At 69.1% G+C, this 47,653-nt stretch carries 43 protein-coding genes, 1 tRNA gene and 1 pseudogene; 30 read left to right on the top strand and 15 right to left on the bottom strand.

The window, feature by feature from the left end; all coding sequences use genetic code 11:
- From eno to Q0581_RS10990, 8 genes are all read left to right on the top strand, one after another.
- Positions 1-1,097: phosphopyruvate hydratase (gene eno, locus Q0581_RS11025; RefSeq protein ID WP_298700256.1), on the top strand; the 1,097-nt coding region annotated here is incomplete at its 5' end.
- A gap of 89 nt (positions 1,098-1,186) precedes the next feature.
- Positions 1,187-1,516, top strand: a complete 330-nt coding sequence (locus Q0581_RS11020; RefSeq protein WP_298700254.1) for a septum formation initiator family protein — start codon at positions 1,187-1,189, stop codon at positions 1,514-1,516.
- Positions 1,517-1,639: 123 nt separating this feature from the next.
- Positions 1,640-2,665, top strand: a complete 1,026-nt coding sequence (gene pdhA, locus Q0581_RS11015; protein WP_298700252.1) for a pyruvate dehydrogenase (acetyl-transferring) E1 component subunit alpha — start codon at positions 1,640-1,642, stop codon at positions 2,663-2,665.
- Positions 2,662-4,026, top strand: coding sequence for a pyruvate dehydrogenase complex E1 component subunit beta (locus Q0581_RS11010; RefSeq protein ID WP_298700249.1), 1,365 nt, complete (start codon positions 2,662-2,664; stop codon positions 4,024-4,026). The genes pdhA and Q0581_RS11010 overlap by 4 nt, the downstream gene beginning before the upstream one ends.
- Positions 4,023-4,343 (top strand): DUF5076 domain-containing protein, encoded by a 321-nt coding sequence (locus Q0581_RS11005; RefSeq protein ID WP_298700247.1) that lies wholly within the window; start codon positions 4,023-4,025, stop codon positions 4,341-4,343. Before Q0581_RS11010 ends, Q0581_RS11005 begins: the two co-directional genes overlap by 4 nt.
- Entirely contained in the window at positions 4,340-5,644 is a 1,305-nt protein-coding gene (locus tag Q0581_RS11000; protein ID WP_298700245.1) for a pyruvate dehydrogenase complex dihydrolipoamide acetyltransferase, read from the top strand. The genes Q0581_RS11005 and Q0581_RS11000 overlap by 4 nt, the downstream gene beginning before the upstream one ends.
- Positions 5,645-5,654: 10 nt before the next feature.
- Positions 5,655-7,067 (top strand): dihydrolipoyl dehydrogenase, encoded by a 1,413-nt coding sequence (gene lpdA / locus Q0581_RS10995; RefSeq protein WP_298700244.1) that lies wholly within the window; start codon positions 5,655-5,657, stop codon positions 7,065-7,067.
- 55 nt (positions 7,068-7,122) lie between these two features.
- Entirely contained in the window at positions 7,123-8,493 is a 1,371-nt protein-coding gene (locus tag Q0581_RS10990; protein WP_298700243.1) for a M28 family metallopeptidase, read from the top strand.
- 85 nt (positions 8,494-8,578) lie between these two features.
- Here Q0581_RS10990 and Q0581_RS10985 read toward each other — a convergent pair whose 3' ends face one another.
- From Q0581_RS10985 to Q0581_RS10965, 5 genes are read right to left on the bottom strand one after another with little or no spacing between them, the layout of a single operon-like run.
- Positions 8,579-9,382, bottom strand: coding sequence for an MBL fold metallo-hydrolase (locus tag Q0581_RS10985; RefSeq protein WP_298700242.1), 804 nt, complete (start codon positions 9,380-9,382; stop codon positions 8,579-8,581).
- Positions 9,383-9,386: 4 nt separating this feature from the next.
- Positions 9,387-10,172 (bottom strand): TatD family hydrolase, encoded by a 786-nt coding sequence (locus tag Q0581_RS10980; RefSeq protein ID WP_298700241.1) that lies wholly within the window; start codon positions 10,170-10,172, stop codon positions 9,387-9,389.
- A complete protein-coding gene (locus Q0581_RS10975; protein WP_298700240.1) occupies positions 10,166-11,152 on the bottom strand; it encodes a DNA polymerase III subunit delta' in 987 nt (328 codons plus the stop codon). The genes Q0581_RS10980 and Q0581_RS10975 overlap by 7 nt, the downstream gene beginning before the upstream one ends.
- Positions 11,149-11,775: a dTMP kinase gene (tmk, locus tag Q0581_RS10970; protein ID WP_298700239.1), complete on the bottom strand. Its 627-nt coding sequence runs from the start codon at positions 11,773-11,775 to the stop codon at positions 11,149-11,151. The genes Q0581_RS10975 and tmk overlap by 4 nt, the downstream gene beginning before the upstream one ends.
- Positions 11,776-11,824: 49 nt before the next feature.
- Positions 11,825-12,646 (bottom strand): septal ring lytic transglycosylase RlpA family protein, encoded by an 822-nt coding sequence (locus Q0581_RS10965; RefSeq protein WP_298700237.1) that lies wholly within the window; start codon positions 12,644-12,646, stop codon positions 11,825-11,827.
- Positions 12,647-12,742: 96 nt separating this feature from the next.
- Between Q0581_RS10965 and Q0581_RS10960 the strand changes: the two genes are divergently transcribed.
- A tRNA-Ser gene (locus Q0581_RS10960) sits at positions 12,743-12,832 on the top strand.
- 9 nt (positions 12,833-12,841) lie between these two features.
- Here the strand turns inward: Q0581_RS10960 and Q0581_RS10955 are convergent.
- The 5 genes from Q0581_RS10955 to Q0581_RS10935 all read right to left on the bottom strand — a co-directional run bounded on the left by Q0581_RS10955 (position 12,842) and on the right by Q0581_RS10935 (position 18,370).
- Positions 12,842-13,864, bottom strand: a complete 1,023-nt coding sequence (locus tag Q0581_RS10955) for an ABC transporter ATP-binding protein (protein WP_298700235.1) — start codon at positions 13,862-13,864, stop codon at positions 12,842-12,844.
- Positions 13,865-13,873: 9 nt separating this feature from the next.
- A complete protein-coding gene (locus tag Q0581_RS10950) occupies positions 13,874-15,460 on the bottom strand; it encodes an iron ABC transporter permease (protein WP_298700233.1) in 1,587 nt (528 codons plus the stop codon).
- Positions 15,451-16,482, bottom strand: a complete 1,032-nt coding sequence (locus tag Q0581_RS10945) for an extracellular solute-binding protein (RefSeq protein ID WP_298700231.1) — start codon at positions 16,480-16,482, stop codon at positions 15,451-15,453. Before Q0581_RS10945 ends, Q0581_RS10950 begins: the two co-directional genes overlap by 10 nt.
- A gap of 223 nt (positions 16,483-16,705) precedes the next feature.
- Positions 16,706-17,845 (bottom strand): TMEM43 family protein, encoded by a 1,140-nt coding sequence (locus tag Q0581_RS10940; RefSeq protein WP_298700229.1) that lies wholly within the window; start codon positions 17,843-17,845, stop codon positions 16,706-16,708.
- A 72-nt stretch (positions 17,846-17,917) separates the two neighbouring features.
- Complete coding sequence (locus tag Q0581_RS10935; protein ID WP_298700227.1) at positions 17,918-18,370, bottom strand: peptidase S1; 453 nt, start codon at positions 18,368-18,370, stop codon at positions 17,918-17,920.
- 254 nt (positions 18,371-18,624) lie between these two features.
- Here Q0581_RS10935 and Q0581_RS10930 point away from each other — a divergent pair, with 254 nt between their 5' ends.
- From Q0581_RS10930 to Q0581_RS10920, 3 genes are all read left to right on the top strand, one after another.
- The gene (locus Q0581_RS10930; protein ID WP_298700226.1) at positions 18,625-20,523 is read left to right on the top strand and encodes an ATP-binding protein; all 1,899 of its coding nucleotides are present in this window, start codon (positions 18,625-18,627) and stop codon (positions 20,521-20,523) included.
- Positions 20,520-21,176 carry a response regulator transcription factor gene (locus Q0581_RS10925; protein WP_298700224.1) on the top strand — a complete coding sequence of 219 codons (657 nt, stop codon included), beginning with the start codon at positions 20,520-20,522 and terminating at the stop codon, positions 21,174-21,176. The genes Q0581_RS10930 and Q0581_RS10925 overlap by 4 nt, the downstream gene beginning before the upstream one ends.
- Before the next feature lie 99 nt (positions 21,177-21,275).
- A complete protein-coding gene (locus tag Q0581_RS10920; protein WP_298700221.1) occupies positions 21,276-21,713 on the top strand; it encodes a hypothetical protein in 438 nt (145 codons plus the stop codon).
- A 176-nt stretch (positions 21,714-21,889) separates the two neighbouring features.
- Here the strand turns inward: Q0581_RS10920 and Q0581_RS10915 are convergent, their stop codons facing one another.
- Positions 21,890-23,524, bottom strand: coding sequence for a GAF domain-containing hybrid sensor histidine kinase/response regulator (locus Q0581_RS10915; RefSeq protein WP_298700218.1), 1,635 nt, complete (start codon positions 23,522-23,524; stop codon positions 21,890-21,892).
- A gap of 513 nt (positions 23,525-24,037) precedes the next feature.
- Here Q0581_RS10915 and Q0581_RS10910 point away from each other — a divergent pair.
- From Q0581_RS10910 to gspM, 13 genes and pseudogenes are all read left to right on the top strand, one after another.
- Entirely contained in the window at positions 24,038-25,561 is a 1,524-nt protein-coding gene (locus tag Q0581_RS10910; protein WP_298700216.1) for a hypothetical protein, read from the top strand.
- An 83-nt stretch (positions 25,562-25,644) separates the two neighbouring features.
- Positions 25,645-28,269, top strand: a complete 2,625-nt coding sequence (locus tag Q0581_RS10905; protein ID WP_298700215.1) for a TonB-dependent receptor — start codon at positions 25,645-25,647, stop codon at positions 28,267-28,269.
- 247 nt (positions 28,270-28,516) lie between these two features.
- The gene (locus tag Q0581_RS10900) at positions 28,517-29,308 is read left to right on the top strand and encodes a type II secretion system protein N (protein ID WP_298700212.1); all 792 of its coding nucleotides are present in this window, start codon (positions 28,517-28,519) and stop codon (positions 29,306-29,308) included.
- Positions 29,305-31,371: a type II secretion system secretin GspD gene (gspD, locus tag Q0581_RS10895; protein WP_298700208.1), complete on the top strand. Its 2,067-nt coding sequence runs from the start codon at positions 29,305-29,307 to the stop codon at positions 31,369-31,371. The genes Q0581_RS10900 and gspD overlap by 4 nt, the downstream gene beginning before the upstream one ends.
- Positions 31,372-31,376: 5 nt before the next feature.
- Positions 31,377-32,861, top strand: coding sequence for a type II secretion system ATPase GspE (gene gspE, locus Q0581_RS10890; protein WP_298700258.1), 1,485 nt, complete (start codon positions 31,377-31,379; stop codon positions 32,859-32,861).
- Positions 32,861-34,072 (top strand): type II secretion system inner membrane protein GspF, encoded by a 1,212-nt coding sequence (gene gspF / locus Q0581_RS10885; protein ID WP_298700205.1) that lies wholly within the window; start codon positions 32,861-32,863, stop codon positions 34,070-34,072. The genes gspE and gspF overlap by 1 nt, the downstream gene beginning before the upstream one ends.
- Positions 34,073-34,191: 119 nt before the next feature.
- Positions 34,192-34,611: pseudogene (gene gspG / locus Q0581_RS10880) on the top strand (type II secretion system major pseudopilin GspG); the annotation flags it as partial.
- Positions 34,580-35,182 carry a GspH/FimT family pseudopilin gene (locus Q0581_RS10875; RefSeq protein WP_298700202.1) on the top strand — a complete coding sequence of 201 codons (603 nt, stop codon included), beginning with the start codon at positions 34,580-34,582 and terminating at the stop codon, positions 35,180-35,182. The pseudogene gspG and the gene Q0581_RS10875, both read left to right, overlap by 32 nt.
- A complete protein-coding gene (gene gspI, locus Q0581_RS10870; RefSeq protein WP_298700199.1) occupies positions 35,175-35,528 on the top strand; it encodes a type II secretion system minor pseudopilin GspI in 354 nt (117 codons plus the stop codon). The genes Q0581_RS10875 and gspI overlap by 8 nt, the downstream gene beginning before the upstream one ends.
- The gene (gene gspJ / locus Q0581_RS10865; protein ID WP_298700197.1) at positions 35,528-36,112 is read left to right on the top strand and encodes a type II secretion system minor pseudopilin GspJ; all 585 of its coding nucleotides are present in this window, start codon (positions 35,528-35,530) and stop codon (positions 36,110-36,112) included. The genes gspI and gspJ overlap by 1 nt, the downstream gene beginning before the upstream one ends.
- Complete coding sequence (gene gspK, locus Q0581_RS10860; RefSeq protein ID WP_298700194.1) at positions 36,109-37,092, top strand: type II secretion system minor pseudopilin GspK; 984 nt, start codon at positions 36,109-36,111, stop codon at positions 37,090-37,092. The genes gspJ and gspK overlap by 4 nt, the downstream gene beginning before the upstream one ends.
- Positions 37,089-38,192 (top strand): type II secretion system protein GspL, encoded by a 1,104-nt coding sequence (gspL, locus tag Q0581_RS10855; protein WP_298700192.1) that lies wholly within the window; start codon positions 37,089-37,091, stop codon positions 38,190-38,192. Before gspK ends, gspL begins: the two co-directional genes overlap by 4 nt.
- Complete coding sequence (gene gspM / locus Q0581_RS10850; protein ID WP_298700189.1) at positions 38,189-38,629, top strand: type II secretion system protein GspM; 441 nt, start codon at positions 38,189-38,191, stop codon at positions 38,627-38,629. Before gspL ends, gspM begins: the two co-directional genes overlap by 4 nt.
- Before the next feature lie 4 nt (positions 38,630-38,633).
- Here gspM and Q0581_RS10845 read toward each other — a convergent pair whose 3' ends face one another.
- The 3 genes from Q0581_RS10845 to tpiA all read right to left on the bottom strand — a co-directional run bounded on the left by Q0581_RS10845 (position 38,634) and on the right by tpiA (position 41,604).
- On the bottom strand, positions 38,634-40,283 hold the full coding sequence (locus Q0581_RS10845) for a CTP synthase (protein ID WP_298700186.1): 1,650 nt from the start codon (positions 40,281-40,283) through the stop codon (positions 38,634-38,636).
- An 89-nt stretch (positions 40,284-40,372) separates the two neighbouring features.
- Entirely contained in the window at positions 40,373-40,762 is a 390-nt protein-coding gene (secG, locus tag Q0581_RS10840; protein ID WP_298700182.1) for a preprotein translocase subunit SecG, read from the bottom strand.
- A gap of 92 nt (positions 40,763-40,854) precedes the next feature.
- Positions 40,855-41,604 carry a triose-phosphate isomerase gene (tpiA, locus tag Q0581_RS10835; protein ID WP_298700179.1) on the bottom strand — a complete coding sequence of 250 codons (750 nt, stop codon included), beginning with the start codon at positions 41,602-41,604 and terminating at the stop codon, positions 40,855-40,857.
- 124 nt (positions 41,605-41,728) lie between these two features.
- On the opposite strand from tpiA, the gene Q0581_RS10830 reads away from it, so the two are divergent.
- Together Q0581_RS10830 and trpE are read left to right on the top strand one after the other, a co-directional pair.
- Positions 41,729-43,657, top strand: a complete 1,929-nt coding sequence (locus Q0581_RS10830) for a peptidylprolyl isomerase (RefSeq protein ID WP_298700176.1) — start codon at positions 41,729-41,731, stop codon at positions 43,655-43,657.
- Entirely contained in the window at positions 43,654-45,165 is a 1,512-nt protein-coding gene (gene trpE / locus Q0581_RS10825) for an anthranilate synthase component I (RefSeq protein WP_298700173.1), read from the top strand. Before Q0581_RS10830 ends, trpE begins: the two co-directional genes overlap by 4 nt.
- On the opposite strand, the gene Q0581_RS10820 is transcribed toward trpE, so the two are convergent.
- On the bottom strand, positions 45,147-45,335 hold the full coding sequence (locus Q0581_RS10820; RefSeq protein WP_298700170.1) for a hypothetical protein: 189 nt from the start codon (positions 45,333-45,335) through the stop codon (positions 45,147-45,149). The two genes, trpE and Q0581_RS10820, sit on opposite strands and share 19 nt — an antisense overlap.
- A gap of 106 nt (positions 45,336-45,441) precedes the next feature.
- Between Q0581_RS10820 and Q0581_RS10815 the strand changes: the two genes are divergently transcribed.
- The 3 genes from Q0581_RS10815 to Q0581_RS10805 form a co-directional block, all read left to right on the top strand.
- Positions 45,442-46,032 (top strand): aminodeoxychorismate/anthranilate synthase component II, encoded by a 591-nt coding sequence (locus tag Q0581_RS10815; RefSeq protein WP_298700167.1) that lies wholly within the window; start codon positions 45,442-45,444, stop codon positions 46,030-46,032.
- 1 nt (position 46,033) lies between these two features.
- Positions 46,034-47,068 carry an anthranilate phosphoribosyltransferase gene (gene trpD / locus Q0581_RS10810; protein ID WP_298700165.1) on the top strand — a complete coding sequence of 345 codons (1,035 nt, stop codon included), beginning with the start codon at positions 46,034-46,036 and terminating at the stop codon, positions 47,066-47,068.
- Positions 47,065-47,653: indole-3-glycerol phosphate synthase TrpC (locus Q0581_RS10805; RefSeq protein ID WP_298700162.1), on the top strand; the 589-nt coding region annotated here is incomplete at its 3' end. The genes trpD and Q0581_RS10805, both read left to right, overlap by 4 nt.

Below are 47,653 nucleotides of genomic sequence, written 5' to 3'. Positions count from 1 at the left end.
AGGGCGTCCAGAAGGCGGTCGACGCCGTCAACGGCGAAATCTTCGACGCCCTGTCGGGCATGGACGCCGAGGACCAGCGCCGCATCGACACCACCCTGATCGGCCTGGACGGCACGGCCAACAAGGCGCGCCTGGGCGCCAACGCCATCCTGGGCGTCAGCCTGGCCTGCGCCAAGGCCAGCGCGGTTTCGGCCAATCTGCCGCTGTATCGCTATCTGGGCGGGGTTTCGGCCCGCGTCCTGCCGACGCCGATGATGAACATCATCAATGGCGGCGCCCATGCTGATAATCCGATCGACATCCAGGAGTTCATGATCCTGCCCACCGGCGCCGAGACCTTCTCGGAAAGCCTGCGGATGGGCGCCGAGATCTTCCACGCCCTGAAGAAGGCCCTGAAGGACGCCGGCCACAACACCAACGTCGGCGACGAAGGCGGCTTCGCCCCCAATCTGGCCTCGGCCGAAGCGGCGCTGGAGTTCATCACCAAGGCGGGCCAGGCGGCCGGCTATCTGGCGGGCGAGGACTTCCACCTGGGCCTGGACGTGGCCTCGACCGAATTCTTCAAGGACGGCAAATACGTCATGACCGGCGAGGGCAAGACCTTCGACCCGGACGGCATGGTCGGATACCTGGCGGACCTGTGCGAACGCTTCCCCATCGTCTCGATCGAGGACGGCTGTGCGGAAGACGATTTCGACGGCTGGAAAATCCTGACCGACCGGCTGGGCGACCGGGTGCAACTGGTGGGCGACGACCTGTTCGTGACCAATCCGGCCCGTCTGGCGGCCGGCATCGGCGAGGGTCTGGCCAACTCGATCCTGATCAAGGTCAATCAGATCGGCACGCTTTCGGAGACACTGGATGCGGTCGATATGGCCCATCGCGCGGGCTATACCGCCGTGATGAGCCACCGCTCGGGCGAGACCGAGGACTCCACCATCGCCGACCTGGCGGTGGCCACCAACTGCGGGCAGATCAAGACCGGCTCGCTGGCCCGCTCGGACCGCACGGCCAAATACAACCAGCTGCTGCGCATCGAGGAAATGCTGGGCGACCAGGGCGCCTATTACGGCGACGGCATGCTGCTGAGCCGGTAAGTTTCGACTTACGGCCAAGCTACGGTTCGTTAGGCATTTTCGGTCACGATCCCTCAATCGTGTTTCCGCGCTCAGAAGGAGCGTCCGAAGTGCCCGAACGTATGAAGCCTTTTGTTCCGACCCTGTGCCTGTTGGCGGCCATGCTGTACCTGTCGGTGCAGGCCCTGACGGGCGAGCGGGGCCTGCTGGGAACCGCCGAACGCGCCGCCCTGCTGGCCCAGCGCGAGGCGCAACTGGCGACCCTCAGCGAACAACGCCAAGATCTTGAGGTGCGCGTCCGCTATCTGCGCAGCGAAAGCCTGTCGCGCGACCTGTTGGAAGAACGCGCCCGCGCCGTGCTGGGGTTCACCGACCCGCGTGACTATGTGATCCGCGTCGCCGCCCCGGCGCCGGCGGCCGCCGCGCCCGCCCGCTCCTGAACTTTCGTTACATCCTGAACGGCTGACTTTGCCTTTCGGGAACGAAGGCTGCTAAAGCCCCTTTCCGTAACGACAGAAGGCCCCTCGGACCGTTCCGCGTGGGGCCCAGCCGGGAGATGGCGGATGGCGAAAGCCCCCTCCGATAAGACGAAGCCCAAGACGATTCCGAACGCCCCCCAAGCGTCGAAGGAAGACCTGCTGCGCTATTACCGCGAAATGGTGCTGATCCGCCGGTTCGAGGAGCGGGCGGGCCAGCTGTACGGCATGGGCCTGATCGGCGGCTTCTGCCACCTGTACATCGGCCAGGAGGCCGTGGCGGTGGGCGTTCAGGAGAGCGTCAAACAGGGCCACGACAAGATCATCACCGGCTATCGCGACCACGGCCACATGCTGTGCGCGGGCATGGACCCCAAAGAGGTGATGGCCGAGCTGACCGGCCGCATCGGCGGCTCGTCCAAGGGCAAGGGCGGTTCGATGCACATGTTCGATGTGCCGACGGGCTTCTATGGCGGTCACGGCATCGTGGGCGCGCAGGTGGCGCTGGGCACGGGCCTGGCCTTCGCCGGCTGGTATCGCGGTGATGACAGCGTGTCGTTCGTCTATTTCGGCGACGGCGCGGCGAACCAGGGGCAGGTGTACGAGAGCTTCAACATGGCCCAGCTGTGGAAGCTGCCGGCCATCTACATCATCGAGAACAACCAGTACGCCATGGGCACCTCTATCGAGCGCTCTTCGGCGACGACCGAACTGTTCCAGCGCGGCGCCAGCTTCGGCATTCCGGGCGAACAGGTGGACGGCATGGACGTTCTGGCCGTGCGCGACGCGGCGGCCCGGGCGGTCAAGCGCGCCCGCGAAGGGGGCGGCCCCTTCATCCTGGAGGTGAAGACCTATCGCTATCGCGGCCATTCCATGAGTGATCCGGCAAAATACCGCACCAAGGAAGAGGTCGACGAGGTCAAGAAGACCCGCGACCCCATCGAGCATATCAAGCTGCTGCTGGATCAGGCCGGCGCGACCGAAGACGATCTCAAGTCCATCGACAACGAGATCAAGGCCATCGTCGCCGAGGCCGTCCAGTTCGCCCAGGAAAGCCCCGAGCCGGACCCGTCCGAACTCTATACCGACGTCTATGTGGAGGCCGCCCAGTGACCGACATTCTGATGCCGGCGCTGTCCCCCACCATGGAAGAGGGCACGCTGTCGAAATGGCACGTGAAGGCGGGCGACACGGTCAAGGCCGGTGACGTCATCGCCGAGATCGAGACCGACAAGGCGACCATGGAGGTCGAGGCAGTCGACGAAGGCGAGATCGCCGAAATCCTGGTGGCCGAAGGCTCCGAGGGCGTGAAGGTCAACACCCCCATCGCCCGCATGGCCGGGGAGGGCGGCGCGGCAGCTCCCGCGCCCAAGGCCGAACCGGCCGCCGAGACGCCCAAGGCTGAGCCCGCCGCGCCCGTCGAAGGCTCGCCCGCCGATGCGCCGGTCAAGCCCAAGGTCGAACTGCGCGACCCCGAGATTCCCGCCGACGCCAAACTGGTGAAGACCACCATCCGCGACGCCCTGCGCGACGCCATGGCCGAGGAGATGCGCCGCGACGAGGCCGTGTTCCTGATGGGCGAGGAAGTGGCCCAGTATCAGGGCGCCTATAAGGTCAGTCGCGAACTGCTGCAGGAGTTCGGGCCGAAGCGGGTGGTCGACACCCCGATCACCGAGCACGGCTTCGCCGGCCTGGGCGTCGGCGCGGCCATGAGCGGGCTGAAGCCGATTGTTGAGTTCATGACCTGGAATTTCGGCATGCAGGCCATCGACCACATCATCAACTCGGCCGCCAAGACCCTGTACATGTCGGGCGGCCAGATCCGCGCGCCCATCGTCTTCCGCGGCCCCAACGGCGCCGCCAGCCGCGTGGCGGCCCAGCATTCCCAGGACTATTCCGCCTGGTACGCCCAGATTCCGGGCCTGAAGGTCATCGCCCCCTATGACGCGGCCGACGCCAAGGGCCTGCTGAAGGCGGCGATCCGCGATCCCAACCCCGTCGTCTTCCTGGAACACGAGATGATGTACGGGCTGGAGTTCGACGTGCCGGATGTCGAGGACTGGGTGCTGCCGATCGGCAAGGCCAAGGTCCGGCGCGAGGGGACCGACGTCACCATCACGGCCCACAGCCGCATGGTGGGCTTCGCCCTTCAGGCCGCCGAACAGCTGGAAGCCGAGGGCATCAGCTGCGAGGTCGTGGACCTGCGCACCCTGCGTCCGTTGGATACCGACACCGTCATCGAAAGCGTCAAGAAGACCAGCCGTCTGGTCTCGGCCGAAGAGGGCTGGGGTTCGATGGGCGTGGGCGCCGAAGTGGTGGCCCGCGTGATCGAACACGCCTTCGACTATCTGGACGCCCCGCCGCTGCGGGTGCATCAGGAAGATGTGCCTCTGCCCTATGCCGCCAATCTGGAGGCCCTGTCGCTTCCGGGCGCGGACAAGATCGTCAAGGCCGTGAAGGCGGTGATGGCATGACCGACGCAGCCCACGAACCCGATTTCGCCCTGACCACGCCGGCCGATGTGGCCAGTGATCCTCAGGCCGTCGAGATCATGCGCCTGTGGTGGTCGCGCGGCGTGCCGGTGATGACGCTGAAGCCCGCCTTCAACGACCCGACCAAGTTCGGCGAGGTTCTGGCTCAGGCCGCGCGCCACATGTCCCGCGTCTATGAGATGCAGCGCGGCATGGATGGTGAGGAAAGCTACAAGCAGATCCTGAAGGGCCTGGAACAGACCCTGGCCGGGCCCGAGTTCGACACTCTGACCGAAAAGCCGGGCGGAGGCGCCGCATGACCGACATCCTGATGCCCGCCCTGTCTCCGACCATGGAGGAGGGCGTCCTGGCCAAATGGCACGTCAAGGCCGGCGATGTGGTCAAGGCCGGCGACGTCATCGCCGAGATCGAGACCGACAAGGCGACCATGGAGGTCGAGGCCGTGGACGAAGGCGAGATCGCCGAAATCCTGGTGACCGAAGGCTCCGAAGGCGTGAAGGTCAACACCCCCATCGCCCGGCTGAAGGGTGACGATGCAGGGGCCGCCAAGCCCCCTTCGTCTGCGCCTGCGGCGCAGCCACTTCCCCCGAAGGGGGAAGATCAAATGGCGCCCCTCAAATCTCCCCCCGCCGGGGGGAGTACCGGCGAAGCCGGGGAGGGGGGCAAGTCCACGACGCTCCCCGCGCCGAAGGCGGCCGATGGCGCGCGCGTTTTCGCCTCGCCCCTGGCCCGGCGCATCGCCGCTCAGAGCGGCGTCGATCTGAAGTCGGTCAAGGGCACCGGCCCGCACGGCCGCATCGTGCGCCGCGACGTCGAGGGGCTGAAGGGCGGAGCCGCGCCGGGTGCGGCTTCGACCACCGCCGCCGAACCGCGCAAGGTCCAGTCGCTGGAACAGCAAGGCATCCCGGCCGGCAGCTATGACCTGATCCCGCTGGACGGCATGCGAAAGGCCATCGCGCGGCGCCTGACCGACAGCTTCCGCGACGTTCCGCACTTCCCCCTGACCATCGACTGCGAGATCGACGGCCTGTTGGCCAGCCGCGCCAAGGTCAATGCGATGCTGGAAGCCTCGGGCGTCAAGGTGTCGGTCAACGACTTCGTCATCAAGGCCTCGGCCATGGCCCTGAAGGTCGTGCCGGAGGCGAACACCAGCTACACGCCCGAAGGCATCGCCATGCACCACCACGCCGATGTGGCGATGGCGGTGGCCATCGACGGCGGCCTGATCACCCCGATCATCCGTTCGGCCGAGCTGAAGTCCCTGTCGCAGATCGCGACGGAGTCGAAAGACCTGGCCAAGCGCGCACGCGACCGCAAGCTGAAGCCCGAGGAATTCCAGGGCGGCACCTTCAGCGTCTCGAACCTAGGCATGTTCGGCATCAAGGCCTTCGCCTCGATCATCAACGAACCGCAGGGCGCGATCATGAGCGTCGGCGCCGGCGAACAGCGCCCGGTGGTCAAGAACGGGCAACTGGCCGTGGCCACCGTGATGACCGTGACCCTGACCTGTGATCACCGTGTGGTGGACGGCGCCGTGGGGGCGAAATTCCTTCAGGCCTTCAAGGCCATGATCGAAGATCCCGTGACGATGCTGGCCTGAGGATCATCAGATGGATTTCGACCTCATCGTCATCGGCTCGGGCCCCGGCGGCTATGTCGCCGCCATCCGCGCCAGCCAGCTGGGCCTGAAGACGGCCATCGTCGAGCGCGAGAACCTGGGCGGCATCTGCCTGAACTGGGGCTGTATCCCCACCAAGGCCCTGCTGAAGTCGGGCGAGAAGTTCGAGAGCCTGTCGCACCTGAAAGACTACGGCCTGTCGGCGGAAAAGGTCGGCTTCGACTTCGACGCCATCATCCAGCGCTCGCGCGGGGTGGCCAAGCAGCTGAACAGCGGCGTCGGCTTCCTGATGAAAAAGAACAAGATCGAGGTCATCGAAGGCACGGCGAAACTGGAGAAAGGGCCCAATGGCGCTTCCGGCGCGCCGAAAGTCGTCATCGCCCTGAAGGACGGCAAATCGCGCACGGTCCAGGCCAAGTCGGTCATGCTGGCCGTCGGCGCCCGCGCCCGCGCCCTGCCGCAGATCGGACTGGAAGCCGACGGGGACCGTATCTGGGCCTATCGCGAGGCCATGACGCCGAAATTCCTGCCCAAGTCGATCGTCGTCATCGGCTCGGGCGCCATCGGCATCGAGTTCGGCAGCTTCTATCGCGCCCTGGGGTGCGACGTGACCGTGGTCGAGGCGATGGACCGCATCATGCCGGTCGAGGACATGGAGGTGTCCAAGGCGGCCCAGAAATCCTTTGAAAAGCGCGGCATGAAATTCCGCGTCGGCGCCAAGGTGACTAAGGTCGCCAAGGACAAATCGGGCGTCACCGTGGCCATCGAGGCCGGCGGCAAGGCCGAAACCCTGACCGCCGAGGTGTGCATCTCGGCCGTGGGCATTACCGCCAACACCGACGGCATCGGGCTGGAGGCGCTGGGCGTCGAGCTGGACCGCGGCCATATCAAGACCGATAGTCACTGCCAGACAAACGTGAAGGGCCTCTACGCCATCGGCGACTGCGCGGGCGCGCCCTGGCTGGCGCACAAGGCCAGCCACGAAGGCATCCACGCCGCCGAACATATCGCCGGGTTCGCCACCCCGCACGTCGTGTCGCCCATCGCCGGCTGCACCTATGCCCAGCCCCAGGTGGCCTCGGTCGGTCTGACCGAACAGGCGGCCAAGGAAGCGGGCAGGGCGGTCAAGATCGGCCGCTTCCCCTTCAAGGTGAACGGCAAAGCCATTGCGTCCGGCGACACCGACGGCTTCGTCAAGGTGCTGTTCGACGACAAGACCGGCGCCCTGGTCGGCGCCCACATGATCGGCGCCGAAGTCACCGAGATGATTCAGGGCTATGTCACCGCCATCACCATGGAGGCGACCGAGGAGGACGTGATGGGCACCGTCTATCCGCACCCCACCATGTCCGAGGCCATGCACGAGGCGGCGCTGGACGCCTATGGGCGCGTGATCCACATCTAGACCGGCGGGGTAGGGCGGCCTACCAATCCTCTCTGGCCATTCGAGGGGTATCGCCATGCGTCGTCCGTTCGCCGTTTCCGCCGTCGCCCTGATGCTGGCCACTCCTGCGTTGGCCCAGACGCCGCCGCCCGGCGAGGTTCCGGCCCTGCATGAGATCGGCACGGCGCCGTCGGCCCAGCGCATTCGGGCGGACATCCAGACCCTGGTCGGCTTCGGCACGCGGCACACCCTGTCGGAAACCGAATCCGCGACGCGCGGCATCGGCGCGGCCCGGCGCTGGATCTTCGAGGAGTTCCAGCGCATCTCGGCCGCCTGCGGGGGCTGTCTGGAGGTGCGTTATGTCTCCGACACCTTCACCGGGCCGCGCGTGCCCCAGCCGACCGAGGTGGTCAGCGTCATCGCCATCCAGCGCGGAGCCAGCGACCCGAACCGCTACGTCTTCATGTCGGGCGACATCGACAGCCGCGTGACCGATGTCATGAACGCCACGGACGATGCGCCCGGCGCCAACGACAACGCCTCAGGCGTCGCCGGCACGCTAGAGGCCGCCCGTATCCTGAGCCGCCATCGCTTTCACGGGACCATCGTCTATGCGGCCTTGGCGGGCGAGGAGAACGGCCTGATCGGCGGCGCCATACTGGCGGCCGAGGCCCAGCGGCAGGGCTGGCGCGTCGAGGCCTTTCTGAACAACGACATGATCGGAAACTCGGCCGGAATCAACGGCGTGACCGACAACACCACCGCCCGCGTCTTCGCCGAGGGGACGCGCGCCACCGAAACCCCGGCCGAGGCCCGCCAGCGCCGCTTTGCGGGCGGCGAGGTCGACAGCCCCCCGCGCAATCTGGCGCGTTACATCGACCGTCTGGCGGACCAGTATGTGCCTAATCTGGATGTGATGATGGTCTATCGCCTGGACCGGTTCGGGCGAGGGGGGCACCACCGGCCGTTCAACGACCTGGGCTGGCCCGGCGTGCGGATCATGGAGACCAACGAACACTATGACCGCCAGCATCAGGATCTGCGCGACGAGAACGGGCGGCATTTCGGCGACACCCTTGAATACGTGGATTTCGACTATGCGGCCAAGCTGACGGCGCTGAACGCCGTGACCCTGGCGTCACTGGCCTGGGCGCCGCCGCCGCCGTCCGAGGTGACGATCGAGGGCGCGGTCACGGCCGACACCACGCTGAAGTGGAAACGTCCACCGGCGGCCCAGGCGCCGAACCTGGCCGGATACCGCATCTACTGGCGGCTGACCGACGCGCCGCAATGGACCCACAGCCGCTGGGCCGGTGATGTGACCGAGTTCACGCTGAAGAATGTGGTGATCGACAACTATTTCTTCGGCGTCGCCGCCGTGGCGCACGACGGGACCGAAAGCCCGGTGGTGTTCCCAGGCGCGGCCGGCAGCTTCGGCGGCTACTGACGGGTGACAGGGGTGCAAGACGTCGCACACCAGCAAGCCTACCCATTTATCGCCTAAGATATATTATGCGAAATAAAATGTAGAGTCAGAGCGGGATTGTGGCGCTCCAGCCGTCGAAACCGACCTCGACATTCGCTGGAACAATCGCCGACAAAGCCTTGTAGTCCAAGTCGATATGCAGGTTCGTCAGCACGGCGCGCTGAACGCCCGTGCGCTCGATCCAGTCCAGGGTCTTGTCCAGGTGCGCATGGGTCGGATGCGGCGTCATGCGCAAGGCGTCCACGATCCAGAGCCGGCATCCGCGCACGGCGTCCAGAGCCGATTCGTCCAGGTCGGACACGTCGCTGGAATATGCGGCATCACCGATGCGATAGCCGACCGACCGGATCGGCCCGTGCGCTTGGTCGAAGGTGACCACCGGGACAGCGCCGCCCGGGCCTGCGACGGCCCAGGCCTGGCCGTGCGGCGGCAGATCGTGCGCATCCAGTATGGCCGGATAGCCGGCTATGCTCTCGAAGATGTAGCGGAACCGGTGCTGCATCGCCTGGCGCGTCGGCGCGTCCATCCAGGCCGGAATGCGCCGCCGGTTGCGCGCCGCGAACACCCGCAGATCATCGACGCCGTGCGTCTGATCCGCATGGTCGTGCGTATAGAGAACGGCGTCCACCGAGGTCACGCCCGCCGCCAGGGCCTGGGCCCGCAGATCCGGCGAAGTATCGATCAGCACCGTGGTTTCGCCGCCCGGCCCACGCCGCCGCACCAGCAACGAACAGCGGGTGCGCCGGTTCTTCGGCTCGGCCGGATCGCACACGCCCCAGTCGCCGTCGCCGCGCGGCACGCCGCCCGACGAGCCGCTGCCCAGAAGTGTGATCTCCAGCACCTCGGCCATGGCTTCAGTCCGCCGGTCGCGGGATGCGGTCGAACAGGGCGAAGAAGGCGTCGGTGGTGCGCGCCTCGGCCTCATCCCGGCTCCAGCCCCGGATATCCGCCAGCTTGTCCAGCACATGGCCGATATAGGCCGGTTCGTTGCGGCGGCCGCGATGCGGCGCCGGAGCCAGATAGGGGCAGTCCGTCTCGACGATGATGCGGTCGGTCGGCATGGCGCGGATGACCCCCCTCACCTCTTCGGCCGCCTTGAAGGTGGCGATGCCCGAGACCGAGAACCAGGCGCCCATTTCCGCCGCTAGTTCCGCCAGTTCCGACCCGCTGGTGTAGCAATGCATCAGGAAGCGGAACGGCCCGTCGGCCATTTCCTCCTTCAGAATCCCGGCCATGACGTCGTCGGCCTCGCGCGTGTGGATCACCAGGGGCAGGCCACTGGTGCGCGCCGCCGCCACATGCTGGCGGAACACCCGGGCCTGCACCTCGCGCGGGCTGAGGTCATAATGGAAATCCAAGCCGCATTCGCCGACGCCGACCACGCGCGGCCGCTGCGCCAGGGTCAGCAGATGGTCCGCCGTCAGATCAGCCGCATCCTTGGCCTCGTGCGGGTGAACCCCGACCGTGCACCAGATGTCGGGGTGCGCCATGGCCAGGCCGTGCGTCGCCTCGAAGGTGGTCAGCCGGTCGGAGATTTCGACCATCATCCGCACCCCGGCGGCGCGGGCGCGGTCGATGACGGCGTCGCGATCCTGGTCGAACTGGGGCGCATGCAGGTTGACGTGGCTGTCGATCAGCATGTCATCGCCTTGGTCCGCGCCAGGTCCGCCAGGGCGCCGGACAGGACGTCGCCCTTGTCCAGGTTCAGGCCCGAGGCCCGGTCGGGCAGGTCCGACAGCCGGGTCCACAGCTCGGCCCAGCGCGCGCCCTGCCCCGCCGCCTCGTCCAGCGCCCGCTCCCGAACGGCGGCGATCAGCCGCTCCATCAACATGTCGAACCGCGCCTGGCCTTCGGCCCCGCGAAAGCCGTCGATGACGGCCAGCTGTTCGGCCCGGTCCACGGCGGGCGCGGCGACCCAGGCGCGGGCCATTTCGTCCGCCTCGACCACCGGGCCTTCGGCCAGCGACAGGGCGCGGCCGGGCGATCCGCCCGCCATGGCGGCGGCCCGACGCCCCGCATCACCCACCACGCCAGTGCGGCGCGCGACCAGTTCGACCAGCCGATCCTCGCTCCAGGCCGGAAAGCCCAGACGCCGACAGCGCGAACGGATGGTGGCCAGCAAACGCCCCGGCGCATGGGTGATCAGGAACAGCACGCCGCGTTCAGGAGGCTCCTCAAGAACCTTCAGCAAGGCGTTGGCGGCATTCAGGTTCAAGTCGTCAGCCGTGTCGATGATGGCGACACGATACCGCGCTTGCGACGGGCTCTTTGCGAAGAAGTCGGGCAGTTCGCGCGCCTGATCGACCGAGATGTTGCGCTTGGTCTTGCCGCCCTCGACCAGCCGTTCCAGCACCAGCAGATCCGGGTGCGACTGGGCCGAGACCAGGCGGCTGACCGGATCATCCGGCCGCGCGCCCAGCAGGCCCCGCGCCGGATCGGGGGCGGCGCCCAGCAGGCGACGTGCGGCGCGATAGGCGAAGCTGGCCTTGCCCGTCCCTTCCGGCCCGCACAGCAGCCAGGCGTGATGCAGCCGTCCGCGCGCCAGGGCGTCGACGAAGGCCGCCTCGGCGCTCGCATCGGGAACCAGATCGAACCGGTCGCGCGCATGGGTGGCGGTCACAGCAGCCGCTCCTGCACCGCCGCCCACAGGCGGGTCTCGACCGTGTCGGGATCGGCGTCGGCGTCGACCATGACGCAACGTTCGGGGTGACGGCGCGCGATGTCGGCGAACCCCTCGCGCAGCCGCTGGTGAAAGGCCAGGCCCTTGGCCTCGAACCGCGTTTCGAACAGTCCCCGCCCAAAGGCGCGCTCCAGCCCCGTTTCGACGGGCAGGTCGAACACCAGGGTCAGATCCGGCTGGTCGGCGGCGACCACAGCCGCGTCGATGGCCTCAATCACCTCGGGCGCCACGCCGCCTCCGGCGCCCTGATAGGCGCGGCTGGAATCGGCGAAGCGGTCGCACACCACCCAGCGCCCGGCGGCCAGGGCCGGCCGGATGGTCCGTTCCAGGTGGTCGCTGCGCGCCGCATACATCAACAGGGTCTCGGTCATGGCCGACCAGGCCTCGGTCTCGCCCGAGACGACCAGATTGCGAATGGCCTCGGCGCCCGGACTGCCGCCCGGTTCGCGCGTGCGGATGGCCTCGATGCCCTGGGCGCGCAGCCGTTCGACCAGGCGCTGGGCCTGGGTCGTCTTGCCGGCGCCTTCGCCGCCTTCCAGGGTGATGAACCGTCCGCGAGTCACCGCCGCACAATGGCGGCCCGGCCGTCGCCCGCCAAGGGTGCGATGCGCCTCAGCCGCCGGAAATCAGTTGAGCATCCGCATAGCCATAGGCCACGGCCGCCTGTCGCGCCCGCTCAGCCGTGTTGGCGTCGGGCCAGGGCCCCATCATGACGCGGAACAGGCCGCCCGCGCCCGCATCGACCCGCGCGGTCTGGCCCAGGGTCTCGGCCGCGCGCCGGGCGCGGTCGCCGTCTGAGAAGGCCCCGGCCTGAACCCAGAAACGAGAGGGCTGCGGCAAAGGCGCGGTCACGGGCGGGGGCGCAGACCGCGCCTCGGCCATCTGCATCGGACGGCCGCCGCCCAGCCGGGGCGCCCGGCCCAGATATCGCACCCGCACCTGGCCGACCCCAGCCTGAAGCAGGCCCAGCTCTTGCGCCGCACCGCGCGACAGATCGACGATGCGGCCATCCACGAACGGTCCCCGATCATTGACCCGCAGCACCACCCGCCGGCCGTTGGCCAGATTGGTCACCTCGATCAGGCCGGGCAGAGGCAGGGTCTTATGCGCCGCCGTCAGGGCGTGCATGTCGAAGATCTCGCCCGTCGCGGTCGGGCGCCCGTTGAAGGCGTCGCCGTACCAGGACGCCTGGCCGACCTCGTTATAGTTGGGCTGTTCCTCGGGCCGATACCAGCGGCCGCGCACCTGATACGGACGCATGGTCCCGCTGACGATCGGGGCCGGATCGTTGATCGCCGGGGCCGCACCCTGACCGCCGCCAAAGCCGCCCCTGGGCCGTTCGACCCCGCCGCTGGCGCAGGCGGCAGACGCCAGCGCCAGGCTGCTGACAGCCAGGACGCGCCACCGGATCGTGCGCTGTCGTCTGAAAACCATGCCCCATGATGCGCACGCAGGATTTCCGCTTTGGTTAACGGCGCCTTGTGCTGCTATGCACCCTTCCCTCGCCTTGCGGCTGCGGCCCGGCGCGACGGACAGGTGGCCGAGTGGTTTAAGGCAGCGGTCTTGAAAACCGCCGTAGGTGGAAGCCTACCGTGGGTTCGAATCCCACCCTGTCCGCCACGGCCCGTCTCAATTCAGAAGGATGCGCGTCATCTCCGGGTCGAGGGACAGATGCACTGGGGCGCCCACGACCGGCGGTTCGTCCGTCACGTGAACAGTGACCGTTTCCCCCTGAAGCCCCAGCGTCACCACGTGGATCGCGCCGCCGAAACGCACATCGCGCACATGGGCTTCCACGCCCGTGTCGCCGATCCTCACATGCTCAGGCCGCGTCACGGCCAGGGCGGGTCCATCCGGCAGACCTGGCGCCGGGAGGTCGCCCAGCGCGGTCCGGGCGACGCCGGCTTCGGTGCGGGCGGGCACGGCGACCACCTCGCCCAACAGCCGCGCCGCCGCCAGTGACGTCGGCCGCAGATAACAGACGCGCGGCGCGCCCGCCTGGAGGATGCGACCTTCCGACATCAGCAGCAGGTCGTCGCCGCACAACATCGCCTCCTGCGGATCATGGGTGACGATCAGGACGGCGGCGTTCGCCGCGCGCAGGCCATCCAGAACCGACTGTCGCACCGAGGCCCGCAGATGCCCGTCCAGGCCTGAAAACGGCTCATCCAACAGAAGGACCGAAGGGCCCCGAGCCAGGGCGCGCGCGATGGCCACCCGTTGCTGTTCGCCGCCCGACAAGGTGTGCGGCCAGGCCCGTTCCAGGTGTTCCAGATGGAAGCGCGCCAACAAGGACCGCACCTGCGCCCGACGGTCCCCTGCCCTCAGGTGCGTCAGCCCGAAGCCGATATTGTCGGCGACATTCAGGTGAGGAAACAGGGCGAAATCCTGGAACACCAGGCCGACGCCGCGCTGCTCGGGCGCGACGTGCGTCTGGCGCGAAGACACCGGCAGGCCATCGACGTGGATATCGCCCTGGTCCACCGGCTCCAGTCCGGCGATCAGGCGCAGCAGGGTGCTCTTGCCGCACCCCGAGGGGCCCAGCAGACAGGCGATCCGCCCGGCGTTCAGGTCCAGGCTGACATCGGCGACGGCCTGGCGCTGGCCATAGGCGCGCTGGACATGACGGAGGCTGAGTGCGGGCGTGGACATGGCGGTGGCTTACGACAGGCCCGGACCGGATCGGGCGACGCGGCGCGTCAGCCAGATCGTGGCGGGCACAGAGATCAGAATGATGAGCAGAGACGGCGGACCGGCCTGACCCAACCGCTCGTCCAGGGCGTAGTTGCTGGCCAAGACGGCCAGGGTGTCGAAGTTGAAAGGCCGCAGGATCAGGGTCGCCGGCAACTCCTTCAGGATGTCGATGAAGACGATCAGCAGCGCCGTCAGCAAGGCGCCCCTTATCATCGGGACTTCGACACTCCATGCCGCGCCGGCCTGGGTCCGACCCAGGGTGCGGGCGGCCCGGCGCATGGCGGGCGTCACCCGGCTCAGGCCCGCGTCGATCGGCTCCAGCGCCGCCGCCATCAGCCGGGCGGCGTAGGCATAGATCAGCAGCATCAGGGCGATGGCCGCGCCCGAACCGGGCAACAGGCTCCAGATGATCCCCGCCGGGGCCAGAAGGCCGATGGCCATGACCGCGCCGGGAGTCGCATAGCCCAGACTGGCGAACCGGCTGGCCAGCGGGTGGTCGCGTCCGCCCAGCGCCAGCGCTCCCGCCAGACCCACGGTCACCGCGGCGCCCGCCACGCCCAGGCCCAGGCTGTGCGCCCCGGCGCGGATCAGGCGCGGCCATTCGGGCGTGGTCTCCAGCGCCCCCAGAACCAGCCAGACGATCGGCGCCACAAGCGCCAGGGTCAGCAACAGGCCGCAGAAGGCGGTCGCCAGCCAGCCGCGCCAGCCACCCAGCCGCACGACCGCGGGTGTTCGCCACCGGGCGCCGGCCGCTTCATGCGCACGGCCGCGCCGACTGGTGCGTTCGATCCACAGCAACAGGGCCGCGGCGCCCAGCAGAGGCAAGGCGATCTGGGCCGCGCCGGCCATCGATCCATAGACCGACCAGGCGCGGATCACCCCGGTCGTCAGGGTCTGGACGCTGAGGAACTGCACCGCACCATAGTCCGCCAGCGTCTCCATGATCGCCAGCGCCACCCCCGCCGCCAGGGCGGGCCGGACCATAGGCAAGGTCACCCGGCGGAACACCGCGCCCGGTCCCTGGCCCAGGGTGCGCGCCGCCTCGGTCATATTGACCGACGGGTTCAGAAACGCCGCCTTCAGAGCCAGATAGACATAGGGGTAGAAGGCGCACGACAGCACGAAGATCGCGCCTGGCAGGCTGCGCATCTTCAGGGGCAGGTCGAACCCCATATGGCCGCGCATCCAGATTCTGAGGTCGCCGGCTACATCCCACATGTCCGCATAGGCATAGGCCAGGGCGAAGGCCGGCATGGCCAGCGGCAGCGCAAGGGCCCAGGCGAAAAGGCGACGGCCCGGAAACTGATGCAGCGCCACCAGCCAGGCCGCCAAGCCGCCGATGATCGCCGTCGTCACCCCCACCCCCACGGCCAGCGCGGCCGAGGTTCCGGCATAGCGCAGGATGTCGCGCATCGCGATGTCGGCGCCCGGTCCGGCCAGCGCCGCCGCGACGACCCCGCCAAGAGGCAGCAGAGCCACAACGCCTGCCAGCAGGGCCAGCAGCCCCAGGGGGGACGGCCTGAACCGTCCGGCCGCAGCCGGGCCTATCGCCACCCGGCCCGGCTCATCATCGTCTGGGCCTGGGGCTGGCGGACGGCGAAGGCGGCCACATTCATCGGGTGGGCCCGGAAGTCGGCATAGGCGTCGACCGGGGCCGGCGGGGCCACGTCGGGCGAGGCCGGAAACTCGTTGTTGTTGGCGGCGATGTGCTGCTGGGCTTCGGCCGAGGCGAAGAACTCCAGCAGGCGAATGGCGTTGGCCCGGTTCGGCGCATTGGCCGCGACCCCGCCGCCCGAGATGTTCACATGCGCACCCTGGCCGTTCAGGCTGGGGAAGCCCAGGCTGACCTTCTGCGTCACGGCCCGGTCGCCGGCGTCATCGCCGTTGGCCATGCGGATGAAATAATAGCTGTTGGTGATGGCGACCTCACACACCCCGGCCGCGACGGCGCGGATCTGGTCACGGTCGCCGCCTTCGGGCGGACGGGCCATGTTGGCGACCACGCCGCGCACCCATTGTTCCGCCCGTTCCGGCCCCAGCGCCTCGATCATCGCACCGACCAGCGACAGGTTGTAGATGCTGTCGGCCGAGCGCACGCACAGACGCCCACGGAACCGCGGCCCCGCCAGCTTGGCGTAGTCGTCGATCTCTTCGGGGCGCACCTTGGCGCTGTCGTAGGCGACGACACGGGCGCGGCGCATGAAGCCGTACCAGGCGCCGGACGGCTCGCGCAGATTGGCGGGGATGCGCGACGTCAGGGTTTCGGATTGCACCGGCTGGAACAGACCCGCGTCCTGCGCCCGCCACAAGGCGCCGGCGTCGGCGGTGATGAACAGGTCGGCCGGGCTGTTGGCGCCCTCGCTCTTCATGCGGGCGATCAACTGGTCCGCATTGCCCTCGATGCGGTTGATGCGGATGCCGGTTTCGCGGGTGAACCGCTCATACAGGGCCTGGTCGCTGTCATAGTGGCGGGCGCTGTACAGATTGACGACCTTGCTGTCGGTCTCGGCGCCCTGCGAACACCCGGCCAGAAACACCAGCCCCGCCACGGCGCTGATCCACTTCGGCATCGACATGCGCGTTCTCCATTCCCAACGACCGACGCCCACCAGCGTCCAATTTGCGAGCCGCTATTAACAGGAAGGAGCCTCTGGCGCCTCCCCCAGCGCCGCGCATGGGCGGTTTTAACGCACTCGCCAGATGACGCACAGGTCGGATGCACGGCGGTCATGGGCGTCTGGGAACAGACGTGGCGCTGACAGAGCCGCCTCTGCGCGAGGCCTTGAGGCTGTGGGGACGTCAGGCCTTTGCGCCACGTCCTCGGGCGCGCCAGATCAGGAAGGCGACCACGGCGCCCGCCACAACCACCAACCCGATGGCGATCACGGGGCGATAGACGATCCAGGCCGAAGCGATGGTCAGCGCGGCCAGGACCAGGCCGGTCAGACCGGCGACCAGACCCGTCCCGACCCGCACGATCGAGCCCAGGAAGGGCAACACATCCGCCAGCACGCCCAGCGGCCCCAGGATCATGCCGACCGCGACCATCAGGACGACCAGCCCCACGCCCCGCAGAATCCAGCTCAGCGTCTGATTGGCGGCCTTGGCCTGGGCGAACATCTGATCGGCCGCCACGGCGCCGGTATGCACCATCAGAAGCGGGGCGCCGGCTTTGGTGGAATAGGGCTTCAGCAGACCGCCCGTCTGCGCGGCGATGACACTCAGCACCATGTTCTGCGGCGCGGTCGCATAGTGGATGCGCATGTCGCCCGGCTCTGGCGCGGCGCTGTCGCGTCCGACGTACAGGGCGTTTTCGACCACCCGCACCGGTCGCGACAGGGCGGCGGCGGCCATGGCCGCGTCCTGAGCCGTCGGCGTCAGCGGCGCCTCGGGCGTGATCTGGTTCAGCACGGCGGCGTCCGCCGAATAGGCCCCCAGCGTGGCGCGGTCGGCGGCGAACACCGTCGATTTCAGGTTCGGGACCGGATTCTGGTGACCGTCGGACTGCTGAAACCGGCTGGAATCCTGGGGCGTGTCGACCCATTGCCGATCATAGCTGTAGGTCGTGATCGTCTCTTCGCCACCGCCCAGACGAACACGCTTCTCCGAACGGCTGGTTTCGACCCACTGGAAATACTGGACCTTGCGACCCAGGCTCAGCCCGTCGGCCTCCAGCCCCAGATCGGCGTCGCGCAGGCGGCCGGTCGCCGAGGCCGGAGCCGTGACATGGATCAGGCGCCCTTCGTGGACCGGGTCCACGCGCGTCGCCGACACCGAGGCGACGGCGCGGACGCCTTCGTTGTTGGTGCGGATCGACTGAACCGACCGTCCCTCGTTCCAGGCCAGCAGAATGATCCCGGCCAGCACCAGGCCAAGACCGGTCAGGATGCCGCCGAACGCCGCCCCCAATCGCGAAAACCAGGAGGTGCGCGTCGTCACGACGATGGGATCTTCAGACATGAGAAAACCAGAGACAGCAGGAAGAAGGACGAGACCGGCGCCGCCGGCCGATCAAGGCGTTTCAGTGATCAGCAGCGTGGCCGGCGCGGTCGTGCCGCCAAACACGCCGACCCAGATGTCATAGACGCCGCTCTGGGGGCGGTTGAAACGGACCTCGGCATCGCCGTCGCCGAAGCTGTCGTCATCGCAATACCAGCGACCGTCGGGGCCATTGATGATCAGCGTCGTGTCGGCCGAGGCCAGGGTGCGGAAAACCAGAGGCAGACCACCGGCCGAATAGGTCACCTCGAAATCCGGCGCCTCGCTGATGTTGCCGACGCACGAGCCCGGCAGGCGCGCGCCGTTCACCGAGCCGCCGGCATGCAGTTCGACGCGATACGGATCGGGCGTGAAGCCGGCGTTCAGGCTGATCTCGCCGTAGTTGGCCGTCATGTGCGCCGTCTGGGCCGCAGCGGGAGCCGCCAGCGCCAGGCTGGCGGCGGCGAGGAGCAGGATTTTCTTCATAGCGGGCAGGCCTCAGGGATTTGACGCGGAAACGAAGGTTCGGCCGGCGATGGCGCGAACGGCTAGACCCAGCGTCCTAAGGCGCGCGGCCTGTTTGCGTCAGCACCATGAATATGGGGGTGGAACCCGTCATCGCGGTTGCAACCCCGCGCGACTTCCGCCCTAAAGGCCAAGCTGGGTGGAACAGTGAGTGTGGCGTAATGAACAAGGGGCGACGGCTGTGGGACAAGGCGGTCAAAGGCGGCCGAAACGTCATGCGGTCCGATTCTCTGTTGCGCCTCTGGCTGATCATACTGGCCATGCAGGTCGTGTTCTGGGGGCTGCACGCCGGGCCGTGGGCGCGCGTCGGTCTGGATCAGTTTGAACGCACCACCTTCACCGAGGCCGCGATCGCCGAATTGAAGGCGCCGACGCCGGCCGCGGCCGACGCCGCGACCTATCGCAAGACGAACCTGCCGTTCACCGACTGTTGCGACCCGGCCTATCTGGCGCTGCGGATGACGTTCAATGTCGATCAGGCGCCGCCGGACGGCCTGGGGCTGGTCGCCTTTCAGCAGGTCGACAACTTCATCATCCGCCTCAACGGATCGGTCGTGCATGAACTGGGCGCGATGGAGTTCGGACGACAGACGTTTCATGGCCAGCGGCCGTATCTGATCCGCCTCCCCGCCGGCCTGCTGAAGGCGGGCGAGAACGAGCTGTCGTTCATCAGCGTGCGGGACGGCTATCCCTATACCGATCTGGTCGAGCCGCTGATGGGGCCCTACGACGCGTTGCGCGCCGCCACGGCCCCCCGTTTCTGGCAGGTAATCGACTATCGCATGCTGGCCGGGTGGCTGACCTTCACACTGGGCCTGCTGGCGCTGATCATGGTGTTCCGCTCCAGCGAGCGGCGCTTCGCGGCCTGGCTGGCGGTCTTGTGCTGGTCATGGACCGCCTATGCCGCCTATGGGCTGATCTTCGACCTGCCGTTCGGCGGCTTGGGACGGATGATCGCCTTCTTCGCCATCAACTCGATGGTGGCGGTGGCGCTGCTGGGCTTCATCGACGCCTGGACCCGGCGACCCGTTCCGTGGGGCCAGGAGGCGGCGGCGGCGGCATGGCTGATCTTCAACGCCGCAGGGGTGGCCTGCCTGACCCTGATGCCCATGCCCGGCGGATTCGACCTGATGGACGGCGCGTGGCGGGTGCTTTCGCTGGTTTGCAGCCTGTTGGTTCTCGCGCGTCTGATCTGGCATTTCGCGACCGTCCGGGAAGACCGTCATCTGGAAGCGGCGCTGCTCAGCATCTGCGCCCTGTGCATGGCCCTGGATGGTGTCGGAGAATATTTCGGACTGCTGGCGGGGGGCTATCTGATGGATTCCGCGCCGCTGCTGCTGCTGGCTTTCGTGGCGGCCTTCCTGCAACGCAACTTCACCCTGTTCCAGTCCGCCATGGACTTGAACGCCCTGCTGGAAACCCGGCTGACGGCCCGAGAGGCCGAGCTGGCGGCGGTCCACGCCCGCGAGCGCCAACTGCTGGACCGCCAGGTGCGCAACGAGGAACGCCACCGCCTGATGCGCGACATGCACGACGGCGTGGGCGGTCAGCTGATGGGCCTGCTTCTGGCGGTCCGTCGCGGCGCGGTGGACCGGACACGAATGGCCGAGAGCCTTCAGGGCGCCATGGATGAAATCCGGCTGATGATCGATTCCGTCGATGCGCCCATCGCGTCCCTGGCGGTGATGCTGGACGTGCTGGAGACACGCATCGCGCCGCGCATCCAGGAGGCGGGCTTCCAGCTGGACTGGCGCCGCGAGGTGTCGGAGGACACAGACCTGCCGCCGCAGGACGTGCTGCAGATCTTCCGCATCCTGCAGGAGGCCGTAACCAACGCCCTGAAACATTCCGGCGGCGACCGCATCGCGATCATCATGTCCGACGCGACGCCCGGCGTGCTGACGCTGGAGATTGTCGACAACGGCAAGGGGATGGACGCCATGACGGGCGACGGACGCGGCCATGGATTGTCCAACATGGCCCAACGCGCCGAAGCGCTGGCCGGACAGCTGACGTTCAGCCCGGATTCCGAGGGGTTGCAGGTGGGGCTGCGGGTCGTGCTGCGCGTGCCCCTGAACCCGGCCGACAACGCCGGGAACAGGCAGGCCGCATGACGCCTCCGGTCGAACCGCGTCGTATCGGCGTGCTGGAGGACAGCGCGCCTGTGCGCGACTACTTCCTGGACATCATAGAAGGCGCGCCCGACCTGTGCCTGTCTGGCGTCGCGGCCCGGCTGGCGGACGCCCCGAATCTGCTGGCCCAGCAACCGCATCTGATCCTGACCGATCTGGGCCTGCCGGACGGCAGCGGCCTGGACTTCATCCCCCGGATCAAGGCGGCGGGCGTTCGATCCCTGGTCATCACCGCCTTTGGCGATCGTGAAACCGTGGTCGCCGCCCTGAGAGCCGGGGCGGACGGCTATCTGCTGAAGGACAGTTCGGGCGAAGCCGTGCTGGACGGCATACGGGCCACCTTGGACGGTGGCGCGCCCATCAGCGCGGCGGCCGCCGTCTTTCTGCTGGACGCGCTGAAGACGCCCGTAGCGGCCGCGCCCGACATCCCGGCGGCAGAGCGGCTGACCCCGCGCGAAACCGATCTTCTGACCCTGTTCTCACGCGGCCACAGCTACAAGTCCGCCGCGCGTGAGCTGGGCATTTCGCCGCTGACCGTGGGCGATCATGTGAAGGCCATCTATCGCAAGCTGGAGGTCAATTCCCGCGGCGAAGCCGTGTTCGCCGCCGTGCAGCGCGGACATCTGAACCTCTGACCCCCATAGCCATGGGACCGCGCCGAGGCGTCGGGCCGACTAGAAGGCCGGGAACGCCCCTCCCCGCCTCTGGCGCCCCTCCCTCCGCAAGGATCAAACATGGCCGTCCGCTCTTTCCTGCCCACCGTCGTCATCACGGCCACTCTGTTGGGCGTCTCGGCCTGCAGCCCGGACGCCGCCACGGAAAAGGCCGAGGCGGCCGCCGCGCCCGTCGTGTCGATCGCCGACACCCTGTCGCCCGAAGACCTGATGCTGCGCGCCCTGGAGTGCCGCCTTTCGCTGATGCGCGCCCGGGCGATCGCCGAACGCCTTCCGGCCGACACGGCCCAGGCCCTGGCCAGCGCGCCGGACAACTCCTTCCTGAAGCTGATCGAACGGGGCGGCGAACTGGGCCTGTCGACCCAGGCCCGGCAAAGCGCGACCAACGCCTTCCGTCACGCCCCGACCGAGAACCAGCCCGTCACCGACGACTACGCCGGCTACATCAAGGACTGCGCCGCCATCGCCACCCGTGCGGCCCAGGCCGTGGCGGAATAACGCCGCCGCCCCAATGACGACCAGTCGGCCGGCCCTAAACCTGCAGGCGTCGCCGCAAGACCGCCGTTCGGCTCTGCTGGCCGGACGGCGGTTTCATGGCCGGATTTCGAGATCCGCCGACGATGATCGAAGCCTGACAGGCGCCCCGGTCTAGGCGCCTCGACAGCGGATCCGCCTCAAGCGGTTTCCACAAGGGTCGCCGGGACGGCCGTGGCCCGCAGCGCCTCGGACAAGGCTGTAAACAGCAAGACCGGATTGACCGGTTTGGCCAGATGCCGGTCGGCCCCCGCGGCTCGGCTGGCGCGCGCATCCTCCGGCATGGCGTTGGCGGTGACCATGATGACCGGCGTAGGCCCGACACCGCGATCCGCTTCCAGGGCGCGAATCCGCCGGGTCGCCTCCAGGCCGTCCATGACCGGCATCTGCACATCCATCAGCACGACGTCGAACCGTTCGTTCGCAAACAACTCCACCGCTTCGGCGCCATTCACCGCCATGACCGATTCGGCGCCGGCCTGGGCCAGCAGCAGTCCCATGACCCGGCGATTGGTCGGATGGTCATCGACCACCAGGATGCGCGGCGCCGTGTCAGCGACCACGTCTTCGGCGCCGATCACCTCTTCCGGGGCGGCAGGCAGCGGCAGACGCACGGTGAAGACCGATCCCTGCCCCAGCGCGCTCTGCACCGATATGTCGCCGCCCAAATTATCCAGCAGCCTGCGGCAGATCGTCAGCCCCAGCCCCATGCCGCCCACCGTCCGCGTGGCCGAGCCGTCCAGCTGTGCGAAATCGCTGAAGATGCGCGTCTGATCGGTTTCGGCGACGCCCACGCCCGTGTCGGCGACGGTAATCACCCCCATGCCGTCGTCCAGCCTCGCCCGCACCGAAACCTTGCCCGTCGGCGTGAAATTGATGGCGTTGAGCAGGAGGTTGGCGACGATCCGTTTCAGCGCCGCGCCGTCGGTCCGCGCCCGTATTCGAATGGACGGGTCGATCTCGATCTCGAGCGCCAGCCCCTTCTGGTCCAGACGCCCCCTGAGGAAATCGACCACCTCGAGGATTTCGCTCGCCACGTCGATGGACTGGATGTCGATGTCCTGAACGTCGCCCTGAATGCGGACGAAATCGAAGATGGTCTTCAGCACGTCTTCCAGCTGACGGGTCGAATCCCCCAGCAGCCGGATCAGGTCGGCCTGACGCGGCGTCGCGCCCGCTTCGGCCGCCAGCACCGCCAGGCCGCCGATGACGCCGTTCAGCGGCGTGCGGATTTCGTGGCTCATATTGGTCAGGAACTCGCTCTTGACCCGATTGGATTCCGCCGCGCGCCCCAGGGCGTCGGCCAGCGATTGACGCAGCCGCAGATTCTCCAGCGCCACCGCCGTCGCCCGGGCGATCGCATCCAGGGCGTCCACCTCCTGCTTGCTGGGCAACCGGGTCTCGGCCCAATAGGCGCCGATGCAGCCGAACGGGTCGCCCCGGCCAACCGGTGTCATCACGCAGCTGCGCACGAAGGTGGCGCGATAGACCTCAAGCGGGATGCGCGGATCCTGATAGACGTCCTCGATGATGACGGTCTGGTCGTGCTGGATGGCCCAGCCCGATATGCAGGCCTCGATGGGAAAATCCCGCCCCTTCCACAGGGGGCCGACGGCGTCTTCGTCCACATAGCGGACGCGATCTCCGTCCTTCAGCACCACCGCCACGCCGTCCGCGCCCGACATCAGTCGCGCCGCGCTTCGAACGATGTCCGCCACTTCTTCACCGGTGGCGGCGCGAGCGATCTTTTCGACCGCATTGGCCAGTTCACTCATGACTCCAGTTCCCCCAACTGGATGCCCCGTTCCAAGGCTCTTGTGGAAAGACCTATCACGACCGTTCCTGACAAGAGGTTTAAGGCGCAACCCTCGCTTGCACCGACATCCGCACTCAAGAATCGCTGTGCGGGGAAAGTGAAAAGTCCGGCCAGGGCGAACAACTGACGTTTCCGTGTTGTTGCACCGCGCCCCTGCCCGACGAGACGCCGATCTGGTGATCCCGGCGGATCTGTGGACGCCCCACCCGGCGAAGATTCACGCGGTTCTGGCCTGAACGCCGCCGGCTATGGGGGCCTTGATGACAGTCGCTGCGAACCCTGACGGTCTTTCACCGAACCGCCGCGACAACTTCACCGAACATGGGGCGAACCGTCACCTTATGGCGGCCTCCCCGTCATATCCCGCCGCTAGGCCAATGGCCGGGCAGTGGGGCGATTTCGCATGGACGGGACATGGTGTTCCGCCGCGCCACCTGTCGTTCAAACAGCGATTTCCAAAAGGTGGATTGAGATGCTCGGCCTTCGCACCAAGACTCTGATGGCGGTCGCCGCCAGCGCCCTGACCCTGGCCGCCTGCGGCTCGGCCGAAGTGGCTTCGCCCGGCGAGGGCGACTTCGGCAATGGCGGCAACAATGGCGGCGGTAACAACCCGAACCCGCTGCCCCCCGGCACGCCCGCCGCTGACTGCCCGACCGGCTTCGCCAACGTCGGCGTGGTCGCCAACGGCACCCTGCGCGCCTGCCAGCTGCCGCAGCAGATCGTGGGCAATCTGACGGTGCCGCTGCGCGCCGGCACCATCTATTCCATCAGCGGCCGCACCGAAGTCGGCACCGATCGCGGCGCCGATCCGAACGCCCCGATCGCCGGCAGCCAGCAAGGCATCCTGACCGTCGAAGCCGGCGTCAAACTGTTCGCTTCGGGCGGCTCGGACTATCTGCTGGTCAACCGCGGCTCGCAGATCTTCGCCGAAGGCACCGCGACCAACCCGATCATCTTCACCAGCCGTCAGAACGTCGAAGGCACCACCACGGCCAACTCTCAGGGCCAGTGGGGCGGCATCGTCCTGGCCGGCCGCGCGCCGGGCGCCGTCTGCCCGGTGGGCGTGACCGCTCCGAACGCCGCCTGCGTCGGTCAGGTCGAAGGCACCAGCGCCAACTACGGCGGCAACAGCCCGGACGACAACTCGGGCCGTCTGCGCTACGTCCAGATCAACTACTCGGGCTTCGAAATCTCGCCGAACAACGAGCTGCAGGCCCTGACCCTGGCCGGCGTCGGCCGCGCCACCACCGTTGAATACATCCAGTCGTACAACAGCTCGGACGACGGCATCGAAATCTTCGGCGGCACCGTCAACCTGCGCTACATCGTCATCAACGGCGCCGACGACGACGGTCTGGATACCGACACCGGCTGGAAGGGCGGCGCCCAGTTCGGCATCATCACCCAGCGTCCGACGGCCGTGACCAACGGCTCGCGCGGCTTCGAATGGTCGGCCGCCCCGTCGGGCACCGCCTTCTATGCCGAACCCAAGGTTTCGAACTGGACCGTGGTCGGCCGCAACGCCGCCGTGGCCGCCGACGCGATCATCACCCTGAACTCGGGCACCAAGCCGACGATCATCAACTCGGTCTTCATCAACCCGACCACCTCGGCCGCCGCCTGCCTGGACATCGACGACGCCCAGACGGTCGCCAACAACCCGGTCTTCCGTTCGGTCTTCTTCTCGTGCTCGCGTCCGTACGAGAACGACTCGAACATCAACGCCGCCGCGACCGAAGCGGTCTTCCTGTCGGCCACCAACACCAACAACACCGCCGCGGGCACCAGCACCCTGACCGCCCCGGCCGGCGCCACGATGCAGAACACCCTGCTGACGTTCATCAACGGCGCCAACGAGACGGCGGTCACCCCGACCAACGCTCCGGCCATCTACAGCTACTTCCAGGCCGTGACCTACATCGGCGCCGTGCGCAACGCCGCCGACACCTGGTACCTGGGCTGGACCTGCGGCCTGCAAGCCGGCTCGAACTGCTGACGACGGAGACGGGCGGCGCGTCCAGGCGATGCGCCGCCCGCCCTTTCTTCGGTTTCTTCCGTCATTTCCTGAAGGCGCAGATCATGAACAGCTTTCGTATGAGCCTGGGCGGGCTCCTCCTGGCCACCAGCGCGCTGATCGCGCCTCAGGCCCTGGCTCAGGCCGCCCCGCAGGCCGCTCCCGAGGCCCAGCAATCGCCGGCCCTCGAACAAACCGCCCAGGTCGACGAGATCGTCGTTCTGGGTCGCAACATTCCTGAACCCAATCGCCAGAGCCCCGAAGTCGCGGCCTTCCTGACCTCGGAAGACCTGCAGCGCACGGGCGACAGCAGCGCCGCCGAGGCCCTGGTCCGCGTGACCGGCCTGTCGGTCGTCGAAGGCCGCTTCGTCTATGTGCGCGGCCTGGGCGAGCGCTATTCCTCGGCCCTGCTGAACGGCTCTCCCCTGCCCAGCCCGGAACCGCTGCAACGCGTCGTTCCTCTGGACCTGTTCCCGTCGGAAATCCTGGGCGGCGTGACCGTTCAGAAATCCTATTCGGTCACCTACCCCGGCGAGTTCGGCGGCGGCGTGATCGACCTGCAGACCATCAAGACGCCGCGCACGCCCTTCTTCTCGATGCAGCTGTCCACGGGCGGCGACAGCGAGACGACCGGCCGCGACGGCCTGATCTACATGGGTTCGCGCACCGACTTCACCGGCTTCGACGACGGTACGCGCGACCTGCCGCTGCCGCTGCGTCTGGCGTTCGGCTCGGGCCGTCGGATCGGCGGCGCCTATGACGCCACCGAACTGCGTCACATCGGCCAGTCGCTGGTCAACGCGCCGCTGCGCCTGCTGCAGAGCGAAGACATCCAGCCCGATTTCGGCGTTCGCTTCACCGGCGGCGGCTCGGTCGAGACCGGCTTCGGCGACCTGGGCGGCGTGTTCGTGGCCGGCTACGGCAACAGCTGGTCGACCCGTCAGGGTGATCGCCAGTCGGGCCGCATCGACGCCGGCAACTTCATCCTGGCCGACGACTTCGACTTCATATCGACCCAGAACGACATCAAGCTGAACGCCCTGGCCGGCTTCAGCCTGACGGGTGAAAACCACACCCTGCGGTGGACCAACCTGTTCGTGCGCAACACGACCAAGGAAGCCCGCACCCAGGCCGGTTTCGACGACGCTTCGGGCGGTCAGCGCCGCACCGACTATACGGAATGGTACGTCCGTCAGCTGTTCTCCAGCCAACTGGCCGGCGAGCATGACTTCATCGACGGCGCGCTGAAACTGACCTGGCGCGCGGCCTATGCGGAAACCTCGCGCGATGCGCCGTACGAGACCCGCTTCGGCTATGGCCAGAATATCGCGGGCGACTGGATCCACGACATCGAGACCAACGCCATCGCGTTCAGCGAGCTGGACGACGAAGTGATCTCGGGCGGCGCCGACGTGGCCTACACCCTGCCGCTGTCGGACTATCGCGAAGCCGTCTTCTCGTTCGGCGTCTCGGCCTATGAGAACACCCGCAGCGCGCAACAGCGGACCCTGCGCTTCATCGCCCCCAACGGCCTGACCCAGGACCAGCTGGAATCGCGCGTCGATTATCTGTTCTCGGACCGCAACATCGGCCCGTACCTGCAGATCGAGGAAATCACCGGCACCAACGGCGCCGCCGCCTTCGACGGCCGCCTGACGGTCAACGCCGTCTATGGTCAGGTGGCGGCCGAGGTGATCCCGCTGGTCAATCTGAACCTCGGCGTCCGCTTCGAGGACGGCGAGCAGGAAGTGAGCCCGCGCGATCTGTTCGGCGGTTCGACCGGCTTCCTGCCGACCCGGATCGAAGAACAGTACTGGCTGCCGGCCGCGACGGTGACCTGGAATTTCGCCGAGGACATGCAACTGCGTCTGGGCGCGTCCAAGACCATCGGTCGTCCCCAGTTCCGCGAACTGGCGCCGCAACAGTACACGGACGTCGAAAGCGACCGCACCTTCATCGGCAACCCGTATCTGGTCGATACCGAGATCACCAACCTGGACCTGCGCTGGGAATGGTATTTCGCCCGCGCCCAGTATGTGACCGCCGGCGTCTTCTGGAAGTCCCTGGACAAGCCGGTTGAATCCAGCGTCATCGACCAGGGCTCGTCGATCTCGCAGACCTTCCTGAACGCGCCCGAAGCCATCGTTCAGGGCTTCGAGATCGAAGCCAAGAAGTTCTTCGAGTTCCCGGATGCGGGCCTGGGCTTCATCGCCGACAAGCGCTGGCTGGTGCAGGCCAACTACACCTTCGCCGACTCTCAGGTGAACGTCGATGCGGGCGACACCGTCATCACCCAGAACAGCCTGGGCGTGGCGCAACCGGCCAGCTTCTACGTCATCGACGGCAGCCGCCTGCAAGGCCAGTCGGAACACGTCGCCAACCTGCAGTTCGGCTGGGAAGACGACCAGGCCCGTTCGCAGGCGACCCTGATCGCCAACTATGTGTCGGAGCGCGTCTCGGCGCGCGGCCGGCCGGGCGAGCCGGACCTGATCCAGGAGCCGGGCGTGTCGCTGGACTTCGTCTACCGCAAGGCGTTCGACATCGGCGAGCGCGAGATCGGCTTCGCCTTCGAAGTCCGCAACCTGCTGGGTGAAGAGTTCCTGGAATACCAGCAGCGCGGCCAGCGGATCATCGTCAACGGTTACGAACTGGGCCGTGGCGCTTCGGTCAGCCTGACCGCGCGCTTCTGATCCAATACGACGGATGGGAGGAGTCGGCGCGCCCCGCCGGCTCCTCCTTTTTTGTTTTTGCGACAGCTTGTCCGTGAACGCGCACAACCGTCACAGACGATTGTCGCCAGCGTCATGCAGCCGTGAAGCCGTGCCCGGACGATTGCTCTAGGCACGCGAGCACGGCCCGTGACGGGCCAGGGTCCAGGACGGACGCGGCATGGTGATCGGGGCGCTCCAAAACACTATCGGGTCGGCCCGTCGTCGGTTGGCCGCGCACCCCCGCGCCCTTCGCACCGGCGTGGAGATCGCCCTGGGCCTGGCCCTGGCGATGCAGGCGGTTCGGCTGGTGCTGATCCTCATCGCGCCGGCCCAGGCGCCGGAGATCGCGGCCCGCGTAGCCCCCGCCCCTGGCGATCTGAGCGTCTTCCAGCGGTTCGATCCGTTCTCGCGCGGCGCGTCCGGCGATGGCGCCGTGACCGCCGCTGCCGGCGGCTATCGCCTGTTCGGCCTACGCCAGGGCGGACCCGGCGGCGGATCGGCCATCATCGCCCTGTCCGACGGGCGTCAGGTTTCTGTCGGCGTCGGCGAAGAGATCGAGCCGGGCGTGGTGCTGAAGGCCGTGGGCGCCGAAAGCGTCACCCTGTCGCGCGGCGGGGCGGACGAAACCCTGGCCTTCGCCGAAGTGCCCGTTTCGGCGCCGGTCGCCGTGGCCGATGACGATCCCGTCGTGGTTCCGCCGACGCCCCAGGTTGCGCCAACCGCCGCCGAAACCCGGCTGATCGATCCGGCGCGACTGGCGGCCCAGGCGGCGCTGCGGCCGCGCCTTCAGGGCGGGCGGGTCAACGGCCTGACGGTGTCGAGGCGCGGCGACGGCGCCGCACTGCGCGCCGCCGGCCTGCAATCCGGCGATGTCATCCTGGCCGTCAACGACACCGAACTGAACAGCCTTCAAAGCCTGAACGCCCTGCGTGGCGAACTGGACGCCGCCCCCACGGCGCGCATCCGGTTCGAGCGCAACGGCCAGGTGCAGACCGTCACCGTAAGGACCGCGCCTTGACCCGTTTCACCCGCAACATCGGCGCCGTCCTGGCCCTGGTCCTGGCCGCCCAGGGGCCGCTGGCCGCCATGCCCGCGATGGCCCAGGAACGTCAGACGCTGAACGTCCAGGGCGCCGACATCCGCGCCTTCATCGCCGACATGGGCCGCTCGACCGGCCGCACCTTCATCGTCGATCCGGCCGTGACCGGCACGGTGACGGTGACCAGCGACCGGCCGCTGAGCCGCGCCCAGATGTTCGAGGTCTTCCTGTCGACCCTGCGGGCCAACGGCCTGGTGGTCACGCCGACGGGATCGGGCGCCTATCGCATCAGCCCGGCCCAGACGGCGGCGCAAGGCCCGGCCACGGTCGGCGCCGAACGCTTCGCCACCGAGGTGTTCCAGCTTCGCCACATCGACGCCGCCTCGGCCGCCGAGACCATCAGGCCGCTGGTGGGCGCGCAGGGCCAGGTGCTGGCCAACCCCGGCGCCAACAATGTGGTGGTGGCCGACTTCGCCGACAATCTGGCGCGCATCCGCGCCCTGGTCGGCCGCATCGACGTGGACCGCTCCAGCTTCCAGATCATCAGCCTGAACAACACCTCGGCGCGCGAGATCGCCGAGGTCATGCAGGCCGCCCTGGCCCCGCCCGGCGGCGGCGGTTCGTCCATGGTCAGCGTCACCCCGGTGCTGAGCGCCAACGCCGTGGTCCTGCGCGGCGACCCGGCCCAGATCGCGCGCATCCAGCCGCTGATCGAAGACCTGGACCGCCGTGCCTCGTCGGCCGGCGATGTGAAGGTCGTCTTCCTGCAACATGCGGATGCCGAGCAACTGCTGCCCGTGCTGCAACAACTGGTGGGCCAGCCGGTCAGCGCCGCCCCGACCGCCGCCCCGCGCCTGTCCAACTCGGCCGCCGGCGCCGCCCAGGAACCGGCTGTCCAGGCCGTGGCGACCTCGGCCACGCCGCCGGCCGGCGCACCGCGCGCGACCATCGCCCGCTTCCCCGGCGCCAACGCGCTGGTCATCGCCGGATCGGCCGACGCCCAGCGCACCCTGGCCGAGGTGATCCGCCAGCTGGACGTACGTCGCCAGCAGGTGCTGATCGAAGCCATTGTGGTCGAGCTGTCCGACACCGCCGTGCGCGAACTGGGCGTGCAATGGCTGGCGGCCGGCGAACAGGGGTTCGGCCTGACCAACTATTCCGACCGGTCCACGCCGCTGGTTCCCATCGCGGGGGGCGCGGCGGCGGGCCAGCTGGACGCCGACGATCCCTTGCGGGAGCAGCTTCAGAACCTGGCTCTGAACAGTCTGATCGGCGCCAACGGCTTTGTCGGCGGCGGCGGCGGATCGTGGGGCGACGGCCTGTTCGGCTTCATCATCAACGCCGCCAAGACGGACCAGGGCTCGAACCTGCTGCAGACCCCGTCGCTGATGACGCTGGACAACGCCGAGGCGACCATACTGGTCGGCCAGGAGGTGCCCGTCACCACCGGCGAGACCATTCTGAACGGCCAGGACAACCCCTTCCGCACGACCCAGCGCCAGGACATCGGCGTCAAGCTGACGGTGCGGCCCCAGATCAACGCCGGCGGCTCCATCACCCTGACGCTGCGCCAGGAGGTGTCGTCGATCAACGGCGTGCTGTCGTCGTCCACCAACGACCTTGTGCTGAACAAGCGCGAGCTGGAGACCACACTGGTGGTCGATGATGGCGACATCGCCGTGGCCGGCGGCCTGCTGGACCAGAACGACCGCATCTCGATCGACAAGATCCCCGGCCTGGGCGACGCCCCGGTGATCGGCGCCCTGTTCCGCTCCAACAGCCGCCAGCGCGGGCGCACCAATCTGATGGTCTTCATCCGCCCGACCATCATCCGCACCGTGGCCGACAGCCAGACCCTGGCCGCCGACCGCTGGGGCTATATGCGCCAACAGCAGGTCACGGCTGATCCGACCCGCGAGCCCAGCCTGGACGAGATGCTGCGCGACTATATGCGCACCCAGCCGCCGGCCGCCCCGCAGGTGGGCACAGCCCCGGTCGCGCCGGTCCAGACCGCGCCCCTGCCGCCCGCGGGCGCGCTGTGATCACCCTGGTGGATCCCACCCTGCCCTACGCCTTCGCCAAGCGGCACGGCGTGGTGGTGCTGGACATGGGCGAGATCGCCGTGGTCGGCCTGCGGCAGGGGGCCGATCCGCTGGCCCTGGTCGAGACGCGCCGCGCGCTGGGTCGGCCTCTTCGGGTCGAAAGCCTGACCCCGGCCGAGTTCGACCGGCGCCTGTCCGACGTCTATGCGGCCGAGGGGCTGGGCGCCGAGGACGACCTGGCCCTGCCGTCGGGGCTGGACGGGCTGGTGGACGACATCCCGGCCGCCGACGACCTGCTGGACAGCGCCGACGACGCGCCAGTCATCCGCCTGATCAATGGCGTCATCGCCGAGGCGGTGCGCCAGGGCGCCTCCGACATCCATCTGGAGCCGTATGAGACCGCCATGCTGGTGCGGCTGCGGGTCGATGGGGTGCTGAAGGAGGCGCTCAGCCTCAATCCGCGCGTGGCCCCTGTGGTGGTGTCGCGCATCAAGGTCATGGCCCGGCTGGACATCGCCGAACGCCGCACGCCCCAGGACGGCCGCGTCTCCCTGGCCCTGGGCGGGCGGACCCTGGACGTGCGGGTCTCGACCCTGCCGTCGCGGGCGGGCGAACGGGTGGTGCTGCGCATCCTGGACAAGACCCAGGCGGAACTGCCGCTGGAGGCCCTGGGCATGCAGGCCGAGGCGCTGGAGGCGTTTCGCGCGGCCCTGCGCGAACCCAATGGCGTGGTGCTGGTCACCGGCCCGACCGGCTCGGGCAAGACCACCAGCCTCTATGCCGGCCTGTCGCTGCTGAACGACGCCACGCGCAACATTCTGACGGTCGAGGACCCGATCGAATACGCCATCGACGGCGTGGGCCAGACCCAGGTGAATCCGCGCGTGGGCATGACCTTCGCCGCCGGCCTGCGCGCCATCCTGCGCCAGGACCCGGACGTGGTGATGGTGGGCGAGATACGCGACACCGAAACGGCCTCCATCGCCGTTCAGGCCGCCCTTACCGGCCATCTGGTGCTGTCGACCGTGCACACCAATGATGCGGCCGGAGCGGTGACGCGCCTGCGCGACATGGGGGTGGAGCCGTTCCTGCTGGCCTCGACCCTGCGGCTGGTGGTGGCGCAACGGCTGGTGCGGCGGCTGTGCCCGCATTGCCGCGAGGCCGAGGTCGCGGACAAGCCGACGGCGAAACTGGTCGGCATCAAGACCGGCAAGACCGTGTGGCGGCCGCGCGGGTGCGACGCCTGCGGACACACCGGCTATGTCGGGCGCACGGGCCTGTATGAAGTGATCCGGGTCGATGACCGCATCCGCCGCCTGATCGCGGCGGGCGCTTCGGAGGACGACCTGGCCGCCGCCGCCTTCACCGACAAGCACGGAACCCTGTCGGGCCGTGCGCGCGATCTGGTGCTGGAGGGCGTCACCTCGATCGAGGAAGCCCTTCGCGTCACCCGTCAGGAGACGACGGCGCCGGAAGAGGCGGCGGCCTGATGGCGGCCTTCGACTATGTGGCGGTGGACGACACCGGGCGCACGGTCACCGGCGTCCTGAACGCTCGCGACGAGGCGGCGGCGCGCACCGTGCTGGATCGCCGGCGGCTGATGACATTGCAGATCGGCCCGGCCAGCGCGGCCCCGGCCAAGGCGCGGACGGATGTCCGCGGCGGCCGTCTGAGCGCGCGCACCCTGGCCCTGACCACGCGCCAGCTGGCGGCCCTGATCGCCGCCACGCCGCTGGAGGAGTCGCTGCGTCTGCTGGCGGCCCAGGCCGAGCGGCCCAGCGAGCGGCGCATCCTGTCGGGCGTGCACGCCGGGGTGCTGGAAGGGCGGCGCCTGGCCGACGCCATGGCCAGCCAGGGCCGGGCCTTTCCGCCGCTGTACCGGGCCATGGTCGCGGCGGGCGAGCGCTCCGGCGCCCTGCAGCCGATCCTGACCCGCCTGGCCGACGGGCTGGAGCGCGACCAGCAGGTGCGGGCCAAGATCCTGACCGCCGTCATCTATCCGGCCGTGCTGGCGGTGGTGGCCTTTGGCGTCATCACCATCCTGATGACCTTCGTCGTGCCCAAGGTGGTCGACCAATTCGCCGACATGAACCAGGCCCTGCCGCTGCTGACCCGCGCGGTGATCGCAGTGTCGGACCTGATGCGGAACTGGGGCTGGCTGATTGTTCTGGCGGTCGCCGCCCTGATCGTCGCCGCCGGCGTTGCTCTAAGGCGGCCCGAACTGCGCCTGCGGTTCGATGCGGCGATGCTGCGGGCGCCGGTCATCGGGCGGCTGACGCGCGACATCCATGCGGCGCGCATGGCCCGCACCCTGTCCAGCATGATCGCGGCGGGCCTGCCGGTTCTGGACGGCCTGACCCTGACGGCGCGCACGGTGCCCAACCGCGCCCTGCGCCGCTCGACCGAGCAGATGGCTGAGGCGGTGCGCGAAGGCGGCGGCCTGTCGGCGGCCATGCGGCGGGCCGAGGTGTTTCCGCCGATCCTGACGCACATGACCGCCTCGGGCGAAAGCTCGGGCCGTCTGGAGACGATGCTGGACGGCGCCGCCGACTATCTGGAGCGCGAATTCGCGGCCTTCACCGCCGTGATGCTGACCCTGCTGGAGCCGGCGATCATCGTCGTCATGGGCGGGGTGGTGGCGGTGATCGTGCTGTCGATCCTGCTGCCCATCCTGCAGATCAACACCCTGGCCATGGGATGAAAACGATGTCCGACCGTACCTCTTCCTACCGCCCTCAAGCAGCAAGCCGCCGTGCGACGCGCGATAGGGCCAACAACCGCCCTCAAGAAGCGAGCGCCCGCGGCGCGAGCGGTAGGGCTAAGAGACAAGGCTTCAGCCTGGTCGAGCTGATGGTGGTGATCGTCATCATCGGCCTTCTGGCGACCGTGGTGGCCATCAACGTCCTGCCCAGCCAGGACCGCGCCATGGTCGAAAAGGCCAAGGCCGACATCGCCACCCTGGAACAGGCCATTGAGACCTATCGCCTGGACACCATGGCCTTCCCCACCGACCAGCAGGGCCTGCAGGCGCTGCGTCGCGCGCCCGCCGGCCTGGCCCAGCCGGACCGCTATCGCCAGGGCGGCTACATCCGGCGCCTGCCGAAAGACCCGTGGGGCAACGACTACCAGTACCGCCGCAACAGCACGCGCGGCGGCCAGTTCGACGTCTTCTCATACGGCGCCGACGGCCGCGAGGGAGGCGAAGGCGATGACGCCGACATCGGCAACTGGGACGCCTGACCACCGCCCTCAAGCAGCGAGGCTCCGCGAGCCGAGCGTTAGGGCGCAAACCTGCCCTCAAGCCGCGAGCGCCCGCGGCGCGCGCGATAGGGCCAGAACCTGCCCTCAAGCAGCGAGCCGCCGCGCGGCGAGCGTTAGGGCGAACAAACAAGGCTTCACCCTGGTGGAGCTGATGATGACGGTCGCCATCATCGGGCTGGCGGCGGGGGCGGTGGTGCTGGCCCTGCCCGATCCGCACCCCTCGGCGTCCCAGGCGGCCGAAGCCTTCGCCGCGCGCCTGGTCCGGGCGCGCGAAGAGGCGGTGCTGTCCAACCGGCCCACGGCGGTCGAGACGACGCGAGCGGGCTATGGCTTTTCCACCTATGACGGCCTGCGCTGGTCGGCCCTGAACGCGGGGCCGTTCAAGGCCCGGGAATGGGACGCGGCGGTGCGGGTCGATCTGGATCGGCCGCTGCGTATCGTCTTCGACCCGACCGGTGCGGCCGAACCGGCGCGCGTGGTGCTGAGCCGCGACGGCCACAGCCGCGCAGTGGTCGTGGACGGCGCGGGCGAGGTGTCGATCCGTGACTGATCGCGGCGGTTTCACCCTGCTGGAGGTTCTGATCGCCCTGGCCGTGTTCGGCCTGGCGGCGCTGGCCCTGCTGAACCTGACGGGCGAGAACACCCGGTCGGCGGCGCGGGTCGAGGCGCGGACCTGGGCCGGGATCGTGGCCGACAATCTGGCGGTCGAGGCGACCTTGACGCCTGCTCTGGCCGAAGGCGCCGCCGAGGGAACGACGCCTCTGGCCGGGCGCAACTGGCGCTGGACCCGCACCGTCGTTTCGACCGCCGTGGGCGACATCCAGCGGGTCGATATCCGCGTGTCCGACGACGACGGTCCAGCGGCCGAGCGTGTCGTGTTCCGGGGGCGGTCGTGATGCGCCGCGCGGGCTTCACCCTGGTGGAGGTTCTGATCGCCCTGGCGGTCTTCGCCCTGATCGGCGGGGCCGGGGCGCTGGTGCTGTCGCAGGCGGTGGACAGCCGGTTCGCGGTCAAGACGGCCTCGGACCGGATCGCCGAGATCCAGCGCGCCCGCGCCCTGATGCGGGCCGACATCGGCCAGGCGGTCGGCCGCCGCACCCGCACCCCCACCGGCCGCCCCCTGCCCCGGCCGATGGTCGCGGGCCAGGCGCCAGGCGAGCCGCTGCTGGTCCTGACGCGTGCAGGCTGGAGCAATCCGGGCGAAGAGGCGCGGCCGTCGCTGCAACGGGTCGAGTATCGTCTGGTCGAAGACCGGCTGGAGCGCCGCGCCTCGCGCTATCTGGACGGGGCGCGGCCGGGGCCGCCCCAGGTGCTGTTCCGCGGCGTGCGTCAGGCGCGGGCGACCTTCGTGCGCGACGGGGTCGAGGCGCCGGCCTATATCGTCTCGCCCGACCGACCGCTGCCCGACGCGGTGAAGATCAGCCTGACGCTGGACGGCTATGGGCCGGTGGATCAACTGTTTCTGGCAGGCCCGGCATGAGGCGGCCGACCGAGCGCGAGGGCATGGCCCTGCTGACCGTGCTGCTGATGGTGGCGGTGATGGCGGCCGTGGCGTCGGTGGTTCTGGACGACGTGCGCTTCTCGATCCGCCGCGCGACCAACGCCGAAATCCAGGCCCAGGCGCAACTGTACGCCGACGGGGCCGAGGCCCTGGCGCGGCGTCAGGTCGGGCGTCTGGTTTCGGCCAATCCGACCCGCACGCCGCTGCAACCCGACTGGAACGGACGGCGGCTGGATTTCCCGACCGACACCGGCGCGGTCAGCGCCGTAGTGCGCGACGGCCAGGGCTGTTTCAACCTGAACAGCGTCGTCTTCGGCCAGGGCGAGGATCTGATCGTCCAGCCCGAGGGCGTGGCGCAATTGGTGGCTCTGGGCCGGGCGCTAGGCGTGGCCGAAGGGCGGATGCGGGCGGTGGCCGACGCCTTGGTCGACTGGCTGGACGCCGACCCGGCCGTGCGCCCCGGCGGGGCCGAGGACGCGCGCTACGCCGGCATGGCCGAACCCTATCGCACCGGCGGGGTGCTGCTGGCCGAAGTCAGCGAACTGCGCGCCATCCAGGGGGTGGACGCCGACCTCTATCGCACCCTGCGGCCCCATGTGTGCGCCCTGCCGGCGGCGCGGCTGTCGCCTGTGAATCCCAACACCCTGACGCCGGACCAGGCGCCGGTCCTGGTCATGCTGACCCAGGGGCGGCTGGGTCTGGCCAGCGCGCGCGCCGTGCTGGCCAACCGACCCGCCGGGGGCTGGACCTCGGCCGACGCCTTCTGGTCGCAACCGGCCATGGCCGCCGCCGCCCCGACGCAGGAGGCGCGCGACCAGATCACCCTTCTGAACACCTGGTTCGACCTGCGCATCGAGGTGCAGCACGCCGGCATGCGCGTGGTCCGAACCGCCTTGATTTCGGTGACGCCCGACGGCGCCGCCCGCACCGCCATACGTCGCTGGACGCCTGAACAATGACCCTGAACCGATTGATCTTGTTGCCGGAATCCTCGTCCCTGCCCGCGCCTTTCCTGGTGTTCGACGCGGCCGGAACGGTGATGGAGCGCGGCCGCCTGTCGCTGGATGCGCCCCAGCCGCTGAATCCCATGCGCACCGTCGCCATCGCGCCGGGCGCCGATGTTCTGGTGCGCTGGCTTGACCTTCCGGCCGGCGGTGCGGCCCAGCAGCGGGCGGCGGCGCTGTGGGCGCTGAAGGACAAACTGGCGACCCGGCCGGAGCGGCTGACCCTGGCCCTGGGTCCGGTGACGGCGGCGGGCCAGCCGCGCCTGGCGGCCGCGGTCGATACGGCCCTGCTGGAGGCGTGGCGCGACCATCTGTCGGCCCTGGGCGCGCCGGCGGACGTGCTGTTTCCCGACAGCCTGATCGCGCCGGAGCCGCATGATGCCGAAGGGGCCACAGTCGTGACCCTGGGCGCCCACAACGCTGTGCGCCTGAACGGATCGGCTCAGACGGTTCAGGCCGATCTGGCGCCCCTGATCGTCGGCGAGCGGCCGGCGTCGATCATTGACGACGAGGCGACGATCCAGGTCCTGATGATCCAGGCGGCGCTGCGCCCGCCGGTCGATCTGCTGGACGCCGGACGCAAGGCGGGATCGGATCGCCGGGGCTGGCTGCGGGCGGCGATTCTGGCGGGGCTGCTGGTGATCTCGCCGCTGGTGCTGATCGGCGCGGCGGGCCTGCGCGACAGTCTGGCCGCCGACCGGGCCGAGGATCAGGCGCGGGCCGCCGCCGTCCAAGCCGCGCCGGACATGGCCGAATCCGACGACCCCGCCGCCGATCTGCTGGAGCGGCTGGAGACGGCCCCGCCCCCCGGCGGCGCCCTGAACGCCGTGGCGGCGATCAGCGCAGGCGTTGAAGGCGTGCCCGGCGCGGCGATCGACAGCCTGTCGCTGGCGCCCGACACCGGCCTGCGGGTCGGCCTGACCTATCCAGCGTTTCAGGATCTGGAGACCCTGCGGGCCGCCGTGGCGCCCATGGGTCTGGCCCTGACCGAACTCAGCACCATCGAAGACGAAGGCCGGGTCGTCAGCGATCTGGTCGTGGAGGCCGCCCGATGATCGGCGCGATTCAGGAATTCTGGCACGGCCGCACCCCGCGCGAACGGGCGATGCTGGCGGTCATGGCGGCGGCGCTGGCGGTCTTCGCGATCTGGCTGCTGATCGTGCGCCCGCTGACCGGCTGGGCCGAGGCGTCGGCGCAGAGGCGTCGGCAGGCCGAGACCGCCCTGGCCCAGGTGCGCGCCCTGCCGCCCGCGCCCGAACGGCACGATGTCGCGGGACTGGAGCCAACCCTGCGCACGGCGGCCCAGGCCCAGGGGCTGGACCCCACCCTGGCCATGTCGGAGGACGGCGGTCTGGGGTTCCGTCTCAGCGGCGTGGCCGCCGGGCCGGCCCTGCGCTGGCTGGCGGCGGTCAAGACCGCCTCGGGCGCCGAACCGCGCCGCCTGTCGATCACGTCTGAAGGCGAAACCGTGTCGCTGGAAGGCGCCTACTGAAGCGTCAGACCAGGCGGCTCTGCACCACGGCGGCGGCGATGAAGCCGGCGAACAGCGGGTGCGGCGCGAACGGACGGCTCTTCAGCTCGGGGTGATACTGGACGCCGATGAACCAGGGGTGGTCCGGCCGCTCGACCGTTTCGGGCAGGACGCCGTCCGGCGACAGGCCGGCGAAGCGCAGGCCCACGGCCTCCAGCGCCTCGCGATAGTTGATATTGACCTCGTACCGGTGGCGGTGCCGCTCGGAAATCGCGGTCGTGCCATACAGTTCGGCGATCTTCGATCCGGCCACCAGGGTCGAGTCATAGGCGCCCAGACGCATGGTGCCGCCCAGGTCGCCGCCCTGCTGGCGCAGCACGCGCTGATTGCCCTGCGTCCATTCGGTCATCAAGCCGACGACCGGCTCGGACGTCGGGCCGAACTCGGTCGATGACGCCTGGGGCAAGCCCGCCAGATGCCGCGCCGATTCGATCACCGCCATCTGCATGCCGAAGCAGATGCCGAAATAGGGAATGCGCCGCTCGCGCGCGAACCGGGCGGCCAGGATCTTGCCCTCCGAACCGCGCTCGCCGAAGCCGCCCGGCACCAGGATGGCGTGGGCGCCCTGCAGCCGCGCCTCGCAGGCCTCGCGGTCGCCCTCGAAGGTCTCGGCCTCGACCCAGTCGATATTGACCTTGATCCGGTTGGCCACGCCCCCGTGATGCAGGGCCTCGATCAGGGACTTATAGGCGTCCTTCAAGACCGTATATTTGCCGACCACGGCCACGGTGACCTCGCCGTCGGGGTTCAGGCGGCGATCGACGATCTCGGTCCAGCGCGACAGGTCCGGCGCCGGGGCGTCGGTCATGCCGAAATGGGCCAGAACCTCGGCGTCCAGCCCCTCGCTGTGATAGTCCAGCGGCACGGCGTAGATGTCGGCGCTGTCCATCGCCTGGATGACGCCGCTTTCGCGCACATTGCAGAACAGGCCGATCTTGCGCTTCTCGTCGGCCGGGATCGGCTGTTCGCAACGGCACAAAAGGATGTCCGGCTGGATGCCGATGGAGCGCAGCTCCTTGACCGAGTGCTGGGTCGGCTTGGTCTTCATCTCGCCGGCCGTCTTGATGAACGGCAGCAGGGTCAGGTGGACAAAGCACGACTGGCCGCGCGGCAGGTCCTGGCCCAGCTGGCGGATGGCCTCAAAGAAAGGCAGGCCCTCGATGTCCCCGACCGTGCCGCCGATCTCGACCAGAACGAAGTCGGCGTCCTCGCCATCGTCGGCGATGGCGGGCGTCAGGACGAACTGCTTGATCTGGTCGGTGACGTGCGGGATCACCTGGACCGTGGCGCCCAGATAGTCGCCGCGCCGCTCCTTCTCCAGGATGGTCGAATAGATGCGGCCGGTGGTGATGTTGTCGGACTTGGCCGCCGAGACGCCGGTGAACCGCTCATAGTGGCCAAGGTCCAGGTCCGTCTCGGCCCCGTCGTCGGTCACGAAGACCTCGCCGTGCTGATACGGGCTCATCGTGCCCGGATCGACGTTCAGATAGGGGTCCAGCTTGCGCAGACGGACGGTGTAACCGCGCGCTTGCAGAAGCGCGCCGAGAGCGGCGGAAGCGAGGCCTTTTCCCAATGAGGAAACCACGCCGCCAGTGATGAACACATAACGGGCCATGGGAGATCACCCTACCGCCGATTCGGCGGCCGTACGCTGGAGACTTTGAGGGCGGGAGAAGAAGCCGGGGATAACCGCCCCGGCCATGGTTACTGGGCCGCCGGCAGGCTGGCTTCCAGATCCTCCAGCGACGGCGTGGCCTTCTCGGCCGGGGCCGGTTGGGCGGGCGCTTGCGGCTGGGCGGCGGCGGGCTGTTGCTCATCCAGCGCCAGGGCGCCCACGGCGTCGGCGTCGACCACCGAACGGGTGGTGCGCGTCATATTGCCCGCGATCGTCAGGCCGATGGCCAGAACGAAGAACAGCGTCGCCAGGATCGAGGTGACCCGCGTCAGCAGATTGCCGGCGCCGCGCGCGGTCATGAAGCCCGAAGGCCCCCCGCCCATGCCCAGCGCGCCGCCTTCAGAGCGCTGCAGCAGGATCACCGCGGTCAGGGCGATCGAGACAAGGATCATGGCGACGAGAAGAATGGTCTGGAGCATGGCGGCTTACATGTGGGCGCGGGCGCGCCGATCAAGCGGCGGCCTCTATCATTGTTGCGTCGGCGGGGCAACGCGCCCCGCGCCAACGGCGATCAGACGGCCCGGATAATGCCCAGGAAGTCCTGCGCCTTCAGCGAGGCGCCGCCCACCAGCGCGCCGCCGACGTCCTGAACCGCCAGGATTTCGGCCGCGTTCGACGGCTTGACCGAGCCGCCGTACAGGATCGGCGCGGTCTTTCCGCCCTCGCCCAGCCGCACGATCATGGCGGCGCGGACGGCGGCGTGAACCTCGGCGATCTGGTCCAGTGTGGGCGTCAGGCCCGTGCCGATGGCCCACACCGGCTCATAGGCGACGGCGAAGGCGCGGCCCGCCAGGGTTTCGGGCAGAGAGCCGAACACCTGTTCCGTCACCACGCTCACGGCGTCGCCCGCCTCGCGCTGGGCCAGGGTTTCGCCGACACAGATGATCGGCTCCAGACCGGCGGCCAGCGCCGCCTCGACCTTGGCGGCCACATCGGCGTCGGTCTCGCCGAAACCCTGGCGGCGCTCCGAATGGCCCAGGATCACCAGACGCGCGCCCGCATCGGCCAGCATGGCCGCCGAGACCGAGCCGGTATAGGCGCCCGCCGCCTGGGCGTGACAGTCCTGTCCGCCGATCTCGACCGCCCCGTCCTTCAGGCGCCAGGCCATCTGGGCGATCAGGGTCGCGGGCGGGCACAGGGCCACGCGGCAATCGGCCGCCTGGGCTTCCAGCGCGGATTTCAGGGCGGCGGCTTCGTCCAGATCGGCGGCTAAACCGTTCATCTTCCAGTTGCCGGCGATCAGCTTCACGGTCTGTTTCATGGGGCCTGTCTAGGCCGCGGCGCCGCGCAAGCCAAGTTGCAGAAGGTCGCGCCGTCTTGCGGTCACAGGTGCAGCCCCTCTATAGGCACAGACGGCGATTTCCGCCGCGAGCCCAGGTTCATCGATGATCACCCATTTCCGCAATTTCGCCCGCTCCAAATGGGCCATCGGCCTGTTCGGCCTGCTGATCCTCAGCTTCATGATCGTCGGCTCGCAGATGGACGTCTTTTCCAGCCTGGGGGCCAAGAACGTCGTGGACGCGGGCAACCGCCACATGACGCCCGCGCGGTTCCGCGCCGATTTCGACCGGGTGCGCGAGAACCTGCAGGAACAGGCCGGACGGCCGGTTTCGACCCAGGACATGGTCAATGAGAATCTGCATGTCCGCTTCCTGGAAGGCCGGACCCGCGAGCTGGGCTTCCTGTCGTGGGCCTGGGATGCGGGCCTGCGTCCGGGCAAGGCGCTGATCGTCAAGAAAATCCGCGAAATTCCGGCCTTCTTCAATCAGGTGACCGGCCAGTTCGACCAGGCGCTGTACGAACAGACCGTGATGCAGCGCGGCGCCACGCCGGCCGAGATCGAACAGGACTTCCGCGACCAGGCGGCGGTCGAGCATTTCGGCGCCGCCCTGTACGCCGGGGCGCGCCTGCCGCGCATCTACGCCGCCGTTCTGGCCAACCAGGCGCGCCAGTCGCGCGACGGGCGCTGGTTCACTGTGACCCAGGCCATGGCCGGGTCGGCCGCGGCCCCGACCGACGCCCAGCTGACGGCCTATATGCAACGCAACGCCGCCCAGCTGCGCCGGCCCGAGTTCCGCATGGTCTCGCTGGTGCTGTTCTCGCCGGACCGCGCGCAACAGAATGCGGCCATCAGCGAAGACAAGATTCGCGAGCGCTTCGAGTTCCGCAAGGCCGCCCTGTCGCAGCCCGAGAAACGCAGCTTCGTCACCCTGACCGCCCCGACCCAGGACGTGGCCGCCCGCGTGGCCGCCGCCCTGAAGGCCGGCCAGTCGCCCGAAGAAGTCGGCCGCGCCAACAACATCCGTCCGGCCGTGTTCGACGCCTCGCCGCGCACCGCCCTGGGCGACCCGGCGGTGGCCGCCGCCGTGTTCGGCATGACCGCCGGCCAGGTGTCGGACCCGATCCAGGCCCGCGTCGGTTTCGCCGTGGCAAAGCTGAACTCGGTCACGCCGGGTCAGGACGTGACCCTGGACGGCGTTCGCGACGCCATCGTCGCCGAGCTGCGCCAGGAAGAGATGCGGGCCAAGACCTATGAGGCCGTCGAGGCCTATGAGCGCGCGCGCTCCGAAGGCAAGACCATGGCCCAGGCCGTGCAACAGGTGGGCGCGCGCATCATCCAGCTGCCGCCCTTCACCCAGGAAGGCCGCATGCCCGACGGCCAGCCGATGAATGCGCCGGAACAGGTTCTGACCACCGCCTATTCCCTGGGCAAGGGCGGCGAATCCGATGTCATCGACGCCGGTCAGGGCCAGTATTTCGTGATCCGCCTGGATGAAATCCGCGCCGCCCAGTTGCCGGCCCTGGCCGACATCCGCGGGCCTCTGGCCCAGCGCTGGACCGCCGAGGAGAACGCCCGCCTGCTGGCCGCCAAGGCCGACGAACTGGCCCGCCGCATCCGGGGCGGCCAGGACATCGCCGCCGTCGCCGCTTCGGTCGGCGCCAGCGTGACCACCCGCACCGGCCTGGAGCAATCCGCCGCCACCCAGGAACAGATCGGCCAGGGCGCCCTGGGCGGCCTGTTCGGCAACGGCCGAGGCCAGGTCTTCGTCGAGCCTCAGGCCAACGGCGCCACGGTCATCGGCCGCGTGGACGGCATCCACGCCGCCACCCCGGCCCTGGCTGCGCCCCTGGGCGAACAGGCCCGTCCGCGCCTGACCCGCGAATATATGGAAGCCTTCCTGGACCACGCCATGAGCATGGCCGCCAACCGCGTGAAGGCCCGCAACGATCCGGCCGTGGCGCTTCAGGCCCTGGGCATCGAGGCGCCCGCCGCCGCCGCGACCCCGGCCGCTCCCGCCGCCCCGGCGCGATGACCGACGATCCGCGCGGCGCCTTTCTGGCCGGCCTGACCGCCGGCCGGCCCCAGGTCGTCGTGCGGCGTCTGATCGACGATCTGGAGACGCCCGTCTCGGCCTTCCTGAAGGTCGGGCACGGCCGCCCCTACGCCTGTCTGCTGGAATCGGTGGAAGGCGGGGCGGTCAAGGGGCGCTATTCGATCGTCGCCCTGGACCCCGACGTGGTCTGGCGCTGTCGTGACGGCCGGGCTGAAACGGCGCGCGGCGCGGCGATCGCGCAAGGCCGCTTCACGCCCGAAGACGCCCCGGCGCTGGAGTCTCTGCGCGCCCTGATCGCGGCGGGCCGGTTCGATCTGCCCGACGATGTTCCGCCGATGGCCGCCGGCCTGTTCGGGGTGTTCGGATACGACATGGTCCGGCTGCTGGAGCCGCTGGGCGCGCCCAATCACGATCCGCTGGACCTGCCGGACGCGGTGCTGTGCCGCCCGTCGCTGGTGGCGGTGTTCGATTCGGTGCAGCACGAGATCGTCCTGGTCGCCGCCGCCTATCCCGACACGGGCGATGCGCCCGAAGCGGCCTGGGCCGCCGCCGTGGCCCGGCTGGACGCCTTTCAGGCTGCCCTGCGCCAGCCCCTGCCCGCCACCGCCGCCCCGACCAGCGGCGACGCGCCCGACGCGGTGCCCGACTTCGCCTCGGCCGTCGATCAGGCCGCCTTCGGCGCCATGGTGCAGCGGGCCCAGGATTACATCGCCGCCGGCGACATCTTTCAGGTGGTGCTGAGCCACCGTTTCGCCGCCGACTGGTCCGGCGATCCCTTCGCCTTCTATCGCGCCCTGCGGCGTCAGAACCCGTCGCCCTATCTGTTTTTCCTGGACGGCGGCGGCTTCCAGCTGGCGGGGTCCAGCCCCGAGATCCTGGTGCGGCTGAAGGACGGGCGCGTGACCATCCGTCCCCTGGCCGGCACCCGCCCGCGCGGCGAAACGCCGGAGGCCGACCGGGCGCTGGAGGCCGAACTGCTGGCCGATCCCAAGGAACGGGCCGAGCATCTGATGCTGCTGGACCTGGGCCGCAACGACGTGGGCCGCGTCTCGGCGCCCGGCTCGGTTCAGGTGACCGAAAGCTTCGTCGTCGAACGCTACAGCCAGGTGATGCACATCGTCTCGAACGTCCAGGGCCGGGCCGATCCGGCCATCGACGCCGTGGACGCCCTGCTGGCCGCCCTGCCCGCAGGCACGCTGTCGGGCGCCCCCAAGGTGCGGGCCATGGCCATCATCGACGAACTGGAGACCGAAAAGCGCGGCGTCGGCTATGGCGGCGGGGTCGGCTATATCTCGGCCGACGGTCAGGCCGACATCTGCATCGTCCTGCGCACCGCCCTGTTCGCCCATGGCCAGGCCTTCGTCCAGGCGGGCGCCGGCGTGGTGGCCGACAGCGATCCGGCGGCCGAATATGCGGAAACCGTGGCCAAGGCCCGCGCGCCCATGCGGGCGGCGGCCGAGGCCTGGCGTTACGGCTCGAACGGCTGAGAAACAGCGGCGGGCGCGCCGGTCACGCCCGGCCCCAGGATCACCGCCCCGGCCATCAGCACGGCGGCCGAGGCGCACAGACCGGCGGCGAACAGCGCGCCCCATGGGCTGGCGGCCCGCGCTTCGGGCGCGATCAGCAGGCTGCGGGCTTTGGCGACGGCGTCGGTCATGGCGGCGATTCCCCTTCGCCCCCGAATGTCACAGCCGGAAGGTTAACCAGACCTTTCCGCGCCATCAGCGCTTGGCGCGCCCGGCGGCCGGTCGTAAGACCGCCGGATGATCCTGGTCGTCGATAACTACGACAGCTTCACATACAACCTCGTCCACTACCTCGCGGAGCTGGGCGCGACGACGCATGTGGTGCGCAACGACGACCTGAGCGTCGAACAGGCCTGGTCGCTGAAGCCCCAGGCGGTGCTGCTGTCGCCCGGCCCGTGCGCGCCGGACCAGGCGGGCATCTGCCTGCCGCTGATCCAGACCGCGGCGGCCGACATGCCGATCCTGGGCGTCTGTCTGGGCCACCAGGCCATCGGCCAGGCGTTCGGCGGCGATGTGGTGCGGGCCAAGACCCTGATGCACGGCAAGACCTCGCCGATCGAACATGGGGGCCAGAGCCTGTTCGCCGGCCTGCCCTCGCCCTTCACCGCCACCCGCTACCATTCCCTGGCCGTGCGGCGCGAAACCCTGCCCGACGTGCTGGAGGTCACCGCCTGGACCGCCGATGGCGAGATCATGGGCCTGCGTCACCGCACGCGGCCGATCCACGGCGTCCAGTTCCACCCCGAATCCATCGCCACCGAACACGGCCACGCCATGCTGGCCAACTTTCTGGATCTGGCGGGCGTCGAGCGCCGGAAAGCCGCCTGAGGTGTCGGACGGGGTCAAGCCGCTGCTGGCCAAGCTGGTCGACGGCCGGGTGCTGACGACCGAAGAAGCGCACGCCTTCTTCGCCGCCTGTCTGAGAGGCGAGCCGACGCCGTCCCAAGTGGCGGCCGCCGTCACCGCCCTGCGCATCCGGGGCGAGACGGTGGACGAAATCGCCGCCTTCGCCATGGCCATGCGCGACGCGGCCCTGAGGCTAGACCACCCCTACGAAACCATCGACACCTGCGGCACCGGCGGCGACGGGGCGCACACCTTCAACATCTCCACCGCCGCGGCCCTGGTGCTGGCGGGCGCCGGCGTGAAGGTGGCCAAGCACGGCAACCGCGCCCTATCGTCCAAATCGGGATCGTCCGACGTGCTGTCGGCCCTGGGTGTGAACCTTCAGGCCAGCCAGGCGCAGCAGCTGCGGGCGCTGGACATGGCGAACATCGCCTTCCTGTTCGCTCCCGCCTATCACGGCGCCATGCGCCACGTCGGGCCGGTGCGGGCCGAGATCGGTTTCCGCACGGTTTTCAATCTTCTAGGGCCGCTTTCCAATCCGGCGTCTGCAAAGCGTCAGGTGATGGGCGTCTATGATCCGCGCCTGTTGGAGCCGTTGGCCCAGGTGCTGGGGCGGCTGGGCGCGGTGCGGGCCTGGACCGTGCATGGCCAGGGTCTGGACGAACTGACCACCACGGGTCCGACCGAGATCGCCGAATGGCGCGACGGGGCGGTGCGACGGTTCTCGGTCACGCCAGAGGATGCGGGCCTGCCCCGCGCCGACATCGCGGCCCTGCGCGGCGGCGATGCGGAAGAGAACGCGGCGGCGCTGAACGCCTTGCTGGATGGGGCGACCGGCGCCTATCGCGACATCGTGCTGTTGAACGCCGCCGCCGCCCTGCTGGTCGCCGATCGCGCCGAAGACCTGGCCCAGGGCGCGCGGATCGCAGCCCAGGTCATCGACGACGGACGCGCGCGGGCCGCTCTGGACGCCCTGGTCGCGGCCACCAACACCCCGGTCGAGGAGATCGAACCTTGAACGACATCCTGGCCCGCATCGCCGCCTACAAACGCGAAGACGTCGCCGCCCGCAAGGCCGCCCGGTCGCAAGACGCCGTCGAGGCCGCCGCGCGCCACGCCTCGCCCCCGCGCGGGTTCCGCGCCGCCCTGGAACAGGTCAATGAGACCGGCCGCACCGCCCTGATCGCCGAAATCAAGAAGGCCAGCCCGTCCAAGGGCCTGATCCGCGCCGACTTCGACCCGCCGGCCCTGGCCCAGGCTTACGAACGCGGCGGCGCGGCCTGCTTGTCGGTGCTGACCGACGGCGCCAGCTTCCAGGGCGACGACGCCTTCCTGACCGCCGCGCGCGAGGCGGTCGCCCTGCCCTGTCTGCGCAAGGACTTCCTGGTCGATCCGTGGCAGGCGGCCGAGAGCCGGGCCCTGGGCGCCGACTGCATCCTGATCATCCTGGCCATGGTGGACGACGGCCTGGCCGCCGAACTGCTGGCCGAGGCCGAGCGGCTGGGCATGGACGCCCTGGTCGAGACCCATGACGAGACCGAAATGGCCCGCGCCTGCGCCCTGGGGGCCGATCTGGTCGGGATCAACAACCGGTCGCTGCGCA

The organism is uncultured Brevundimonas sp. (genome assembly GCF_937863155.1).
GTDB lineage: Bacteria > Pseudomonadota > Alphaproteobacteria > Caulobacterales > Caulobacteraceae > Brevundimonas.
Note: the sequence above shows the minus strand (reverse complement) of the source record. Positions and strands in the feature narration are given on the sequence as shown.

Coding starts and splice junctions, on each gene's coding strand:
- pdhA (WP_298700252.1), top strand. CDS start 1,640: ATGGCGAAAGCCCCCTCCGATAAGACGAAGCCCAAGACGATTCCGAAC.
- Q0581_RS11005 (WP_298700247.1), top strand. CDS start 4,023: ATGACCGACGCAGCCCACGAACCCGATTTCGCCCTGACCACGCCGGCC.
- Q0581_RS11000 (WP_298700245.1), top strand. CDS start 4,340: ATGACCGACATCCTGATGCCCGCCCTGTCTCCGACCATGGAGGAGGGC.
- lpdA (WP_298700244.1), top strand. CDS start 5,655: ATGGATTTCGACCTCATCGTCATCGGCTCGGGCCCCGGCGGCTATGTC.
- Q0581_RS10990 (WP_298700243.1), top strand. CDS start 7,123: ATGCGTCGTCCGTTCGCCGTTTCCGCCGTCGCCCTGATGCTGGCCACT.
- Q0581_RS10985 (WP_298700242.1), bottom strand. CDS start 9,382: ATGGCCGAGGTGCTGGAGATCACACTTCTGGGCAGCGGCTCGTCGGGC.
- Q0581_RS10980 (WP_298700241.1), bottom strand. CDS start 10,172: ATGCTGATCGACAGCCACGTCAACCTGCATGCGCCCCAGTTCGACCAG.
- Q0581_RS10965 (WP_298700237.1), bottom strand. CDS start 12,646: ATGGTTTTCAGACGACAGCGCACGATCCGGTGGCGCGTCCTGGCTGTC.
- Q0581_RS10955 (WP_298700235.1), bottom strand. CDS start 13,864: ATGTCCACGCCCGCACTCAGCCTCCGTCATGTCCAGCGCGCCTATGGC.
- Q0581_RS10945 (WP_298700231.1), bottom strand. CDS start 16,482: ATGTCGATGCCGAAGTGGATCAGCGCCGTGGCGGGGCTGGTGTTTCTG.
- Q0581_RS10935 (WP_298700227.1), bottom strand. CDS start 18,370: ATGAAGAAAATCCTGCTCCTCGCCGCCGCCAGCCTGGCGCTGGCGGCT.
- Q0581_RS10930 (WP_298700226.1), top strand. CDS start 18,625: ATGCGGTCCGATTCTCTGTTGCGCCTCTGGCTGATCATACTGGCCATG.
- Q0581_RS10925 (WP_298700224.1), top strand. CDS start 20,520: ATGACGCCTCCGGTCGAACCGCGTCGTATCGGCGTGCTGGAGGACAGC.
- Q0581_RS10920 (WP_298700221.1), top strand. CDS start 21,276: ATGGCCGTCCGCTCTTTCCTGCCCACCGTCGTCATCACGGCCACTCTG.
- Q0581_RS10915 (WP_298700218.1), bottom strand. CDS start 23,524: ATGAGTGAACTGGCCAATGCGGTCGAAAAGATCGCTCGCGCCGCCACC.
- Q0581_RS10910 (WP_298700216.1), top strand. CDS start 24,038: ATGCTCGGCCTTCGCACCAAGACTCTGATGGCGGTCGCCGCCAGCGCC.
- Q0581_RS10905 (WP_298700215.1), top strand. CDS start 25,645: ATGAACAGCTTTCGTATGAGCCTGGGCGGGCTCCTCCTGGCCACCAGC.
- gspF (WP_298700205.1), top strand. CDS start 32,861: ATGGCGGCCTTCGACTATGTGGCGGTGGACGACACCGGGCGCACGGTC.
- Q0581_RS10875 (WP_298700202.1), top strand. CDS start 34,580: ATGACGCCGACATCGGCAACTGGGACGCCTGACCACCGCCCTCAAGCA.
- gspJ (WP_298700197.1), top strand. CDS start 35,528: ATGCGCCGCGCGGGCTTCACCCTGGTGGAGGTTCTGATCGCCCTGGCG.
- gspK (WP_298700194.1), top strand. CDS start 36,109: ATGAGGCGGCCGACCGAGCGCGAGGGCATGGCCCTGCTGACCGTGCTG.
- gspL (WP_298700192.1), top strand. CDS start 37,089: ATGACCCTGAACCGATTGATCTTGTTGCCGGAATCCTCGTCCCTGCCC.
- gspM (WP_298700189.1), top strand. CDS start 38,189: ATGATCGGCGCGATTCAGGAATTCTGGCACGGCCGCACCCCGCGCGAA.
- Q0581_RS10845 (WP_298700186.1), bottom strand. CDS start 40,283: ATGGCCCGTTATGTGTTCATCACTGGCGGCGTGGTTTCCTCATTGGGA.
- secG (WP_298700182.1), bottom strand. CDS start 40,762: ATGCTCCAGACCATTCTTCTCGTCGCCATGATCCTTGTCTCGATCGCC.
- tpiA (WP_298700179.1), bottom strand. CDS start 41,604: ATGAAACAGACCGTGAAGCTGATCGCCGGCAACTGGAAGATGAACGGT.
- Q0581_RS10830 (WP_298700176.1), top strand. CDS start 41,729: ATGATCACCCATTTCCGCAATTTCGCCCGCTCCAAATGGGCCATCGGC.
- trpE (WP_298700173.1), top strand. CDS start 43,654: ATGACCGACGATCCGCGCGGCGCCTTTCTGGCCGGCCTGACCGCCGGC.
- Q0581_RS10820 (WP_298700170.1), bottom strand. CDS start 45,335: ATGACCGACGCCGTCGCCAAAGCCCGCAGCCTGCTGATCGCGCCCGAA.
- Q0581_RS10815 (WP_298700167.1), top strand. CDS start 45,442: ATGATCCTGGTCGTCGATAACTACGACAGCTTCACATACAACCTCGTC.